Annotated in this window: 48 protein-coding genes and 1 riboswitch (1 of these 49 running past the window's edge); of the genes, 22 read left to right on the top strand and 26 right to left on the bottom strand. The window is 69.6% G+C overall.

The annotated features are described in order from the left end of the window. A protein-coding gene (locus H4281_RS42085) for an AfsR/SARP family transcriptional regulator (protein ID WP_182896438.1) crosses the window boundary here: on the top strand, positions 1-380 show its final stretch. Its footprint begins 2,374 nt before the window's first position; the window shows 380 of its 2,754 coding nt (coding positions 2,375-2,754); its start codon lies off the left edge, out of view; it ends in the stop codon at positions 378-380. A gap of 380 nt (positions 381-760) precedes the next feature. On the opposite strand, the gene H4281_RS42090 is transcribed toward H4281_RS42085, so the two are convergent. The 6 genes from H4281_RS42090 to H4281_RS42115 all read right to left on the bottom strand — a co-directional run bounded on the left by H4281_RS42090 (position 761) and on the right by H4281_RS42115 (position 5,251). Then, positions 761-1,432: an AI-2E family transporter gene (locus H4281_RS42090; RefSeq protein ID WP_182896439.1), complete on the bottom strand. Its 672-nt coding sequence runs from the start codon at positions 1,430-1,432 to the stop codon at positions 761-763. 236 nt (positions 1,433-1,668) lie between these two features. Then, a complete protein-coding gene (locus tag H4281_RS42095; protein WP_067580198.1) occupies positions 1,669-2,553 on the bottom strand; it encodes a hypothetical protein in 885 nt (294 codons plus the stop codon). Further along, positions 2,550-3,026 (bottom strand): DUF6932 family protein, encoded by a 477-nt coding sequence (locus H4281_RS42100; protein ID WP_182896440.1) that lies wholly within the window; start codon positions 3,024-3,026, stop codon positions 2,550-2,552. The genes H4281_RS42095 and H4281_RS42100 overlap by 4 nt, the downstream gene beginning before the upstream one ends. 71 nt (positions 3,027-3,097) lie before the next feature. Further along, complete coding sequence (locus H4281_RS42105; RefSeq protein ID WP_182896441.1) at positions 3,098-3,547, bottom strand: LapA family protein; 450 nt, start codon at positions 3,545-3,547, stop codon at positions 3,098-3,100. A gap of 6 nt (positions 3,548-3,553) precedes the next feature. Then, positions 3,554-4,255 (bottom strand): OmpA family protein, encoded by a 702-nt coding sequence (locus H4281_RS42110; protein ID WP_237600969.1) that lies wholly within the window; start codon positions 4,253-4,255, stop codon positions 3,554-3,556. A gap of 156 nt (positions 4,256-4,411) precedes the next feature. Continuing rightward, a complete protein-coding gene (locus H4281_RS42115; RefSeq protein WP_182896473.1) occupies positions 4,412-5,251 on the bottom strand; it encodes an SGNH/GDSL hydrolase family protein in 840 nt (279 codons plus the stop codon). Positions 5,252-5,527: 276 nt separating this feature from the next. On the opposite strand from H4281_RS42115, the gene H4281_RS42120 reads away from it, so the two are divergent. Further along, positions 5,528-6,211 carry a DUF3159 domain-containing protein gene (locus H4281_RS42120; RefSeq protein WP_182896443.1) on the top strand — a complete coding sequence of 228 codons (684 nt, stop codon included), beginning with the start codon at positions 5,528-5,530 and terminating at the stop codon, positions 6,209-6,211. A gap of 90 nt (positions 6,212-6,301) precedes the next feature. On the opposite strand, the gene H4281_RS42125 is transcribed toward H4281_RS42120, so the two are convergent. Then, on the bottom strand, positions 6,302-7,264 hold the full coding sequence (locus H4281_RS42125) for an N-acetylglucosamine kinase (protein ID WP_182896444.1): 963 nt from the start codon (positions 7,262-7,264) through the stop codon (positions 6,302-6,304). After that, complete coding sequence (locus H4281_RS42130) at positions 7,261-8,304, bottom strand: SIS domain-containing protein (RefSeq protein ID WP_182896445.1); 1,044 nt, start codon at positions 8,302-8,304, stop codon at positions 7,261-7,263. The genes H4281_RS42125 and H4281_RS42130 overlap by 4 nt, the downstream gene beginning before the upstream one ends. Positions 8,305-8,459: 155 nt before the next feature. Here H4281_RS42130 and H4281_RS42135 point away from each other — a divergent pair, with 155 nt between their 5' ends. Next, positions 8,460-9,209: a GntR family transcriptional regulator gene (locus H4281_RS42135; RefSeq protein WP_009084055.1), complete on the top strand. Its 750-nt coding sequence runs from the start codon at positions 8,460-8,462 to the stop codon at positions 9,207-9,209. 4 nt (positions 9,210-9,213) lie between these two features. Further along, positions 9,214-10,713, top strand: coding sequence for an MFS transporter (locus H4281_RS42140; protein ID WP_182896446.1), 1,500 nt, complete (start codon positions 9,214-9,216; stop codon positions 10,711-10,713). Between the two features lie 4 nt (positions 10,714-10,717). On the opposite strand, the gene H4281_RS42145 is transcribed toward H4281_RS42140, so the two are convergent. Beyond that, positions 10,718-11,152, bottom strand: a complete 435-nt coding sequence (locus H4281_RS42145) for a MarR family winged helix-turn-helix transcriptional regulator (protein ID WP_182896447.1) — start codon at positions 11,150-11,152, stop codon at positions 10,718-10,720. An 87-nt stretch (positions 11,153-11,239) separates the two neighbouring features. Here H4281_RS42145 and H4281_RS42150 point away from each other — a divergent pair, with 87 nt between their 5' ends. After that, the gene (locus H4281_RS42150; RefSeq protein WP_182896448.1) at positions 11,240-11,908 is read left to right on the top strand and encodes an SDR family NAD(P)-dependent oxidoreductase; all 669 of its coding nucleotides are present in this window, start codon (positions 11,240-11,242) and stop codon (positions 11,906-11,908) included. Between the two features lie 100 nt (positions 11,909-12,008). Here the strand turns inward: H4281_RS42150 and H4281_RS42155 are convergent, their stop codons facing one another. Then, complete coding sequence (locus H4281_RS42155) at positions 12,009-12,953, bottom strand: threonine ammonia-lyase (RefSeq protein WP_182896449.1); 945 nt, start codon at positions 12,951-12,953, stop codon at positions 12,009-12,011. Between the two features lie 155 nt (positions 12,954-13,108). Here H4281_RS42155 and H4281_RS42160 point away from each other — a divergent pair, with 155 nt between their 5' ends. Then, positions 13,109-13,888 (top strand): hypothetical protein, encoded by a 780-nt coding sequence (locus tag H4281_RS42160; protein WP_182896450.1) that lies wholly within the window; start codon positions 13,109-13,111, stop codon positions 13,886-13,888. Positions 13,889-13,912: 24 nt separating this feature from the next. Here the strand turns inward: H4281_RS42160 and thiE are convergent, their stop codons facing one another. Further along, positions 13,913-14,578, bottom strand: a complete 666-nt coding sequence (thiE, locus tag H4281_RS42165) for a thiamine phosphate synthase (RefSeq protein WP_182896451.1) — start codon at positions 14,576-14,578, stop codon at positions 13,913-13,915. 30 nt (positions 14,579-14,608) lie between these two features. Beyond that, a riboswitch (TPP riboswitch) is annotated at positions 14,609-14,715 on the top strand. Between thiE and thiO the strand changes: the two genes are divergently transcribed. The 3 genes from thiO to H4281_RS42180 all read left to right on the top strand — a co-directional run bounded on the left by thiO (position 14,712) and on the right by H4281_RS42180 (position 16,752). Continuing rightward, positions 14,712-15,797: a glycine oxidase ThiO gene (gene thiO / locus H4281_RS42170; RefSeq protein ID WP_182896452.1), complete on the top strand. Its 1,086-nt coding sequence runs from the start codon at positions 14,712-14,714 to the stop codon at positions 15,795-15,797. It overlaps the preceding riboswitch by 4 nt. After that, positions 15,797-15,997: a sulfur carrier protein ThiS gene (gene thiS, locus H4281_RS42175; RefSeq protein ID WP_182896453.1), complete on the top strand. Its 201-nt coding sequence runs from the start codon at positions 15,797-15,799 to the stop codon at positions 15,995-15,997. Before thiO ends, thiS begins: the two co-directional genes overlap by 1 nt. Positions 15,998-15,999: 2 nt before the next feature. Beyond that, positions 16,000-16,752: a thiazole synthase gene (locus tag H4281_RS42180; protein WP_037807946.1), complete on the top strand. Its 753-nt coding sequence runs from the start codon at positions 16,000-16,002 to the stop codon at positions 16,750-16,752. A gap of 43 nt (positions 16,753-16,795) precedes the next feature. On the opposite strand, the gene H4281_RS42185 is transcribed toward H4281_RS42180, so the two are convergent. Beyond that, on the bottom strand, positions 16,796-17,740 hold the full coding sequence (locus tag H4281_RS42185; protein WP_182896454.1) for an NAD(P)-dependent alcohol dehydrogenase: 945 nt from the start codon (positions 17,738-17,740) through the stop codon (positions 16,796-16,798). 57 nt (positions 17,741-17,797) lie between these two features. On the opposite strand from H4281_RS42185, the gene H4281_RS42190 reads away from it, so the two are divergent. Further along, positions 17,798-18,421, top strand: a complete 624-nt coding sequence (locus H4281_RS42190) for a TetR/AcrR family transcriptional regulator (protein WP_182896455.1) — start codon at positions 17,798-17,800, stop codon at positions 18,419-18,421. A gap of 143 nt (positions 18,422-18,564) precedes the next feature. Further along, positions 18,565-18,996 carry a MarR family winged helix-turn-helix transcriptional regulator gene (locus H4281_RS42195; protein ID WP_037718524.1) on the top strand — a complete coding sequence of 144 codons (432 nt, stop codon included), beginning with the start codon at positions 18,565-18,567 and terminating at the stop codon, positions 18,994-18,996. Here H4281_RS42195 and thiD (H4281_RS42200) read toward each other — a convergent pair. Further along, positions 18,993-19,826: a bifunctional hydroxymethylpyrimidine kinase/phosphomethylpyrimidine kinase gene (thiD, locus tag H4281_RS42200; RefSeq protein ID WP_037807932.1), complete on the bottom strand. Its 834-nt coding sequence runs from the start codon at positions 19,824-19,826 to the stop codon at positions 18,993-18,995. The genes H4281_RS42195 and thiD (H4281_RS42200) overlap by 4 nt on opposite strands. Positions 19,827-19,938: 112 nt before the next feature. Between thiD (H4281_RS42200) and H4281_RS42205 the strand changes: the two genes are divergently transcribed. Beyond that, positions 19,939-20,946 carry a phosphatidylinositol-specific phospholipase C domain-containing protein gene (locus tag H4281_RS42205; RefSeq protein WP_182896456.1) on the top strand — a complete coding sequence of 336 codons (1,008 nt, stop codon included), beginning with the start codon at positions 19,939-19,941 and terminating at the stop codon, positions 20,944-20,946. Here H4281_RS42205 and H4281_RS42210 read toward each other — a convergent pair. The 4 genes from H4281_RS42210 to H4281_RS42225 form a co-directional block, all read right to left on the bottom strand. Then, positions 20,943-21,146 carry a hypothetical protein gene (locus H4281_RS42210; protein WP_116200384.1) on the bottom strand — a complete coding sequence of 68 codons (204 nt, stop codon included), beginning with the start codon at positions 21,144-21,146 and terminating at the stop codon, positions 20,943-20,945. The genes H4281_RS42205 and H4281_RS42210 overlap by 4 nt on opposite strands. A 16-nt stretch (positions 21,147-21,162) precedes the next feature. After that, positions 21,163-21,987: a bifunctional hydroxymethylpyrimidine kinase/phosphomethylpyrimidine kinase gene (gene thiD, locus H4281_RS42215; RefSeq protein WP_182896457.1), complete on the bottom strand. Its 825-nt coding sequence runs from the start codon at positions 21,985-21,987 to the stop codon at positions 21,163-21,165. Continuing rightward, positions 21,984-23,627: a phosphomethylpyrimidine synthase ThiC gene (gene thiC, locus H4281_RS42220; protein ID WP_281390799.1), complete on the bottom strand. Its 1,644-nt coding sequence runs from the start codon at positions 23,625-23,627 to the stop codon at positions 21,984-21,986. Before thiC ends, thiD (H4281_RS42215) begins: the two co-directional genes overlap by 4 nt. Before the next feature lie 263 nt (positions 23,628-23,890). Next, complete coding sequence (locus H4281_RS42225; RefSeq protein WP_182896458.1) at positions 23,891-24,457, bottom strand: peptide deformylase; 567 nt, start codon at positions 24,455-24,457, stop codon at positions 23,891-23,893. Between the two features lie 139 nt (positions 24,458-24,596). On the opposite strand from H4281_RS42225, the gene H4281_RS42230 reads away from it, so the two are divergent. Then, positions 24,597-24,905, top strand: coding sequence for a DUF3263 domain-containing protein (locus tag H4281_RS42230; protein WP_067579729.1), 309 nt, complete (start codon positions 24,597-24,599; stop codon positions 24,903-24,905). Further along, on the top strand, positions 24,902-25,561 hold the full coding sequence (locus H4281_RS42235; protein ID WP_182896459.1) for a LytR C-terminal domain-containing protein: 660 nt from the start codon (positions 24,902-24,904) through the stop codon (positions 25,559-25,561). Before H4281_RS42230 ends, H4281_RS42235 begins: the two co-directional genes overlap by 4 nt. 220 nt (positions 25,562-25,781) lie before the next feature. On the opposite strand, the gene H4281_RS42240 is transcribed toward H4281_RS42235, so the two are convergent. Both H4281_RS42240 and H4281_RS42245 read right to left on the bottom strand, forming a co-directional pair. Then, positions 25,782-28,070, bottom strand: coding sequence for an AAA family ATPase (locus tag H4281_RS42240; protein WP_182896460.1), 2,289 nt, complete (start codon positions 28,068-28,070; stop codon positions 25,782-25,784). A 54-nt stretch (positions 28,071-28,124) separates the two neighbouring features. After that, positions 28,125-29,000: an alpha/beta fold hydrolase gene (locus H4281_RS42245; RefSeq protein WP_182896461.1), complete on the bottom strand. Its 876-nt coding sequence runs from the start codon at positions 28,998-29,000 to the stop codon at positions 28,125-28,127. Between the two features lie 63 nt (positions 29,001-29,063). Between H4281_RS42245 and H4281_RS42250 the strand changes: the two genes are divergently transcribed. Then, positions 29,064-29,693 carry a winged helix-turn-helix transcriptional regulator gene (locus H4281_RS42250; RefSeq protein WP_246412725.1) on the top strand — a complete coding sequence of 210 codons (630 nt, stop codon included), beginning with the start codon at positions 29,064-29,066 and terminating at the stop codon, positions 29,691-29,693. Positions 29,694-29,703: 10 nt separating this feature from the next. Here the strand turns inward: H4281_RS42250 and pssA are convergent, their stop codons facing one another. From pssA to H4281_RS42265, 3 genes are all read right to left on the bottom strand, one after another. Further along, positions 29,704-30,672, bottom strand: coding sequence for a CDP-diacylglycerol--serine O-phosphatidyltransferase (gene pssA / locus H4281_RS42255; RefSeq protein WP_182896462.1), 969 nt, complete (start codon positions 30,670-30,672; stop codon positions 29,704-29,706). Between the two features lie 2 nt (positions 30,673-30,674). Further along, positions 30,675-31,388 carry a phosphatidylserine decarboxylase gene (locus tag H4281_RS42260; RefSeq protein ID WP_182896463.1) on the bottom strand — a complete coding sequence of 238 codons (714 nt, stop codon included), beginning with the start codon at positions 31,386-31,388 and terminating at the stop codon, positions 30,675-30,677. Between the two features lie 441 nt (positions 31,389-31,829). After that, the gene (locus tag H4281_RS42265; RefSeq protein ID WP_182896464.1) at positions 31,830-32,120 is read right to left on the bottom strand and encodes a GlsB/YeaQ/YmgE family stress response membrane protein; all 291 of its coding nucleotides are present in this window, start codon (positions 32,118-32,120) and stop codon (positions 31,830-31,832) included. Positions 32,121-32,181: 61 nt separating this feature from the next. On the opposite strand from H4281_RS42265, the gene H4281_RS42270 reads away from it, so the two are divergent. Together H4281_RS42270 and H4281_RS42275 are read left to right on the top strand one after the other, a co-directional pair. Next, complete coding sequence (locus H4281_RS42270; RefSeq protein WP_182896465.1) at positions 32,182-32,727, top strand: ArsR/SmtB family transcription factor; 546 nt, start codon at positions 32,182-32,184, stop codon at positions 32,725-32,727. Further along, positions 32,724-33,983 carry an MFS transporter gene (locus H4281_RS42275; protein ID WP_182896466.1) on the top strand — a complete coding sequence of 420 codons (1,260 nt, stop codon included), beginning with the start codon at positions 32,724-32,726 and terminating at the stop codon, positions 33,981-33,983. The genes H4281_RS42270 and H4281_RS42275 overlap by 4 nt, the downstream gene beginning before the upstream one ends. Positions 33,984-34,227: 244 nt before the next feature. On the opposite strand, the gene moeA is transcribed toward H4281_RS42275, so the two are convergent. Continuing rightward, entirely contained in the window at positions 34,228-35,421 is a 1,194-nt protein-coding gene (gene moeA, locus H4281_RS42280) for a molybdopterin molybdotransferase MoeA (protein WP_182896467.1), read from the bottom strand. A 134-nt stretch (positions 35,422-35,555) separates the two neighbouring features. Here moeA and H4281_RS42285 point away from each other — a divergent pair, with 134 nt between their 5' ends. The 4 genes from H4281_RS42285 (at position 35,556) to groL (ending at position 40,161) form a co-directional block, all read left to right on the top strand. Next, positions 35,556-36,167: an AIM24 family protein gene (locus H4281_RS42285; protein ID WP_182896468.1), complete on the top strand. Its 612-nt coding sequence runs from the start codon at positions 35,556-35,558 to the stop codon at positions 36,165-36,167. 105 nt (positions 36,168-36,272) lie between these two features. Continuing rightward, on the top strand, positions 36,273-36,476 hold the full coding sequence (locus H4281_RS42290) for a cold-shock protein (RefSeq protein WP_009083993.1): 204 nt from the start codon (positions 36,273-36,275) through the stop codon (positions 36,474-36,476). 71 nt (positions 36,477-36,547) lie between these two features. After that, complete coding sequence (locus H4281_RS42295) at positions 36,548-38,266, top strand: serine/threonine-protein kinase (protein WP_312872286.1); 1,719 nt, start codon at positions 36,548-36,550, stop codon at positions 38,264-38,266. Between the two features lie 266 nt (positions 38,267-38,532). Further along, positions 38,533-40,161 (top strand): chaperonin GroEL, encoded by a 1,629-nt coding sequence (gene groL, locus H4281_RS42300; RefSeq protein WP_043827278.1) that lies wholly within the window; start codon positions 38,533-38,535, stop codon positions 40,159-40,161. 67 nt (positions 40,162-40,228) lie between these two features. Here the strand turns inward: groL and H4281_RS42305 are convergent, their stop codons facing one another. Then, entirely contained in the window at positions 40,229-40,438 is a 210-nt protein-coding gene (locus H4281_RS42305; RefSeq protein WP_037807882.1) for a PspC domain-containing protein, read from the bottom strand. Between the two features lie 85 nt (positions 40,439-40,523). Then, positions 40,524-41,462, bottom strand: a complete 939-nt coding sequence (locus tag H4281_RS42310) for an o-succinylbenzoate synthase (RefSeq protein ID WP_182896469.1) — start codon at positions 41,460-41,462, stop codon at positions 40,524-40,526. Between the two features lie 68 nt (positions 41,463-41,530). On the opposite strand from H4281_RS42310, the gene H4281_RS42315 reads away from it, so the two are divergent. Beyond that, on the top strand, positions 41,531-44,317 hold the full coding sequence (locus H4281_RS42315) for an AfsR/SARP family transcriptional regulator (RefSeq protein WP_182896470.1): 2,787 nt from the start codon (positions 41,531-41,533) through the stop codon (positions 44,315-44,317). A 577-nt stretch (positions 44,318-44,894) separates the two neighbouring features. On the opposite strand, the gene H4281_RS42320 is transcribed toward H4281_RS42315, so the two are convergent. Continuing rightward, positions 44,895-45,746 (bottom strand): DUF72 domain-containing protein, encoded by an 852-nt coding sequence (locus tag H4281_RS42320; RefSeq protein ID WP_182896471.1) that lies wholly within the window; start codon positions 45,744-45,746, stop codon positions 44,895-44,897. Positions 45,747-46,573: the final 827 nt, after the last annotated feature.

A 46,573-nucleotide genomic window follows, 5' to 3' on the forward strand; every position in this document is an offset into this window, starting at 1 on the left:
GCGCGGAGACGGAGAAGCGCGCGGGCCGTCCGGCCGAAGCGATCACGCATCAGCTGGCGTCGCTGGAGATAGACCGCGAACTCGGCGACGACAGCTATGCCGTGGTGTCGCTGAACAACCTCGCGGAACTGCATCTGGGCATCGGCGACCTGGAGGCCGCTGAACGCTACGCGAGGGAGGCCGTGTCGCTGGCGGTCGCGCGGCAGTTCGAACTGCAGGAGGGCATCTTGCGGGTGACCCTGGCGCGGATCCTGCGCGGCCAGGAACGGCTGGAGCTCGCGAGGGAGCAGTACCGGCGGGCGGTGGCGTTGTACGAGCGGATGAACCCTCGGCAGGTCGAGGACTTGCGGAAGGAAGCGGCTGATCTGGGAGATCAGTAGCGGCTGATTCCCGGAACGCCGGATCCTTCCGCTCGTGCCGGGACTGAAGACGTCGGCCGCGGAATGCCGCCGAGCGGGCAAGAAAGCATCCGGCCGGGAGTGAGCGGGCAGTCGCCCACGCCCGGCTCTTGTACAACGTTCAGCTGTGTTTTCGCAGGTCGCCGTGGTAATAATCGCGTCCGCTTAGCGGATTCTTAGCCATCGGGCGGTCAGCGCGCGTAGGGTCGGCCGCGACGCTGGCGGAGCCCTAGGGGAGGGGCAGGCTGTGAAGCCGGCGACGGGACCGCGGCGAATACCGCGCGGACCTGGAAGAGCCGCCAGGAGCGGTTCGGTGGCGGTTGGCCGGCCGAGATGGGGGTAGGCCGGCCGGCCGCCAGGCTCTATTCGACGTTCGAGGTGCAGAGCGCGATCGAACTGCCGCTGCTTTCGGCGATCTTCTTCCCGTCGACGAGGATCTGGCAGCTGATCTGGTTGGTCACGCCCGCATTGGCGGTGTCCGCGGTGAGCGAGAGGACCGGCCTGCCGCCGTCGTAGGAAGCGTGTCCGTGCCAGTCGTCGGTGCTCGGCGGGGTGGTCGCGGTGCGCTGATCGTTCAGCGTGCCGAAGCGGACTGTCGCGCCGTTCGCCGAGGACACCACGAAGTCGACCGAATGCTTCTCGCCCGGTTGCGGCGGGATGTGCAGTTCGCCCGCCCGCGCGGTGCCGAACATCGACGGGTACAGCAGCATCGCGCCGCACAGCAGGGCGGCCAGTGCGGAAAGCGTGGTTCCGGTGAGTGCGACGCCCAGTCCGCGCATTTTCCCTTGGGAGGAAAGTACGATTCCCGCAATTCCCCCGGCGAGGCCGACCCCGGCGAGCGGCCAGGCGAGGAAACCCCAATCCGGGAGGAAGGCGACACCGGCCGCGGCCAGTCCGAGCGTGACCGCGAGCCCGCCGGGCCAGTTGGCCTGCCTCCGGGACTGCTCCTGCTGGGGCGGACGGTGCGGACCAGGGCGAGTAGTGGTCCTGCTGTGTCGCGCGGGTGCGGCCGGATACGGCTGCTCGGTCGTCATGCGTGCCTCTTCCGCTGGGATGGCGAAGACGCTAACGCAGATGCCCGCGAAGTTGGAATAATCGTTATCGACTGACAATGTCATCCATTTACCGCGTCCGGGCGGTCGGGGTCATTTCCCGCCGGATTGCGCGCAGCGGCGCCATTTGCTGCCCGGAAAAGGCAGCGTGATTCCGAAGAGCGACCGCGTGCTTACCCGGCGGTCCTGACCTGGCGACGCGGCACTGCGCGCGCCATTCACTGATCGAAAAGACTGACTTCCGGAGTGATCTCGAGAAGTTCGTGCACCGGCCTGCCGCGCCGTCCGTCGATGGTCGTCGTGCGCACTACGCGCAACCGCGCGGTCACCGGACGATCGAGGTTTTCTTTGATCTGGTCGAGCAGATCCGGGGCGACCGCGCCCTGAATGGTTCCGCCCGATTCCCGCTCCAGGTAGAAAATCCGCCGCCGGGTGCGCACGCCGTCGAGGCGTCCGGTCACCGTCTCGTAGCCGACCGCCTCGCGGGACTCGCGCAGGCTGCCCTGCAGCACCCGCGCCTGTTCGGTGGTCATGCTCCGGGTCACCTGCTCGCCCGCGGTGGGCGTGAGCGCCATTCCGATGCCCGCGTGCTTGCTGACCGCGTTGACGACGTCGCTGACCGCGTTGCGCACCGTGTCGCGCTGCAGCAGCACCGCGTCGAGCGCGCCGTCGTCGGAACCGTTGGCGGGCAGGAAATCGCAGAGTTCCTTCACCGCGCGCTCGGACAGCGTTTCGATGCCGTCGTGGATCAGCGCGTCGTCGACCGCCGGTTCCGGGAAACCGAAGAAGATCGCGTTGCCCGCCTGTCCTTTTTGAATCAGCGGGGCCTTGTCCCGGTCCGCCTGCTGGACGAAGGTGACCTCGTTCGACGGATTGCGGATGATGTGCCCGATTTTCGCCGTCGCGTCCTGGAGCGCGCGGCTGATGTCGGAAAAGGTGTACGCGTCGATGTGCGTTTCGCCGATCACCGACACGTGCAGCAGCGGTGCGCGGCAGGTGCGCTCGAACTTCGCGTTCGCCGCCATCGCCGAGGCGCGCGCGAGGTCGTCCAGCCACGTGCCGCCGGGGATCTCGTCGGCGATCCGCCGGAACTCGTTCCTCACCACACCATCTCCGGAATGCCTCTGCCGCCGTCGGCCCACACCGATTCCCACACGTCCTCGTCGCCGGGACGGCACAGGAAACCGTCGAGCATGCCGCCGACCGGCTGGATCTGGTCGAGGTACATCGCGGGCTGGCCGACGATGATGCCGCGCAGGGTCAGCAGGCCGTACAGCGCGGTGCGGCCGCTGTCGTCAAGCCGCTTGAGCGCGCCCCACTCGTCCGGCAGCAGCACCACGTCGAGCCCGCGCGGCGGATGCGCCGTGCGGGTGACGAACGCGCCGCCGAGCCAGGCCCGCCCGGACGTGATCACCCGCTGGGCGACCCCGAGGTAGCTGTTGAGCGCGCTGAAGAGGATCTCGCGCTCGTTCTGGTGCGGCGCGTCGTAGACCAGTCGCTCGTAGACGTCGGCGAGGTCGGCGTGATGGCGGCCGGGCGGCAGCAGGTTCTGTGGCGTCCAGTGCGGAAGCGCCATCGGACCTCCTGACGTCGTCCGGGGCCCTCGGCGCCCGCTTACCGTGCGTAGCCGAATCTACCAGGTGGGTGTCAGCCACTGCGTCCAGGTCGCCGGGGCGCGGGTTCGTCGTCGTGCGGCCAGTGCGGACTCCGCTGGTCGTCCTCGGGCCAGCTCAGTTCGCCGGACAGCCGCGGCTCGGGATCGGGCAGCGGATGCCCTGCCGCGTCGTGCGGCGCGTGCTGCCCGTTGTACGGCTCGTCCGGATCGACGTCCGGATAGTCGTTGTAGACGCGCTCCGGCTGGTCCTCGTAGTGCGGGTACGCCGGTTCCTCGTAGTCCTCGTACGGGTTCGCCTGCGGGATGTGCCGGGTCTCCTCGGCCGGTTCCTCCACCGGAGCCGGAGCCGAAGCCGCCGCGGGCCGGTACGGCTCGGCCTCGGCCTTAGGCCGGGCGGCCCGCGTGAACAGCCACATGACCGCCGCCCCGAGCAGGAACGAGACGAGCAGCCACAGCCAGATCTGCCCGAAGAGCCAGAGCATCCGCCATCACCTCTGTTCCACTGTGATCTCGACCCGTCGGTCGCTGTCGCCCCCGTTGTCCGCGCCGCTCGCGCTGGCCACCGCGAGCAAGCGGTCCGGCGGCACGTCCTCGCGGATCAGCAACCGGATCACGGTCAGCGCCCGGTTGCGGGAAAGCTTCAGTGCCGCGCTGCGCCCGCCCGGACCGTCGGCGACCCGGCCGACGAGGCGGTAGCGGAAGTTGTCCGGGGCGTCGCGCAGCAGCGGCGCGAGATCGCGCGCGGCCTGCTCGCCTTGGTCGGTGAGCTGCGCGGTGTCCGGTTCGAAGGTGATCGGCGCGGCCGCGAGCTTGCGGTCCAGTTCGGCCTGGATTCCGTCGCGGTCGGTCGGCGGCGCGGACGAAGTCGGCGGCGGGCTCGAAGGCGGCGGACTGGACGGCGGCGTCGTCGACGGTTCGGGCGACGGCGCGGGTCGCACCGGCCCGGCGCCGCCGGAAGCTTGCGCGGACTCGACCCCGTCGACGCCCTGCACGATGCCCAGCGCGCGGCCGGCTTCTTCGGCCGGGAACCCTTCGAGGGTCGCCTGCCGTCCGGAGAACTTCACTTCGCCGCCGGACAGGCCCGCCGCGTCGAGCGCGGAGCGTGATCGCGCGGCGAGGTCGTCCTGGATTCCGCTGCCCTGCAGCCAAGTCACGAGGCCCGCGAGCAGGGCCGTGACCACCACTGCCACGGGGATCAAGCGAAGCCACCCTCGTGCACCGGACATAAAGGGACCCTATGCCGGGCCGGTCGGCTTGGCGACCTGGTAACGGCCGCCGTTCGGGTGGCTCTCGCGACAGTGCCGGCACCGGTGGTCACCGGTGCCGGCACTGTCGAGGGACGGCGTTCAGGAGGCGGTCGCGTTGCCCCGCACGTCGCCCCGCAGGTCGAGTTCGATGCTCGCCGGGTTGTCCGGCACGAGCGGGACGAGCGGAGCCAGTTCCGGGCGCTTCGGCGACAGCCCGTCGCCCATGGACTCGCCGCGCAGCTGGCGGCGGATCCACGGCAGCAGGTGCACCTTGGTCCACGCGAGGTCGGACCGCCGCGAGGTGATCCAGGTGGCCGGCTCGGTGCTCGCCGGGTACGGCTCGCGCCAGTCCTCGGTGACCGGGACGCCGAGCACCTCGGCGGTGAGCAGCGCGATCCGGCGGTGCGCGTCCGGCGTGAAGTGCAGCCGGTCGTCGCTCCAGGCGCGACGGTCGTGCAGCGGCTCCATCGTCCACAGGTCGACCATCTTCGCGCCGTGCCGGGCCGCGATCGCCCAGAGATGCGTGTTGTAGATCGCGACCTTGCCGCGCAGCACGCTCATCACCGACAGCGTCTTGGTGTCCGGCCCGTTGAAGATCACCACCGGGATCCCGGCCGCGCGCAGCTTCGCCACCCCCGCCTCGAAGCGCGCCGCGATGGCGTCGACATCCGCACCCGGCACGATCACGTCGTTGCCGCCCGCGCACAGCGTGACCAGGTCGGGTTTCAGTTCCAGGGCGATCGGGAGCTGCTCGTCCATGATCTCGTCGAGCATTTTGCCGCGCAGCGACAGGTTCGCGTACTGGAAACCGGGCTCGTCGCCCGCCAGCATCTCGGCGAGCCGGTCGGCCCAGCCCCGGAACGTCCCGTCGCCCCGATGGTCGTTGAGGCCCTCGGTGAAGCTGTCCCCGATGGCTACGTAGCTGTTGATCCCGTACACGCTGGGTTCCCCTTTCCCGCTGGTGCGCGCCTGTACCCCTGTGCAGTCCCGGATGTAGTTGTACACCCCAACTAACATTCGGACGTCCCCGTATCCTTCCCGCCGGACACGACTGGTTCAGCGGGATGTCACAGTCTCTTACCTTGTCGGGGGTTTCCGCCTCCCTATTACGACAATTTCACCGGGACGAACCTCACGTTCCGACCCGTACCGGACGCCATGTGGGGTAGGTCTCCCGACCTGGGGGTCCGCCGGGAGTTGCGGCAGGCTGGAACTGTGACAGACGAGACTGCGAAGGGACCCGCGCGGGAGTCGCTCACGCAGATCCTCGGCGGGCGGCGCGGCGCCATCGACGCCAGCATCCCGCCCGCCGCGTTCGTCGTCGGCTGGCTCGCCGCCGGCCGGTCGATCGCCTGGGGAGCGGGCGTCGCGATCGGCGTCGCGGTGCTGCTGGGCGCGTACCGGCTGATCCGCGGCGACAAGGCGCGCGCGGTGGTGGTGAGCCTCGCCGCGGTGGTGATCGCCGCGCTGATCGCGATGCACACCGGCCGCGCCGAGGACTTCTTCCTGCTGCAACTGTTCTCGAACGCGGCGAGCGCGCTGCTGTTCGCGGCGAGCATCGCGGTCCGCTGGCCGTTGCTCGGCGTGATCGTGGGACTGCTCCTCGGGCAGAAGACCCGCTGGCGGCGCGACCCGGCTTTGCTGCGCGCGTACTCGTGGGCGAGCGGCGTGTGGGTGCTGCAGTACTTGCTGCGAGTGGTCGTTTACGGCCTGTTGTGGTGGACCGGGCAGGTGGTGGCGCTCGGAGTGGCGCGCACGGTGCTCTCCTGGCCGCTGGTGGCCGCGACCGTGGCGGTGAGCGGCTGGGTCCTCTACCGGAGCCTGCCAGCAGAACACCCGGGCCTTCGCCTGGCGAAGGACCCGGGTGCGGGCGGATCCGAAACCGGACCCGGAAGTTAAGGCGGCCCCCGGCGAGGGGGGAGGGTCCGGGGGCCGGTTCCTACGGTACCCGGACCGGAGGGGTTGAGTCGACGGTTTCGACTCTTCCGCTCAAGTTTTGGTGGCATTCACCCGTCGGGATGGTCGCGGGGTGTCCTCGCCCCACGCTTGCACCGCCGCGAGCCATGCCGCGCCGAGCACGCCATCGGAGCTGGTCAGAACGTTGAGGCCGGCGAATTCGGCCCGTACGCGAGCCCCGGCCGGGCTGTCTTCGGCCAGTACGCTGCCCACGAGCACGATCGGAGTTTTTTCTCCCGGCTCGCGCGTGGCGTGCGCGATGCGCACGAGATGCCGGGCGCCGCGCGCGACGATCTCCTCCGCGCCGGGCTGTCCGGCGGCAGCGGCGGCACTCACCAGCGGCGCGTACCGAGCGAGTCGGACCGGCGGTTCCGCATTGGCATGGGTCACCAGTGCCCACATGACCGCGAAGCGATCGGACAGGTCCACTGCGGACGGTCCGAACGCTTCGGCGAGGACCGCCTCGGCCAGTCCGTCGAGCGGGCCGTCGCCTTCGAGCGCGGCGAGCGTGGCGCGCACGGCTTCGCGGCCGAGCCAGAAGCCCGAGCCCTCGTCGCCCAGCAGCCAGCCGTGTCCGCCCGCGGTCGCGACCATCCGCCGGCCGCGGATGCGCCCGGCGATCGAGCCGGTGCCCGCGACGAGCACGGTGCCGTCCGGTTCGGCCGTCGCGGACGCGTAGGCCACCTCGGCGTCGCCGGTAACGCGGACCCGGCCCGCGAGACCGATTCGCTCCCATGCCGCGGTGAACTCCGCGGCGACCGCCGGATCGGACAGCTTGCTCTCGCCCGCCATGCCGACCACGGCGCCGAGCACGTCAGTGTGTCCGTCCACTGCGGACTCGATGGCCCCGGCGATCCGGGCCGCCGCCACCGCGGGCGGATGCGAGTTCGGATTCGCGCCTTCCGCGGCTCCGGTGCCGCGCACGACGCCGGCGGCGTCGATCGCGATCGCTCGCGTCGAGGTGCCGCCGGCGTCCACGCCTACTACGAGGCTCACCGGGTCTTGGTCACCTTCAGCAGCCCGCGCGGGTTGTCCGGGTTGCCGCCGCGCGCGAGCGACAGCCCGAGCGCGATCCGCTGGATCGGCAGGATTTCCAGCACTGGAGCCAATTCCTCGACGGTCGGGGCGACTGGGATGCGCAGTGCGGCGGGCACGTCGTTCGCCGCCGACCCGACCGCGAGCACGTCCGCGCCGCGCTCGCCGACCGCTTCGAGGACCTCGCGCATGGCCTCGCCGCCGCGGCCGAGGCTGGTGGCGGCGAGCACGGCGGTCTCGCCGTCGACCGCCGCGACCGGACCGTGCAGCAGGTCCGCGCCGCTGTACGCGCGCGCCGCGAGGTAGCTCGTCTCGGCCAGCTTCAGCGACGCTTCGAGCGCGCTGGCATAGGAGTAGCCGCGGCCGGTGGTGAGAACGCGGTCGACAAAGCGATAACGGTCCACGGCGCGCTGCACGCCTTCGACGGAGCCGTCGAGGGTCTGCTGGGCCAGTTCGCCGATCTTCTCGGCGTCCTCTCCCTTGCCGCCGCGGATCGCGTCGATGAAGAGGTACAGCGCCATCAGTGTCGCCGAGTAGGTCTTGGTCGCCGCGACCGCCTTCTCGACCCCGGCGCCGATGTCCACGCCCAGCTCCGAAGCCGCGCGCAGCGGCGAGTCCGGGGTGTTGGTGACCGACACGGTCAGCGCGCCCTGCCGGCGGGCGGCCTCGGTGACCTCGATCAAGTCCGGCGAACCGCCGCTCTGGCTGACGGTGATGAAGAGCACGTCGCGCAGGTCCGGACGGGCGCCGTAGAGCGTCGCGGTGGACGGCGACACGAGGCCGGCCGGCAGGCCGAGGAGTACCTCGATCAGGTATTTCGCGTACAGCGCGCCGTGGTCGCTCGAACCGCGAGCGGCGAGCAGGGCGAACCGCGGCGGGTTCTGTGAAATCTTTTCCGCGACTTCAGCGATGCCGGACCGCCGCTCGACCAGCCCGGCGAGAACGCTGGGCTGCTCCGAGATTTCCGCGGCCATGTGCTCGCCGGGACGTAGTTGGGTCATCACTTTCCTCTCCGCCGGGACGGGTGTCCCGGTGTGCTGCGCGGCGTCCGGTCAGGTCTAGACCAATGCTAGCCGGGCGGAGCGGGTCGGGAGAAGGGTACGTTTCCTCACGGGGCAGTGGCGCGTTTAATGTGGGAAGACTGAGGGAGCCGGGCATGCTGGAGACACCCCCCGCGAGCGAGGCGGGGACTGCTGCGCGAGGGCAGCGCGAACCCAAGTACTGGGCGCTGAAGCAGCATCTGCTGGACCTGCTCGACGCACTGCCGCCGGGATCGCCGATCCCGACCGAGCGGGCGCTGGCGGGAGAATTCACCGTTTCGCGCACCACCGTGCGCCAAGCGCTGGCGGATCTCACCGCCGAGGGCAGACTGCACCGCGTCCAGGGCAAGGGCACCTTCGCCGCCGAGCCGAAGCTCGCGCAGCGGCTGCAGCTGTCCTCTTATACCGAGGACATGCGCAAGCAGGGCCTGAAGCCCTCGTCCCAGTTACTGGAACTCGAAGAGCTTCCGGTCGAAGGCGAGATGACCAAGCTGCTGCAGTTGCGCAACGGCGCGAAGATCCTGCGGCTGCGCCGGCTCCGGCTCGCCGACGGCCAGCCGATGGCGCTCGAGACCACGCACCTGCCGCTCGGCCGGTTCCGCGGGCTGCGCAAGCACATCACCGCGGGCGGTTCGCTGTATGCGGTGCTGCGCGAGCATTACGGCGTCGAGCTGGAGCGCGCGGAGGAGACGATCGAGACGTCGCTTGCCGGGCCGCAGGAAGCGGAAATCCTCGGCGCGGACGTCGGCATGCCGGTGATGATGCTGACCCGGCATTCGTTCGCCACCGACGGCAAGCCGGTCGAGTTCGCCCGCGCGGTCTATCGCGGCGACCGGTACAAGTTCGTCACCACGCTGCTGCCCTGACCGCGTGAGCATCGCGGGGGAGACCGGCATCCGCTGGGGCACGCCCGCGGCTCGCGGCGTGCTCTGGACGACCATCCTCGGTTCGGGGATGGCGATGCTCGACGGCACGATCGTGAACGTCGCGCTGCCCCGGATCGGCGAGGAACTGGGCGCGTCGGTCGCCGGTCTGCAGTGGATTCTCGACGGCTACCTGCTGGCGCTGGCCGCGCTGATCCTGGTCGCCGGGTCGCTCGGCGACCGCTACGGCAGGCGACGGGTGTACCTGGTCGGCGTCGTGTGGTTCGGGCTCGCGTCCGGGCTGTGCGCGGCGGCGACGTCGACCGAGTTGCTCGTGCTGTTCCGCGTGCTCCAGGGAATCGGCGGGGCGTTGCTGACGCCGGGTTCGCTGGCGATCCTGCAGTCGTCGTTCTCGCACGACGACCGGGCCCGCGCGATCGGCTCGTGGTCCGGCCTCGGCGGGATCGCCGCGGCGGTCGGCCCGCTGCTCGGCGGACTGCTCGTACAGGCGTGGTCATGGCGGCTGGCGTTCCTGATCAACCTGCCGCTCGCGGTGATCGTCGTGCTGATGGCGCGCCGGTTCGTGCCCGAATCGCGCGATACCTCGGCGACCGGGCATCCGGACTACGTCGCCGCGGCGGTCGGCGCGCTCGGCCTGGCCGGGGTGACCGGCGCGCTGGTCGAGGCTCCGGTGCGCGGGATCGGCGATCCGATCGTGCTGGTCGCGCTGGTGGTCGGGGTCGCCGGGCTGGGGCTGTTTCTCTGGCTCCAGCACCGGGCTGCCGAACCGCTGGTGCCGCCTTCGTTGTTCCGCGACCGGACGTTCACGATGTCGAACGCGCTGACGTTCGTGGTCTACGCGGCGCTCGGCGGCGTGATGATGTTGCTGGTTCTGCAGCTTCAGGTGTCGCTGGGCTATTCGCCGACGCTGGCCGGGCTCGCCGGATTGCCGATCACGGTGATCATGCTGTTGCTGTCTGGCCGGTCGGGTGCGCTCGCGCAGCGGATCGGGCCTCGGCTGCAACTGGTGGTCGGGCCGATCGTGGTCGGCGTCGGGATGTTGCTGCTGACGCGGGTGGGGCCGGGGTCGTCGTACCTCGGGTCGGTGCTGCCCGCGGTGGTGGTGTTCGGGCTGGGACTGGCCACTGTGGTCGCTCCGGTCACCGCGACGGTGCTGGCCGCCGCGCCGGACCGGTACGCCGGGGTCGCGTCCGGGGTCAACAATGCGATCGCCCGATCGGGTGGACTTCTGGCGGTGGCGGTGTTGCCGGCCGCGGCGGGTTTGACGGGTTCGGCTTACCGCGATCCGACCGCGCTGACGGCCGGATGGCAGACCGCGTTGGTGATCTGCGCGGTGCTCGCGATCGTCGGCGGGCTGATCGCGTTAGGAATTCACAACGGCGTGCTCGGCGCCGTTGAAGCGGACGATTCGCCGCATCCCGGGGATTGCTTGCATTGCGGGGTGGAAGGGCCGCCCACACACGTCCATCCGGGCGGGCACCGCTGATCGTTCAGCGGGCGTCGCGGGATTGGGCGACCAGCCGGGCCTCGATGCCGTGCAGCGTCTTGATCAAGGCGTCGATCTCGGCGGGGCCGGTGAAAGTCCCGTCGAGCAGAGCGGACCAGGTGTCACGCAGCTTCTGCAGGTTTTCCGCCGCTTTCGGCGTGGGGTAGAGACGCACTCGGCGGGCGTCTTCGGGATCGGCTTCCCGGCGCAGCAGGCCCTTGTTCTCCAGGCCCCGGACGGCTCGGCTGACGTTGCTGGAGATCATCTGGGTGGCCTCGGCCGCGGCGTTGACCGTCGTTCCGGGGTGCCGGTCGACGAACCGCATCACCGCTCCTTCCAGCGGCGTTCCCGACTCGGCGTTGGCTTCCTTGGCGGCATTGATGTGCCGGGCCACCGCGAGGATCAGGTCGGCCACCTCGAAGAGCTGTTCGTCTTTCATCCGGCCAGCGTAGCCGAATACCTATCGTTTGACAGGTATCTCCCCGGCGACGTAGGTTAGCTATCAATTGATAGCTAAGGAGCTGGTATGAAGGCGTTGATCATCGGGGCGTCGCGGGGGCTGGGCTACGCGCTTGCCGCTGAGTTCCTCGGCCGCGGCTGGCAGGTCACCGCGACCGAACGCGCGCCGTCAGCACTGCGCGAGCTGGCCGGGGTAACGGTGGAGACCGTCGACATCGCGGTGCCCGAACAAGTCGCGGCGCTGCGCGAGCGATTGGCCGGGTCGGCGTTCGACCTGCTGTTCGTCAACGCCGGAACCAACTACACGACCGACCCCTCGGCGACCTTCGCCGACGTGTCCACCGAGGACTTCGTCCAGGTCATGGTGACCAACGCGCTGAGCCCGATGCGCGTCGTCGAGGCTCTGCAAGACCTGGTCCCCGCGACGGGCACGATCGGCGTGATGTCGTCGGGGCAAGGCAGCGTCGCCGACAACACGAACGGCGGCTTCGAGGTCTACCGGGCGAGCAAATCCGCGCTGAACCAGCTCATGCGCAGCTTCGCGGCACGGCATGCCGACGACCCGCGAACCCTGCTGCTCATGGCGCCGGGCTGGGTGAAGACGGACCTTGGCGGCCCTCGCGCGCGGCTGACCATCGACGAGAGCATCCCCGGAGTCGCCGACACGATCGAGGCTTGGGCGGGCAAGGGCGGGCTGCACTATCTGGACCGGCAGGGGCAGACCGTCAACTGGTGACTGGCCTTGACCGCCCCAATGCCACTTTGGGTGCGTTGAACGCACCGAACGCCGCATTGGGTGCGTCAGATGCACCCAATGCGGCATTGGGGCGCTCGGGCTAGGCGAGCAGTTCCGCCAGCATCGCCGGATCGATGTTGCCCCCGGAAACGACCGCGACGGTGCGTCCGCCGGGAAGTTCGTCGGCGTGGTGCAGGTAGGCGGCCGGTGCGGTGGCCCCGCTGGGTTCGGTCACCAGGCGGCCCTGGTGCGCGAGCGCGCGGACGGTGTCGCGGATTTCGTCCTCGGTCACGGTGATCACGCCGTCCAGGACCTTCCGCAGGTGCGCGAACGTGAGCTCGGACGGTTGTGCGCGCAGCCCGTCCGCGATGGTGCGGGCGCGGTCGGTGATGGGCCAGTTCACGATCTCGCCCGCGGCGAGGCTGGCCGCGGTGTCGGCGGCGAGTTCCGGTTCGACGCCGTAGACCTTCGCGTTCGGGCACTTCGCCTTGATCGCGGTGCCGACCCCGGAGGCGAATCCGCCGCCGCTGACCGGGACCAGCACGGTCTCGACGTCCGGGAGGTCCTCGGCGATCTCCAGCCCGGCCGTGCCCTGCCCGGCGATGACGTCCGGGTGGTCGAACGGCGGGATCAGCGTGAGGCCGCGTTCTTCGGCGAGAGCGAGTGCCGCCGATTCCCGTTCCGCGATCGGCACTTCGCGGACTTCCGCGCCCCAGCGGCGGGTGGCTTCGACCTTCAGCCGCGGAGTGACGTCCGGCACCACGATCACCGCGGTGATCCCGAATTCGCGTGCGGCGTAGGCGACCGCTTGCGCGTGGTTGCCGCTCGAATACGCGACCACGCCGCGTTCCCGTTCGGCGTCGCTGAGTGCAGCGATCGCGTTGTACGCGCCGCGGATCTTGAACGCGCCGATCGGTTGCAGGCTCTCGGGTTTCACCCAGAATTCGCCGGGAACCCAGAGCTGGCGCAGCAGCGGGGTGTGCACCGCGGTGCCCTTCAGCCGTCCGGCCGCGGTTTCGATGTCGGAGATCGTCACGAGGTGCATGAGACGAGTATGTCAGGAAAGTGTGAGCTTTAGTCTATCCATTGTGGACAGTCAACGTGGCGTCCCTCACGCCGGGGCAACGAAGGGAGCACCTCAGGCGACTTAACCGTTGAAGAAACAGGGAACAACGGCTGGGAAACGATCAGATCGGAATCATGAGCGAGGAGCAGAAGGAAACCGCGGAGGACAAGAAGAAACTCCGCATGACCTCGGTGCTCGCCGCGGCGCTCGCGGCGGTCACCGCCGCGTTGCTGGGTTCGACGCTGGGGGTCGCGGGAACAGTCATCGGCGCCGGGGTGGCCAGTGTGGTCAGCACCGTCGGCGGCGAGTTGTACCTGCGGTCTTTGCAGCGCACTCGCGATGCCGCCCGGAAGGCTATGGAGACGGCTGCTCGGCGCAGCCGAGGCGCGCTGGTGCCGGTGGAGGCGGTGCGGGAGTCCGCTTCCGGGGACGGGGCGACGGTGCATGTCGACGCTGATGTGGCGAACATGCCTACGGTTCGGTTGCGTCCTACTGGGCCGGATGCTTCCGACAGCCTGGGCGAGAAGCTTCGGAAGATGCGGTGGCCGTTGATCATCGCGTCCAGTGCGGTGGCGTTCGTGGTTGCGTTGGTTGTGCTGCTGGGGCTGGACTGGACGACTCAGGGGAATGTGTCCACTGGGTTGATTCCCCGGCAGCCGGACACGAGCCAGCACCAGGACGATCACCCGGACAACACGCCGAGCACCCAGCCGCAGGTGCCGCCGAGCGGGGAGTCCCGGTCGGGTAATCCGACGTCATCGCCGACCACGGCGCCTAGTGCTCCGGCGTCTTCGCAGGCGACTCAGCAGACTCAGCCTCCGTCTTCGTCCTCGAAGCCGTCGACTAGTTCGCAGGCGCCCAGCACCAGCCAGACGCCTACCGCTCCCGCGGTCCCCTCGAACGCGAACGAGTAGCCCGCCGCCTGGCGCCAGCGGGCTTTACCGCAGCTGGGCTCGCAGGGTCTGCGCGGCGGCTTTCGGGTCTTCGGCCTCGGTGATAGCCCGGACAACGACGATGCGGGTCGCGCCCGCGTCCAGTACCTCGGGCAGCCGGGTCTCGTCGATGCCGCCGATGGCGAACCAGGGGCGCTGCGTGCCACTTGCCGCAGTGGCCCGAACCAACTCCAACCCAGGTGCGAACCTGCCCGGCTTGGTCGGAGTGGGCCAGCAGGGGCCGGTGCAGAAGTAGTTCACGCCAGCCTCGGTGGCGGCTGCGCTGGCCTGCTCCTCCGAATGGGTGGATCGGCCGATCACGACGTCGTCGCCCAGGACCCGGCGGGCCAGCGAAACCGGGATGTCGTCTTGGCCCAGATGCAGGACGTCAGCGCCTACGGCTAGCGCCACATCTGCTCGGTCGTTTACCGAGAGCAACGCTCCGTGGCGGGCGCAGGCCTCTGCCAGGACCTCTAGCGCGGCGATTTCCTGCTTCGCTTCCAGGGGAGCGCCGCCGGTCTTGTCGCGTAGCTGGACGATGTCCACGCCGCCGGCCAAGGCCGCGTCGGCGAACTCGGCGAGGTCGCCTCGCGAGGTGCGGGCGTCGGTGCACAGGTACAGGCGCGCGTCGGCTAGCCGGGTGCGAATTTGGTCTCCGGTCAAGGCAGGCATGGCGGTGACGTTACCCGCGCGCTACGGTGTGGGAGTCCGCACGGGAGCCCGAGGCAACGGGCTGAGAGGGAGCTGCCGCTCCGACCGTGGAACCTGATCCGGGTCATGCCGGCGCAGGGAGCGTGATTCCACTGTGAACACCAGCACCACAACCGTCACTGTCGTCGGCGGCGGCGTCATCGGGCTGTCCGTTGCCTGGCGCGCGGCCGCCCGGGGATGGCGCGTCACGGTCGTCGACCCGGATCCCGTGCACGGCGGGGCGTCCTGGCTCGCCGGCGGGATGCTCGCGCCGGTCACCGAGGCGTGGCCGGGCGAGGAAGCCGTGCTCAGCCTGGGGGAGGCGTCGCTGCGACGCTGGCCCAGCTTCGCGCGGGAGCTAGTCGCCGAAGGGACCGATCCCGGGCTGGCCGAGCACGGCACGATCGTCGTCGGCTTCGACAGCGCCGACGCCGGGCACCTCGACATCCTCGCCGGGTACCTGCGCTCGCTCGGCCGCGACGTCGAGACGCTCACCGGGCGCGAGGCGAAGCGGCTCGCGCCAGGACTCGGCTCGGTGCGCAGCGGCCTTCATGTGCCGGGCGATTTAGCCGTGGACAACCGGAAACTGCTTACCGCGCTGAGCGAAGCGGCTACGAAGCGTGGGGTCGAGTTCCGCCGCGAGCGGCTCGAGAGCCTCTCCGAAGTGTCTGGTCCGGTGATCCTCGCCGCAGGTGCGTGGACCGGGCAGCTGCATCCGTTGCTGGAGCACGCCGTACGCCCCCTGAAGGGCGAGATTCTGCGACTGCGTCCGCGTCGTGGCTGTCTGCCGCCTCCGCCGTACACGGTGCGCGCGATGGTCGAAGGACGGCCGATCTATCTGGTACCGCGAGAAGACGGCGAACTGGTCCTTGGCGCGACGCAGTACGAAGCCGGTTTCGATCAGGCTGTCACCGCGCGCGGCGTACGCGAGCTGCTGGAAGGCGCGGAACGTATTCTGCCCGGCATCACGGAGTACGAGCTGGTGGAACTCGCCGCCGGACTGCGTGCCGCGAGCCGCGACGCTTTGCCGTACATCGGCGAAGTGAGCGAAGGCGTGTACGCGGCGACAGGACATCACCGCAACGGTTTGCTGATGGCGCCCGCGACTGCGGACGCTGTGGTCGCGTGGCTGGCCGGCGAAGCCCCGCCGCCGGAGGTCGCTGCGGCGACGCCCGCCCGTCTCGAGAAGGAGCGAGTCTGATGGAGATCAAGGTCAACGGCGAATGGCGGGAATTCCCCGACGACAGCACCGTTTCCGCGGTCCTCGACGCGCTGGGAGCGGAACGCCGGGGCGTGGCCGTCGCGGTCAACGGCGAGGTCGTGCGGCGTGGCGAATGGGAAGAAGCGGTCGTGCCGAAGGGCGCGAGCCTCGAAGTGCTGACCGCGGTTCAAGGAGGTTGAGCATGGACGACCTGATCATCGGCGAACACAAGCTGTCGTCGCGATTGATCATCGGCACCGGTGGCGCGGCGAATCTCGAAGTGCTGGAACGAGCGCTGGTCGCGTCGGGCACCCAGCTCACCACCGTGGCGATGCGCCGCGCCGACGCCGAGGGCGGCTCCGGGGTACTGGAGTTGTTGCGGCGCTTGGACATCGAGCTGCTGCCCAACACCGCGGGCTGCCGGACGGCGGCCGAGGCCGTGCTCACCGCCCAGCTGGCCCGCGAGGCGCTGGAAACGAACCTGATCAAACTTGAGGTGCACGCCGACGACCGCACCCTGCTGCCCGACCCGCTGGAAACCCTCGAAGCAGCCGAACGCCTGGTGGCGGACGGATTCACGGTGTTCGCCTATACCAACGACGACCCGGTGCTCGCCCTCCGCCTTGAGGAGGCGGGCTGTGCCGCGGTGATGCCGCTCGGCGCCCCGATCGGTACCGGGCTGGGGATCCGGAATCCGCACAACATCGAGCTGATCGTCTCGCGCGCCTCGGTGCCGATCGTGCTGGACGCGGGAATCGGTACGGCGTCGGACGCAACGCTGGCGATGGAACTCGGCTGCTCTGCGGTGCTGTTGTCGACCGCGGTGACCCGGGCGGCGGATCCGGAACGGATGGCGCTGGCGATGCGGAGCGCGGTCGAGGCCGGGTACTTGGCGCGGGGCGCTGGGCGGGTGCCGCAGCGGTTTTGGGCGCAGGCGTCCAGTCCGCCTCGCTGACGTGCTCGTGAGTGTTTATGCCGGTTCTAACCGGCATAAACACTCACGAGACCTCTACCACCACCTTGCCGCGCACCCCGCCTCCCTCAAGCACCCGATGCGCCCCCGCGATATCCGCCAACGGAAACACCTGATCCACCAACGGTCGCACCAACCCGGCATCGACCCACCGGCTGAGGTCAGCGAGCTGGTCCGCCTTCGGGTTCCCGCTGAAACCGCGCACCCAGCGGTGGGGACGCAGCGAATTCGCCGCCACATAACCGAGCGCGCGGACCGGATGGTCGAGGTCGAACGCGATCGCGACCATCCTTCCGCGCGGAGTCAGTAGTCGCCGGAAGGTGTCGAGGTCCCGGCCGACCGTGTCGAGGATGACGTCGAACTTCCCGAGGCTGCCCGGAGCGCGGTAGTCGAGTGCCACGTCCGCGCCGAGTTCTCTTGCCAGCTCTAGGTTCTTGGCGCTCGTCAGCCCGGTCACGTGCGCGCCCATCGCTTTGCCGAGCTGCGTCGCCACAAAACCGACCCCGCCCGTCGCGCCGCGGATCAGCAGGCGTTCGCCGGGTTTCAGATGGGCTTTGTCGCGCAGCGCGGTAATCGCGGTGGTGCCCGCCGGCAGCGACGCGGCCTGCACGGGATCGAGCCCGGCAGGCACGTGGTCCAGCTGATCCGCGGCCATCACGTAGTACTCCGCGGCAGTGCCCATCCGCCGCCCGCCGCCCCAGACGAGGTCGCCGGCGGAGAACCGGCTCGTGCCCGGTTCGACCACCTCTCCGACCAGGTCCACGCCGATCCGTTTGGGGAAACGCTTGCCGCTGAACGGAAGCAGCTTTCCGGACCGCATCGCGAGTTCGCCGCCGTTGACCGTCAGCGCGCGCACCCGGACGAGGACTTCGCCAGGGCCGGGCACTGGTCTCGGGACGGTGGCCTCGCGCAGGACTTCCGGCGGTCCGTAGCGGTCGTAGGTGATGGCTCGCATCGAAGTGGAGGGCATGTTCCACTTCTAGCACGGAAAGTGGAAAGGGTCTTCCGATTCGCGTAAAGTGAGAGAGTGCCGGAAAAACCGACTCGGTTGCGCACCGACGCCGCCCACAATCGCGCGCAGATTCTCGACGTCGCGAAGCGCACGTTCGAGACCGAAGGCCTGGACGTGTCGATGAGCGAGCTGGCGCGCCGCGCGGGCCTCGGCGTGGCCACGGTGTACCGACATTTCCCGACCAAGGCCGACCTGGTCGCCGATGCCTTCGCCGAGCCGATGGCCGAATGCGCGGGGATGCTCGACGAGGCGCTCGCCGACCCCGATCCGTGGCGCGGGTTCTGCCGGGTGATCGAGGAAGTGTGCGCGATGCAGGCGCGCAACCACGGGTTCTCCGCGGCGATCGTGACCGCGCTGCCGGAGCAGGTGCGGTTCGCGGAGTTGCGGGACCAGGCGTTGCGGGCGTTCACCGAGTTGATCCGCAGGGCGCAAGATGCCGGTGCGCTGCGGGCCGACTTCGCGGTTTCCGACCTGTCCTTGATCTTGCTGGCGAACGGCGGGCTGCGGTCGGGCGCGGGAGCCGCGGCACCGGCGGCGTCGCGTCGGCTCGCGGGCTACCTGCTGCAGTCGTTCCGGGCGGAGGCCGCCACGCCGCTGCCGCCGCCCGCGGAGCTTCCGCTCGACGTGTCTGTGCTCTGAATGGGCGGCCAAGCTGCACAAATAGTCGGGTAATGGTGATTTCGCCCGCGCTTGACACGGATTGAGCACGGGTACGCCGTATGGTTGACGGCACCCTTTCCGGCGCACCCAGCGGCGGGCACCAGCGTCAGAAGGAGCCGATCGTGACTCTTTCCTCGGTCCAGGACGTAACGGGCCGGTTGTATCTAGCGGTGGGGCGGCTTTCCCGCTCGCTGCGCCAGGCGGGCGCGCCCGGGCCTGGACACGGGTCGATCTCCGCGCTGGCCACGCTCGTCCACTTCGGCGAACTTCGCCTCGGCGACCTCGCCGCGAAGGAAGGCGTCGCGGCGGCCACGATGTCGCGGATCGTGGCCACGCTGGTGGAGGCCGGTTACGTCACCCGCGAGTCCGACCCGGTCGACCGCCGCGCCTGGCTCGCCCGCGCCACCGAGGAAGGCGAACGCCTCGTCTCCGGCGTGCGCTCCACCCGAGTGCAGGAACTCAACCGCCGCCTCGACCGCCTCACGCCCGAGGCCCGCGAGTCGATCATCGCCGCGCTGCCCGCGCTGGAAGCCCTGATCTCCGACGAGGGCTAACGCTCTTCCGGGGCGAGCCGCCAGAACGCCGACACGGGGCCGACTTTCGCGCCCATGGGGTAGGAGTGTTCAACGGCCTGCGAGACGAACCATTTGCCGTAGCGCGCCGCTTCGACCACGGGCATGCCCTTGGCCAGTCCAGCGGTCAGCGCGGACGCCATGGTGTCGCCAGCCCCGTGCGTGTGCGGCGTCTGCCAGCGCGGGCCGGGCAGTTCCACGAAGGTCGAACCGTCGAAGAGCAGGTCGACGCATTCCGGGTCGGACTGCAGGTGGCCGCTCTTCACCAGCACGTACTTCGGGCCTAGCTGGTGCAGCACGACGGCCGCGGTGTGCATGCCTTCGCGGTCGGTCACCGTCATGCCGGTGAGCAGGCGCACCTCGTCCAGATTCGGGGTGAGGACGGTGGCGCGCGGCAGGAGTTCGTCGCGCAGCGCGGCGAGGCCGTCGTCGTCGAACAGCGACTGTCCGGTCATCGCCGCGGCCACCGGGTCGACCACGAACGGGATCGCGCCGTCGCGGCCGATCCCGGCCTTGTCGCAGGCCGCCGCGACCGCGTGGATGATCTCCGCGGACGCGAGCATGCCGGTTTTCGCCGCGCCGACGCCCATGTCCGCCGCGACCGCCTCGATCTGCCCGGCGACGATGTGCGGCGGCAGGTCGGCGCGGTCGTGCACGCCGAGCGTGTTCTGGACGGTGACCGCGGTGACCGCGACCAGGCCGTGCACCCCGCAGGTGAGGAAGGTCCGCAGGTCCGCCTGCAGTCCGGCGGCCCCGCCGGAATCCGATCCGGCGATGGTGAGCGCGGAGGGCGGGCTCGGGTTCTCAGTCATGTGCGCGTTCCGACTTCTGGTCTGGTCCATTGAGGCAACTGTGCTTCATTCACAGTCCACCACGATGGCACAGTAAGCGTTCGTGCTGGTCCCCGTGACGAAGGAGACATCAGTGAAGCTCGCCGCGGCCGGTCTCCTGCTCTTGTCCACGCTGGCGGTACCGGGGGTCGCCAGCGCGGACAGCCCCCAGCTTTCGCACGTGACCACGGTCGGCGTGCACAACACCTACGACCCGGCCGCGTACCCGTACCTCGCGCAGGCGCTGGACAACGGCTCCTCCCTGCTCGAACTCGACGTCTGGCCGGACTTTTTCACCCACGAGTGGAAAGTCAGCCACTCCAATCCGCTCGGCAACGGCAACAACTGCGTCGACGCGCATTCGGCGGCCGACCTTTACTCGGGTGGCGCCAACAAGGATCTCGAATCGTGCCTGGACGACATCCGGATCTGGCTCGGCGCCCATCCCGGCCGCGGGCCGCTCACCCTGAAGATCGAAATGAAGACCGGTTTCTCGGCGAATACCGGCCTCGGCCCGGCCCAGTTGGACGCGGCGTTCCGCGACCACCTCGGTGACGCGGTGTTCAAGCCCGCCGATCTTCTCGGCAGCCACGCCACACTGGATGAAGCGTCCAAAGCGGACAATTGGCCGACGTTGGACGCCTTGCGGGGCAAAGTGCTCACCGAGATCATCCCCGGCACCGTCGAAGAAGGAAATCCGACCGACACGCTGCACACCGATGTCGAGTACGCCCGTTATCTGCTTGAGCAGAAAGCGGCCGGAAAACTGAATTCGGTGCAGATCTTCCCGACTGTGCACGGTGCCGCGAGCGGCGATCCGCGCGACAAGTACTCCGCGGAGCAGAAACCGTGGTTTGTCGTTTTCGACGGGGACGCGAGCGAATGGCTCGCGAAGGCCGGAATGTCCTGGTACGACGAAAACCACTACTACGTGGTGATGACGGACGCCCAGAACGTCGCGCCCGCCATCGACGACCGCAACCCGACCGTCGACCAGGCGGTTCAGCGCGTCGCCGAACTGGCCAGGCAGCACGCGTCCGTGGTGACGTCCGACTGGACCGGTCTCACGACCGTGCTGCCGACGGTGGATTCGCGCGGCTAGAACCGCGGCGGCGGCTTCAGCACCGACATCCGGTATTGGTACACCGCTTGCGCTTCGGCGATCCCCGGCCGGGGCGTGACGCCCGATTTGCGGATCGTTTTGACCGCCGAAGCGGTGCGATGCTCGGTGACCAGGCCGTCGACCTCGTGCTGCACCTCAAGCGGCAGCCTCGCCCACAACGCTTCCGGTGTCTCGCTCATCCGGTCAGTGTCGCATTCACTGCGGGTTCGCGAGTCGCCAGAACGGGGAAACCGGGCCGACGCCGGCACCGAGCGGATACGCCTCCAGGACGCAGCGTTCGATGAACCGCTTCGCCTCCGCGACCGCGGTGGGCACGTCCGCGCCCTTCGCGAGCGAGGACGTGATCGCGGACGCCATGGTGTCGCCGCCGCCGTGGGTGTTTTCGGTGTCGATGCGCGGGCCGCTCAGTTCGATGACCGCCGAGCCGTCGGTGAGCAGATCGACGCAGTCGACGGCGTCGTAGAGATGTCCGCCCTTCACCAAAACCCATTGGGAACCGAACTCCAGCAATGCTTCCGCGGCTGCGTGCTGGCTCTTCGTGTCGGTGACGCTCACGCCGGTCAGCAGCCGGACCTCGTCGAGATTCGGCGTGATGAGCGTGGCGCGGGGGAACAGTTCCGTCCGGATCGCTTCCAACGCTTCTTCGCGGAGCAGTGCGTGGCCGGTCATCGACGCGGCCACTGGATCGACTACGAACGGCGTGTCCGTTGTGCGTCCAATGTGGACTTCGTCCAGCGTTTTCGCCACCGCCTGAATGATCTCCGCGGTAGCGAGCATGCCGGTCTTCGCCGCGTTGACGCCCATGTCCTCGGCGACCGCTTTGATCTGCGCGGTGACGACGTCGACCGGGATCTCGGAGAACCCTTGCACGCCAAGCGAATTCTGCACGGTGACCGCGGTGAGCGCGACCAGCCCGTGCACTCCGTTGGCGAAGAACGTGCGCAGGTCCGCCTGCACGCCCGCACCACCGCCGGAATCGGATCCGGCGATGGTGAGGGCGGTACAGGGCGTGACTGTCACTGGTTGACCACGGGCAGGTAGACCTTGTTGCCCTGCTCGGAAAACTCCGCAGACTTCTCGGCCATGCCCGCCTCGATCGCCTCCACAGAGGACAGACCGTGCTCCTCGGCGTACTTGCGCACGTCCTGGGTGATCCGCATCGAGCAGAACTTCGGCCCGCACATCGAGCAGAAGTGCGCGGTCTTGGCCGGTTCCGCGGGCAGCGTCTCGTCGTGGAAGGACCGCGCGGTGTCCGGGTCGAGCGACAGGTTGAACTGGTCGTTCCAGCGGAATTCGAAGCGGGCCTTGGACAATTCGTCGTCCCAGTCCTGCGCGTACTGGTGGCCCTTGGCGAGGTCGGCGGCGTGCGCGGCGATCTTGTAGGTGATCACGCCGGTCTTGACGTCGTCGCGGTTGGGCAGGCCGAGGTGCTCCTTCGGCGTGACGTAGCACAGCATCGCCGTGCCGTACCAGCCGATCTGCGCCGCACCGATCGCCGAGGTGATGTGGTCGTACGCCGGAGCGATGTCCGTAGCGAGCGGGCCGAGCGTGTAGAACGGCGCCTCGCCGGTGAGCTTTTCCTCAAGCTCCACATTTTCCTTGATCTTGTGCATCGGCACGTGGCCGGGGCCCTCGATCATCACCTGCACGTCGTGCTCGCGCGCGATGTGCGTCAGCTCGCCGAGGGTTTCCAGCTCGGCGAACTGGGCGCGGTCGTTGGCGTCCGCGATCGAGCCGGGGCGGAGGCCGTCGCCGAGCGAGAACGTGACGTCGTACTCGCGCAGGATCTCGCACAGCTCGGAGAAATGCGTGTACAGGAAGGATTCCTGGTGGTGCGCGAGGCACCAGGCGGCCATGATCGACCCGCCGCGGCTGACGATGCCGGTGACCCGGCGCGCGGTCAGCGGGATGTAGCGCAGCAGCACGCCGGCGTGCACCGTCACGTAGTCGACGCCCTGCTCGCACTGCTCGATGATGGTGTCGCGGTAGATCTCCCAGGTGAGCTTTTCCGGCTCCCCGTTGACCTTTTCCAGCGCCTGGTAGATCGGCACGGTGCCGACCGGGACCGGCGAGTTGCGCACGATCCACTCGCGCGTCTCGTGAATTCGCTTGCCGGTGGAAAGGTCCATGATCGTGTCGGCTCCCCAGCGGGTGGCCCACACCATCTTGTCGACCTCTTCCTCCACAGAGGACCAGACGGCCGAGTTCCCCATGTTGGCGTTGATCTTCACCAGGAAGTTCTTGCCGATGATCATCGGCTCGGTCTCCGGGTGCTTGCGGTTGGCCGGAATCACCGCGCGACCGCGGGCGACCTCGTCCCGCACGAACTCCGGAGTACAGCGTTCGCGCGCGGCGATGAACTCCATTTCCCGGGTGATCACCCCGGCTTTCGCCCAGCCGAGCTGGGTGTTGTGTTCCCGCCCGTCGGCCCAGCCGGACCTGAGCGGGTGCAGTCCTTTGTGGACATCGATGTTCGCGTCCGGATCGGTGTAGGGGCCGGACGTGTCGTACACGTCGAAATGCTCCCCGTTCGACAGATCGATCCGCCGCGCCGGAACCCGCAGGCCGGATTCAGTGCGGTGGTAGACCTTCCGCGAGCCGGTGATCGGCCCGGTGGTGACGGACGGGGCGATGGCACCCTGATTTTCCAGCGTCGTCAACGACGTTCACTCCCTACGCCGGCATTACCCGGTCAGGTTCATGCGGTCGGTGACGCCGGGTGTCCGCGAGATGGACACCAGCCACCCTCTCAGCCCGCCAAGGCGCGAGCTCCCGCGTTGCATTCGGTTGAGGTTGCTCGTCCGACGATGCCATGCGACGTCGGGTCGGCACAACCCTGCCGCCCGTCTGGCCGAAGGACAACGAAGGCCTCCCCGGGAAAATCCGGGGAGGCCTTCGGGAAAATCAGGCGGCGCGGCGCGGGTCAGGCGTCCGCGGGTTCCTTGGGCGGCAGCCAGGTCAGGCCGGGCACGCCCCACTTGTTCTTCTTCAGCATCTTCTTCGCCGCGCGCGCGTGGCGGCCGACGAGCCGGTCGAGATAAATGAACCCGTCGAGGTGATCGGTCTCATGCTGGAGGCAGCGCGCGAAGTAACCGGTGCCCTCGACCTCGATCGGATTTCCCTCGACGTCGAAGCCGGTCACCTTGGCCCACGTGGCGCGCCCGGTCGGGTACGACTCGCCGGGGGCGGACAGGCAGCCCTCCCAGTCGTCGTCCGGGTCCGGCATGGTCTCCGGGATCTCGGAGGTCTCCAGCTTCGGGTTGACCACCACGCCCTTGTGCTCGACGCCCTCGTCGTCCGGGCAGTCGTATACGAATACCCGCAGGTCGAGTCCGATCTGGTTGGCCGCGAGGCCCACGCCCTCGGCCGCGTACATGGTCTCGAACATGTCCTCGACGAGGGTGGCGAGCTTGTCGTCGAACTCGGTGATCTCGCGCGTGGGCTGGTGCAGCACGGGTTCGCCGGCGATGCAGATGGGGTGGACGGTCACGGACGCCGAGTTTAGTCGGACCCTTCTGCTACACCTGGATCGGACCGTGACGCGCCGGGTCGGATGCCCATGTCGAGCATGGGTTCCGTGGTTCAATGGCGCCCGCGGAAGGACTGCCGACACCGATTGCGAGGACCGCATGGACGCCGCGGAGTCGATGGCTGGAGACCAGCCGTCGCCGCCGGAAAATGTCGGTGGCCTGACCGAACGCGAACTGGACATTCTCGCGTTCGAGCGGCAGTGGTGGCGCCACGCCGGGGCGAAGGAGAACGCTATCCGGGAGCGCTTCGGACTGTCTTCCACCCGTTACTACCAGTTGCTGAACACGCTGCTGGCCAAGCCGGAGGCCGTCGCGGCCGATCCGATGCTGGTCAAGCGGCTGCGCAAAACGCGCGCCGCCCGTCAGCGCAAACGCGGGGCCCGGCGGTTGGGGATCGAGCTGTCATGAGCGTCTTCTCGGGACTGTCCCGGCCGTTGAAGGCCGCGGGAGTCGCGCTGATCGGGGTCGCGGTCGTCGCCGCCGTCATCGGCGGGGTCACCGTGCTCAATACGAGCGGGGACCAGAACGCCGGGCCGAGCACGTCCGGCGAGCCCACCGCGCCCGGCGGATCGTCGTCCGCGCCGTCGTCGTCCTCGGCGCCCAGCTCCGCACCGTCGTCGCCCGCTTCGTCGTCGGCTCCTGCCTCGTCGTCCGCCGCGTCCTCGGCTCCGGCGTCGAGCCAGGCCGGGCAGCCCGGCGGCCAGCCGGGCCAGCAGCCAGGGCAGCCGGGCCAGGCGGGCCCGGACCAGCAGGCCTCGAACAAGTGGGTGACCCTGCGGGTCTACAACAACTCGCTGATCAAGCACCTCGCCGAACAGGCCGCCGCCGATTTCCGCGGGTCGGGCTGGAACGTCGCCGAGGTCGGCAACTACTCGCAGGGCAACATCCCGGCGACCACCGCCTACTTCCGGCCGGGCACCGACGAGGAAGCCGCCGCGAAACAGCTGGCCAAGGAGTTCGGCTTCCAGGCCCAGCCCCGGTTCGACGGCATCCAGAACTCGAGCCCTGGCGTCATAGTGATCATCACGAAGGACTACCAGCCCGGCGGCCACCAGGGCAGCTGACCTTTTCCGATACCGATGACAGCCCGCGCTACGGCGCGGGCTTTGTCATGTTTGCGGTGCCCGGCTGCGGCCCTGCGCGGCCGTCGTCGACCATCTGCCGCCACGTAGCGAGCACCTCGCCTGGCCCCAATGCCACATTGGGTGCATGCGACGCACCCAATGTGGCGTTCGGTGCGTCTGATGCACCCAATGCCACATTGGGGCGGTTGCCGAGGCGTCCTCAGCGTTCCTGCTGAGCCTGCGCGTAAGCCTCCAGCGTCGCCAGCTGCGCGGCGTCCAGCGAAGGCCGCACCGCCTCGCGCGCCTTCTCCAGATGCGCCGCGGTCACCTCGCGTGCCTCCAACGACTCGCGCATCGCGGTCAGCGCCGCCTCCCGGATCAGTGCGGCGCAGTCGGCGGCCGAGTAGCCCTCAAGTGCCTCCGCGGTGGCCGCGAGGTCCACATCGGACGCCAGCGGGGTGTGCTTCGCCGTCGCGGCGAGGATCGCGGCGCGGGATTCGGCGTCCGGCGGCGGGACGTAGATCCGCCGCTCCAGCCGTCCGGGACGCAGCAGGGCCGGGTCGACCAGTTCGGGCCGGTTCGTCGCGCCCAGCACGACGACCTCGCGCATCGGCTCTACGCCGTCCAGTTCGGTGAGCAGCGCGGCGACCACGCGGTCGGCAACGCCGGAGTCGGACGACTGGCCGCGGCGCGGGGCGAGCGCGTCGATCTCGTCGAGGAAGATCAGCGATGGGGCGGCGTCGGCGGCCCTGCGGAAGAGGTCGCGGACCGCGCGTTCCGATTCGCCGACCCATTTGTCCAGCAGTTCCGCGCCCTTGATCGCGAACACGTTCAGCGCGCCGGTGCCGGCGAGCGCCCGGACCAGGAACGTCTTGCCGCCGCCAGGCGGGCCGTACAGCAGCACGCCGCGCGGCGGTTCGATGCCGAGCCGGGCGAACGAGTCCGGGTAGCGCAGCGGCCACAGCACGGTTTCGGTGAGCGCTTCCTTGACCGACGTCATGTTGCCGACGTCGTCCAGGGTCAGGCCGCCGGTCGCCAGGTTGTCCGAAGTGGACAGCGAGATCGGCCGGACGGTGGCCAGCGCGTCGAGCAGGTCCTGCTGGGAGATCTTGGGTTCGTCCACGTCCCGCTGCCGCAGCGCGGCCCGCAACGCCGCGTCCCGGCGCAGGGCGAGCAGGTCGGCGGCGACGAAACCGGGCGTGCGTTCGGCGAGTACGCCCAGGTCGGCACCGGATTCGACCGGCACGTCGCGGAGCAGGATCCGCAGCAGTTCGACGCGGGTTTTCGCCTCCGGCAGCGGCAAGCCCAGTTCGCGGTCGAGCAGGTCGGCCCCGCGCAGCCGCGGATCCACCGACTCGGCCCGCGCGGTCGTGGCCACCACAGCCAGTCCGTTCCGGCGCAGCGCGGCGCGCAGTTCCTCCAGCACCACCGTGGCCACTGGCGGCGGCTGGGTGGCCGGGAGCAGCGCGTCGATGTCGTTGATCAGCAGCACGCCGGGACCGTCGCCGTCCGCGGCCCGGTCGATGGCCTCGCGCAGCGATCGGTGGGCCGCATTCGGTTCCAGCACCGAGATATTCGGCGCGGTCACCGACACCACGCGCACCTTCTCCGCCGCGGCGACCGACCGCACCAGCGTCGCCTTGCCGACGCCCTCCGGGCCCGACAGCAGCACGCCCAGATGCGCCGAAGTGCGCAGCTTCGCCAGCAGTTCCGGCCGGTGGAACGCCAGATCGAACCACTCGGCCAGTTTGCGTGCCGCGCCCTCGGCCCCGACCAGATCGGCGACCGGCACCGGCTCGTCCAGCTCTTCCTCGCGGGCCTCGGTGACGACCTCTTCGACGATCTCCGCTTCGAGGTAATCCTCGGCGGCGGTGACCGCAGTGGTGCGGACGAGCGCGGTCGCGGAGCGCGCCGGCGGTTCGCTGGTCGGCGTGCCAGTGCGGGCCCCGTCCCGCCAGCTGACCACAGTGGACGGTCCAACCACGACGACACCAGCCGGTTCCGTCGCCGTGACGGTCAGCAGTTCGTTCGTCCAAGTCGCCCCGATCACGCGGGACAACTGCCCGCGCACGGCGGCGACGTCCGAGCCCGGCGCGGGCGCGAGGTCTTGCGGCAACAGGGAAACCGCGTCGCCGCGGGTCAGAACCTTGCCGGTGAGCGCGAGCCGCAACGTCTGCGGCGACACCGAAACCGACGCCAGCCGGGACCCGGACACGGTGACCGTCCGGGCAGCGGTCACCTCCGCCGGCGAGACCACGACCTCGCCGCCCTCCGCGACGCCGAGGTTCGACATGGTGACGTCGTCGGTCAACACGACCCCCGGCGTCGCCTCCTCCTCGGCAGGCGCGGCCAACGCGGCACTGCGCCGCGCGCCGGTGAGGTGCACGGCGTCCCAGGCCCGCAGGCCGAGCGCGTCGAGCACTTCCGGGTGCAGCCGGACAACCCCCCGCCGCGCGTCGAGCGCGGACGGCGTGTGCCGGACGGTCAGGGTGATCTGCGGATCGCTCACGCTGCTCACCCTAATGAACCGATGGGCGGTTATGCGCGAACGAGAGGACCGCGCCTACTGCGTCGCGGACCAGCCGCGGATCGCGGCGACGAACTCCTCGGGCGCGTCGGACTCCACGTAAAGCCCGACGCCGTCGAGAGCCACCGTCTTGTGGTCGGGGAAGGACGCTTCCAGTCGTTCGCGTTCCCGGGGCCGGAAGCCGATTTGCGCGTTGCCCCACACGATCAGAGTCGGCAGCTTGGCGAGGTCGGGAAGGCCCGCCTCCACCTCGGCGAAAAACGCCCGGCTGGCGAGGATTCGACTGGGGAGCACGCCGGAGGCCTGGCGTCGCTCGGGCGTGTCCATCGCGCGGAGGTAGTGGGCTGTCTCCGCCGCGGTCAGTTTCCGCTTTCGGTGGCCCATCGGGAGGAACGCCTTGGCGACAAGGTTGAACTGCCGGGCCAGGAAGCGGATCGGAGGTCCGCCTGCGATGCGGCCGAACGCCTCGAAGTACGGGTCGCCGTTGACCGGCCAGGCCCAGGCGTTGACGAGAACCAGTCGCTCGAAGACACCGGGACGACGCTGTGCGGCGGCGAGGCCGATCGGCCCGCCCCAGTCTTGCCCGACCAGGGTGAGGGCGCTGAGCCCGAGCGCGTCCACGAACCCGGTGACCACGTCGGCGTGCTCCTCGGGCAGATAGCGGTAACCGGGCCGCGCCGCCGACAGCCCGAAGCCCGGGTAGTCGAGAGCGACGCACCGGAAGTCGTCGCGCAGGGCGCGGATCACGTCGCGCCAGAGGAACGACCAGGTCGGATTGCCGTGCAGGAGCAGGAGGGTCGGACCGGATCCCTCGTCGACGTAATGCACGGTGTGCCCGTCGATGTCGGCGAAGCGGCTCTTGAACGGGAACAGCTCGTCGTCCACCCAGGCGGGACGTGCGCGCTCAGCCATCTCGGCCCCCTCGACGCTATGCTTGAGAAAGACAAGCGTACTTGAGATTGTCAAGCAGAGGACATGATGCGCGGTTACGGCCAGTACTGCGGGCTCGCCCGGTCCCTCGAAATCGTCGGCGACCGGTGGAATCTGCTCATCGTCCGCCAGCTCTTGATCGGCCCGGCGCGCTACCGGGACCTGATCGGCGGACTCCCGGGCATCGCGACCAACCTGCTCGCTGACCGGCTCCGCGATCTTGAGGCCGCGGGCGTGCTCGAGCGGCAGCTGGCAGGCAAGGGCAGCGCGGTCGAGTACGCACTCACGCCGTGGGGTGCCCAGCTGCGCGAGCCGATCGAGAGCCTGATCCGCTGGTCCGCGCCGTTGATGACCCGCGGCCCGCAGGGCGATTCCTTCCGTCCCGAATGGCTCGCGCTCGCCCTTCCCGCACTGCTCGACGCCCGGGTCAAGATCCAGGCCGCGGCGACGGTCGGCCTGGAGGTAGGCGGTGCGCCTTTCCAGCTCCGCGCCACGCGGTCGGGCTTCGAGGTCGGCCCGCAGGACGGCCTTGATTTCGACGCCACCGTCCGCGCTGATCCGGCCTGCGTCCTCGGTCTTGCCGCGGGCGCTCTCGCGCTCGACGACGCGCGTGCGCTCGGGATGATCGAGATCGACGGTGCCGAATCTGTGGTTCGTGCCGTGTTTGGCGCCTGACGAGGCCGGACTATCGGCGCCGGATGCCGATCCGACGCCAGCTGCGCCGCCGCTGGGTGGGGCCGGACGTGGCCGAGCTGTGGTCCCGTTCGCGCAGATTCCGGCTCCGCACGAGGTCCGAGTTCGTCCGCCGCACCGCGCGCATCGCCGCACCGGCGACGCGGCCCGAGGCCGGACGCAACCGCAACCGTCGGTGGCTGCGGGCCCGGCGGATCGCACGGCGTTCGCGCGGCGGAACTTCCCAGGCTTCTGGGTGCGCGGCGAGCCAGCGGTGCCGGTAGACCGAGTACGGGATGTGCAGCAGGTACAGCACCAGCGCGACCGCCAGCGCCGCCAGCGGGAACACGATGATCGCGGCGGCCAGCAGGCCGACTCCCACCAGCAGCGGCGCGATCGCCTTCGCCGGGGCTTTGACGGTCTTCAGCGACAGCGTCGGGATGCGGCTGATCAGCAGCGCGGCGACCGCGATGGTCCAGACGAGCACCACGTACTGCTCGGACCACCAGCCCTCGCCCCACTGCAGCGTGGCGATCAGCGGCAGCATCGCGACCAGGCCGCCGGCGGGCGCGGGCACGCCGACGAAGAATTCGGCGGCGTACGGCGGCTGGTCGGTGTCGTCGAGCAGCGTGTTGAAGCGGGCGAGCCGCAGGATCATGCAGACCGCGAAGATCAGCGACGCGACCCAGCCGATGCGGTCGCCGTGCGCCTGCCAGACGTAGAGCACCAGCGCGGGCGCGACGCCGAACGAGATGCCGTCGGACAGCGAGTCGAGTTCGGCGCCCATCTTGGACGTCGCGTCGAGCAGGCGGGCGATGCGGCCGTCGAGGCTGTCGAGGACGGCGGCGATGCCGATCGAGCCGATCGCCATCGCGTAGTTGCCGGTGAGGGCGAACTGCACCGAGGAAAGTCCGGCGCAGAGCGCGAGCACGGTGATCGCGTTCGGCAGCAGCCGGACGCCCGGGGTGGTCACGCGGACCATGGTCAGCTTTCTCCCTGCGCAGGAAGTTCGGCGAGCACGGTTTCGCCGCCGACGGTCCGCTGGCCCTTGGCCACCACGACCCGGCTGCCCGGCGGCAGGTAAGTGTCGACGCGCGAGCCGAAGCGGATGATGCCGTAGGTCTCGCCAGCGGACACCTTGTCGCCCTCGCGGACGTCGCACCGGATGCGGCGCGCGACCAGCCCGGCGATCTGCACGACGACGAGCTCGTGGCCGTCGACGGTGTGCAGCACCAGCGAATTGCGCTCGTTGACCTCGCTCGCCTTGTCGAGGTCCGCGGAAAGGAACTTGCCCGGCTTGTACGCCACCTTCGAGATCACGCCCGCCGCCGGCGTGCGCTGGACGTGCACGTCGTAGACCGACAGGAACACGCTCACCCGCATCCGCGGTTCGGCGGGAAGGCCGAGCTCGGCGGGCGGGACCGCTTCCTCGATGAGCGAGACGGTGCCGTCGGCGGCCGAGATCGCGACGTTGTCCCGCACCGGGGGCACGCGCTTCGGCTCGCGGAAGAACGCCGTCATGCCCGCGGTGGCCAGCGCGCCGACCACGCCGAGGCGCTTGGAGAACCGGCGCAGCACGAATGTCGCGGCGAGGCCGCCGAGAAGGAACGGCCGTCCTGCCGGGTGCATCGGCGGGAACGTCTCGCGGGCCAGCTGGACAGCGTGCGCGAGGGGGTTACCGGTGGGCTGGCCGCTCATGGGTCGAGTTCCCCGCTGTTCGTCTCGGTCGGTGTAAGGGTCCGATTTGGGCTTCCCCACGCTACCGCCCGCCTGCGGCGGACCCGGCGGCCCCTGGTCGTAAGGGTTGCCCCGCCGCGGGTGGGCGCGACCACAAACCGGTAACGACGCGTCGAACAATCCGATAACACCGGGTAGTTGACGCCGCTCGGGACCGGTGCCCGGGCCGACCTGGCGAGGGAGACGATGGCGGTACCCGATCTGCTCGCGCGGCTCTTGCGCGACTGGCGCCGGGATGTCCTTTCGGTGCCCGTTCCCCAGCTCGTCGACTCTGTTCACGCCGCTCGGCTCGTGCGGAACGCGGCCCGGGTGCATGCGTCCCCCGACGAAGCACGCACCCGGGCGCGGAACGGATCAGTTTAGCCCGCGGCCCAGGTGTTCTGACAGATCGTCGGGAAACCGTTACCAACGGTCACGATCGCGCCGGCTCGAGGTCGCGGCGCTGACCAGCCGCAACACGAGCAGCAGCACGATCGCGCCGAGGACGGCGACGCCGAAGCTCGGGAAATCGAATTCGAACTGTTGCTGCTCACCGGTCGCGAGCCGGTAGATGAAGCCGCCGAGGGCTGCCCCGACCACGCCGACGAGCACGCTCACGAGACAGCCCTGCCGCTGCCGTTCCCGGCCGCCGACCACGAGGTTCGCGATCCAGCCGACCAGCGCGCCGAAGACGATCCACAGGATGATGCCCATGTCCGCGAGGATACCTGCGGGCTATTGCACAAGAGTTCTTGTACAACTACTCTTGTGCATCATGGAGGTCCGTGATTCCCAGGTGCTGGCCGCGATGTCGCATCCGCTGCGCCGCCGCCTGCTGGACATGCTGAAACTCGACGGTCCGGCCACCGCGTCGGTGCTCGCGGAGAAAACCGGCCAGGCGGTGGGCAATGTGAGCCACCACCTGAAGGTGCTCTCCGGGGCCGGGTTGGTGGTCGAGGCGCCGGAGTTGGCGCGAGACCGGCGGGAGCGGTGGTGGCGGCGTCCTTCCGGCACGTTGTCGTGGGCCACTTCGGACTTCGCGGGGGATCCGGTGGCGGAGGTCGCGGAGACGGTGAGCCTCGATCGGCAGATGACGTTGTCGCGGGGCTGGCTCTCGGAAATGGAAACAGCCCCGGAGCAGTGGTGCGACGCGTGGTTCTCTTCCGATGCGTGGATGCGGTTGACGCCCGCGGAATTGGCGGAGCTGAACGATCGGGTTTCCGCGCTGTTCGAGGAATTCGGCGCCAAGGCGGCGGCGGATCCGTCGACGGAACGGGAGCCGGTTTTCGTGTTCGGGCGCGGTTTCAGAGCGCAGCCGTGAGAGGCGCCGCGTTCCGTCTCTTGTGGACTGGACAGACGGTCAGCACGGTCGGCAGTGCGGTCGCGAGTGCGTCAGTTCCGTTGGTGGCGTTGCTGGTGCTGCACGCTTCGACCTTCGAAGTCGCGTCGCTGACCGCGGCCGCTTGGATTCCCTGGCTCGTGGTGGGTCTGCCTGCCGGTGCTTGGGTCGACCGGTGGCCTAAGCGGCGGGTGATGCTGGTCTGTGACGTTGTCCAGATGGCTGCGTTCCTCGCGGTGCCCATTTCGTGGGTTTTGGGTTCTCTTTCTTTCGCGATGCTCTTGGCCGCGGCTTTGATTGGCGGCTTCGCCCAGGTTTTCTTTTCCCTCGCCTATCGGGCTTTCCTCCCGTCCGTTGTGGACGATGCTGACTTGTTGGGAGCCAACGTCCGGCTCCAGGGCGCGGAATCCGCCGCGCAAGTGGGCGGCCCTGGTTTGGCCGGACTGCTGGCTTCGGCGTTCGGACCGGTCAGCGGTGTGCTCGTGGATGCGTTGAGCTTCGGGTTTTCCGCACTGTGCCTGGGTTTCCTGCGCGCCGACGAGCCACCCCCGCGCCCGCGAACACGCTTGCGCGCCGAAATCGCCGAGGGAATGCGGATCGTGGCGCGGGACCCTTACCTGCGCGTCATGGTCCTCTCCGGCGCGGTCGCGAACCTGGCACTGAACGGCTTTTACGCGGTGGCAGTGGTCTTCCTGGTCGACGATTTGGGCCAGGGCCCGGGTGGCGTCGGACTTGTGCTCGCCTTGGCGGAGGCAGGCGGGGTGCTAGGCGCGACGCTGGTGAGCCGGTTCGCCCGACGGACCGGTACGGCTTGGGGTTTCCTGTGGTGCGAGGTGCTGGTTGTCCCCGCGATGCTGCTCGGCCCGTTGACCCGGCCCGGGTGGGGTTTGACGCTGTTCGTCCTTGCGGGAGCGGGCATCGCGGCGGGCGTGGTGGGGTCGAACGTGCTGGGCGCGACGTTTCGGCAGCGGTATTGCCCGCGCCATCTCTACGGCCGGATCAGCGCGAGCTCGTCGATGGTCAACTACGGCACGATCTCGCTGGGCGCCCTGGCGGGCGGAGCGCTCGGACAGGCGGCCGGGGTGCGGGTGGCGATGTTCGCGATGGTGGGTGTTCAGCTGGTGTCGCTGGGGGTGCTGCTGATGGGGCCGTTGCGGCGGGAGCGGGACTTTCCCCAAGTCGCGCTTGCTGTGGACAACCCGGCTGAAGGGGCTGGGGTTGTCGGTGGGGGCGGATAGACTGGACAAGGGCCGTCCCCCGGAGAGGGCGGGGGCTGCGTTGGCGGGGGCTGCGTTGGCGGGGGCTGCGTTGGCGGGGGCTGCGTTGGCGGGGGCTGCGTTGGCGAAGAACGTCTGGCGTGCGGAACCCGGCTGCTGCGCGGCGAGAAGCGGCACCGAGTCACGAGCGTGACGACGGTCGGCCGGTTGACGCAGGAACGGCAAAGGGCTGCCGCCAGCAGCCCACCAACCCGCTCAGCCAGAGCTAAAGCAGCAGCACCTCAACCTCATCCCCCTCCGAAGCCGCCGAAACCTCCTCCGGCAGCACGATCAAGCAATTCGCCTGGGTAAACGCCGCCAGCAAATGCGACCCCGGCCCGCCGCGCGGCCCGACCACCCCGGTCACCTCGCCGAGCACCGGCGTGAAGAACCCCCGCCGATACTGCCGCCGACCAGCCGGGGAAGGCATGTCCTCGGTCAGCCGAGCCCGCACCCGCCGGCGGTCCACGTCCGAATGGCCCATCGCCGACAGCACCGCCGGACGGAGAAACGCCTCGAAGGACACCAGCACACTCACCGGATTTCCCGGCAGCGTCACCACCGGCACGCCGTTCCACCGGCCGCATCCCTGCGGTCCGCCCGGTTGCATCGCGATTTTCTGGAATTCCACGCCTTGTCCGGTCAGTGCGTCCTTCACGACCTCGTAGGCGCCCGCCGACACCCCACCGGACGTGATCAGCAGGTCCGCCGACTCCAGGCGCGGTTCGATGATCTTGCGGAATTCCTCCACGTCGTCCACCACGCTGCGCACGACCTCGACCTGGCAGCCGAGCTCCCGCAGCGCCGCCGCCAGCATCACGCTGTTCGACTCGTAGATTTGCCCGTGCTGCAACGGGTTCGGGGCCTCCACCAGCTCCGTTCCGGTCGACACCACCAGCACCGACAGCGGCCGGAACACCTCCAGTTCCGCCAAGCCGACCGCCGCGGCGAGGCCGAGGTGCGCGTGGCTCAGCACGGTGCCCGCGTGCAGCGCGATCGTCCCCTCGGTGACGTCCTCGCCGATCCGGCGGATGTGGTTGCCGACAGAAGCCGCGCGGGAGATCCGGACTTCCGACGTGCCGCGGTCGGTGTCCTCGACCATCACGATCGCGTCCGCGCTCGGCGGCAGCGGCGCGCCGGTCATGATCCGCTGAGCGGTACCCGATTCGAGCGGTTTGACGTCGACCCGGCCGGCCGGGATGTCGTCGGCCACGGGGAGCGTCACCGGCACCTCGGCGACGTCCGCGGCGCGCACGGCATACCCGTCCATCGCCGAGTTGTCGAACGGCGGCAGCGCCACCCCGGCGAGCACGTCGCGGGCGAGGACGAGCCCGGCCGCATCGGCGACGGGAACAGTACGAACGGGCGCGCGGCCGAGCAGTTCGGTCACGGTCTCGCGGTAGGCGTCGACGGAGATCACGCGGACCATCCTCCCTCTTGCTGCCCGTCGTGCAACACTCTCCCGGCACAAGCCGGGGAGTACGGGGAGAGTTCTGATGCAGTTTCGGGTCCGCAACCAGCACGGGCGCGCCGCGCTCGCGACGCCCCGCTGACATGCGCGTCCACACCAGGCACACGCCGGGGTTCGGCGTCGCCCGCGTGCTGCTCGCCCCCGGCGAAGCCGTGCAGGCCGCCGCGGAATCGTTGCTGGCCAGCAGCTTCAACGTCGCCGAGACGAACCAGAACCGAGGGCGCAAGGGCGGCCGTTCGGTGTTCACCGCGCCGCAGGAAGGCGGCTGGGTCGACCTGGCCCCGCTCGGTCCCGGCGACGTCTATCCGCTCGAATTGACCGGTTCCACCGGCTGGTCGGTGCACCGCGAGGGCGTGCTGGCCCGGCCGAGCACGGTCCGCGTCGACCAGAACTGGGCCCCGCTGCAGCAGTTGTTCGGCGCCGATTCCGGATTTCTCGAGCACTACAGCGGCCGCGGTCCGCTGCTGCTCACCGCACCCGGCCCGGTGGACTCGTTCGACCTCGGCCGCGGCGAGATCGTCACCGTGCGCCCGGACTACCTCCTCGCCTATCCCGACACGGTGCAATGCCGGTTGCGCGCACTCGACCCGAGCGGCCCGCAATCACTGCGCACCGGCGAAGGACTCGTCCTCGATTTCGCCGGACCGGGAACCGTGCTCGTCCAATCGCGCAACCGGCGAGTATCGCAGGCGTAAGGGGATTCTGCCGATTACCCCATTGCCGGGAGCGCTGATTCCGGTAGCGTGAACTCCACTTCGCACGCTGATGGACAGCGGATTTTGGTCCCGAGGGAGGGCGCCGTGGCAGTCGGCACCGTCAAGTGGTTCAACTCGGAAAAGGGCTACGGGTTCATCGAATCCCCCGAAGGTCCGGACGTCTTCGTTCACTATTCGGCCATCCAGGCCGACGGATTCCGCACCCTCGACGAGGGCGACCGGGTGGAGTTCGAAGTCCAGTCCGGCCGCGACGGCCGAAGCCAGGCCGCGGACGTCCGCAAGGTCTAGCGAGGCAGGTCCGCTGACCGGTTGGGCGAACCGCCAGTGGCAGCGGATACCGGCGCGTTAAGCTGCGCTGCGTGACAGGCGACGTGTCGGGGGACCTCACCGGTCGCCAGCTGGGCCACTACCGCATCGACTCGGTGCTCGGCAAGGGCGGCATGAGCGTGACCTACCAGGCCACGGACACGCGGCTCGGCCGCAAGGTGGCGCTGAAGGTCATCGGCGACCACCTGGGAGCCGACGCCGAGTTCCGCGAACGGTTCGTCGACGAGGCCCGCAACACCTCCGCGATCGACCACGCCAACGTCGTCCCGCTGTACGACTTCGGCGAACTCGACGGCATGCTCTACATCGCCATGCGGATGGTCGACGGCGGCGACCTCGCCGGCCTGATGTCCGCGGGCCCGATCAGCCCGTCCCGCGCGCTCAGCCTGCTCGACCAGGTCGCCGACGCCCTCGACACGCTGCACAACCACGGCCTCGTCCACCTCGACGTCAAACCGGCCAACGTCCTCGTCACCAGCCGCGAGACCTCCCGCGAGCACGTCTACGTCGCCGACTTCGGCCTCACCCGCCGCGGAGCCACCGGCCACCGCACCCGCGGCGGCGACTTCCTCGGCTCGCCCACCTACGCCGCCCCGGAACACCTGCGCGGCGAACCGCTCGACGGCCGCACCGACCAGTACGCCCTCACCTGCGTCCTGTTCGCCTGCCTGACCGGCAACCCGCCCTTCCGCGGCGACGTCCCGACCGTCATCAAGGGCCACCTCGGCGGGGAACCGCCGTCGGTGGCGAGCGTGGTCGCGCTCCCGGCCGCCGTCGACGACGTCATCCGCAAGGGCATGGCGAAAAACCCCAACGACCGCTACCCGAACTGCGTCGCGATGATCGCCGCGGCCAGGGTCGCGCTCGGCCCGCTCGCGACGTCGGACACCCCGCCGGGCCCCGCCCGGCCGAACGGACTTCCGGAGGCGGGCATGCAGCAAGGACCTGGCGGCGCGGGCGCACCTGGGCCTGGCGGACCTGGAGCCGGTGGTCCCGGTGGTCCTGGTCCCGCTGCTGGCGGACCCGGTGCCGGTGGACCCGCTGGCCCTGGCGCTGGTCCCGGTGGACCGGGCGCGCAGCCGGGAAGTCCCGGAGCCGCGGGTCAGGGCGCTCCCGGCGTTGGCGCGCCGGGCGGCCAGGGCGTCCCCGGCGCCTGGGGTGCTCCGCAGCCCGGCCAAGGCGGATACCCCGCCCAAGGCGGCTACGGCGGCCCCGCCGGTTACGGCAACCAGCCCGGTTATCCAGCACAGCCCGGCCAGCCCGGCCAGCCGCAGCCCGGCCAGCAGGCTTACCCCGGCCAAGCCCCGGCAGGCCCGCCGCCCGGCTACGGCTACCCGGGCCAGCCCGGCCTGGGCCAGCAAGCACAACAGGGCCCTCCACCCGGCTACGGCGGCTACCCGAACCAGCCCGGCTACCCCGCCCAGCCCAACCAGCAGGGCCATCCGAACCAGGCCTTCGGCGACCCGATGCGGCTGCGTCCGCCGTCCCCGGCGGGCGGCGCGGGCGCGTTCGAAAAGCAGCCCAAGAGCGGCGGCCTGAAGTGGCTGTGGATCGCGCTGGGCGTACTGGTCGCGGCCGGGATCGTCGTCGGCGCGATCTTCCTCTTCGGCGGGGACGACAACGGCAGCGGCGGGACCGCTCCGGCGTCCTCGGCTCCCAACATCCCGGTCGGTCCCGGCGGCTCGAAGTCGGCCGGTCCGTCGTCGCTGCGCCCGCCGCCGTCGTCGATCCACATCCAGCCGAGCCACTGACCCGGCCGACCTGCTGCGGAAGCGCACCGACGCTGACCTGCGCTCCTTGCACTCGACCCCGGAGAGTGCTAAACACGGCATTGGCACTCGACGCCGTCGAGTGCTAGGCGAGCGGTCACCGACCGCCTGCCTGAAGGTCGGGACGGTGAGGCTGACCCACCGGTCAGTCGTCCGTCGCGGGCACCGAGCCTGGCCGAGGACGTGTCCTGCTGCCGCCGCTGGAGACAGCGCGGCGGTGGCGCCCAATACCGGAGGACCACACCGCAATGGCCAAACTGATCGCGTTCGACGAGGACGCCCGCCGCGGTCTTGAGCGCGGCTTGAACACCCTCGCCGAAGCCGTCAAGGTGACCCTCGGCCCGCGGGGCCGGAACGTCGTGCTCGAAAAGAAGTGGGGCGCGCCGACGATCACCAACGACGGTGTCTCCATCGCCAAGGAGATCGAGCTCGAGGACCCGTGGGAGAAGATCGGGGCCGAGCTCGTCAAGGAAGTTGCCAAGAAGACCGACGACGTCGCGGGCGACGGCACCACCACCGCCACCGTGCTCGCCCAGGCGCTCGTGCGCGAGGGCCTGCGCAACGTCGCGGCCGGCGCCGACCCGATCTCGCTCAAGCGGGGCATCGAGGCGGCCGTCGAGGCCATCACCGAGCAGCTGCACAAGGCCGCCGTCCAGATCGAGACCAAGGAGCAGATCGCTGCTACCGCCTCGATCTCGGCCGCTGACCGCACCATCGGCGAGCTGATCGCCGAGGCGCTGGACAAGGTCGGCAAGGAAGGCGTCGTCACCGTCGAGGAGAGCAACACCTTCGGGCTCGAGCTGGAGCTCACCGAGGGCATGCGCTTCGACAAGGGCTACGTGTCCGGTTACTTCGTGACCGACCCGGAGCGCCAGGAAGCCGAGCTGGAGGACCCGTACGTCCTGCTCTTCGGTTCCAAGATCTCCAACGTCAAGGACGTCCTGCCGCTGCTGGAGAAGGTCATCCAGTCCGGCAAGCCGCTCCTGATCATCGCCGAGGACGTCGAGGGCGAAGCCCTGGCGACCCTGGTCGTCAACAAGATCCGCGGCACCTTCAAGTCCGTCGCCGTCAAGGCCCCGGGCTTCGGCGACCGCCGCAAGGCGATCCTGCAGGACATCGCGATCCTGACCGGCGGCCAGGTCATCTCCGAGGACGTCGGCCTCAAGCTGGAGAACGCGGACCTGTCGCTGCTGGGCCGCGCCCGCAAGGCCGTCATCACCCGGGACGAGACCACCATCGTCGAGGGTGCCGGCGACGCGGACCAGATCCAGGGTCGCGTCAACCAGATCCGTGCGGAGATCGAGAACTCCGACTCGGACTACGACCGCGAGAAGCTGCAGGAGCGGCTCGCGAAGCTGGCCGGCGGCGTTGCCGTCATCAAGGCCGGCGCCGCGACCGAGGTCGAGCTGAAGGAGCGCAAGCACCGCATCGAGGACGCGGTGCGCAACGCCAAGGCCGCCGTGGAAGAGGGCATCGTCGCCGGCGGTGGCGTGGCCCTGATCCAGGCTGCCGAGGCCGCTTTCGCGGGCCTGAAGCTGACCGGTGACGAGGCCACTGGCGCGAACATCGTCAAGGTCGCCGTCGAGGCTCCGCTCAAGCAGATCGCGATCAACGCCGGTCTCGAGGGCGGCGTCGTGGCGGAGAAGGTCAAGGGCCTGCCGCAGGGCCACGGCCTGAACGCCGCCACCGGCGAGTACGAGGACCTGCTCGCGGCCGGTGTTCCGGACCCGACGAAGGTCACCCGCTCCGCGCTGCAGAACGCCGCTTCCATCGCGGCGCTGTTCCTGACCACCGAGGCTGTCGTCGCGGACAAGCCGGAGAAGGCTGCTGCCGCTCCGGCCGACCCGTCCGGCGGCATGGGTGGCATGGACTTCTGAGTTCGGCTGCTTTTCCGGCGAAGCCCGGTTCACCCTCGCGGTGGGCCGGGCTTCGCCCGTTCCTGGCTCAGTCTTCGGGAGTCAGGACGGCAGCGGCGGCGTAGACCGGGAGGATCACCCCGGCCGAGAGCACGGCGCCGGCGACCGCGGCGATGCGCACCATCGACGGGTCGACGTTGAGGTAGTTGGCCCATCCGCCGCACACGCCGGTGAGCATGCGGTCGGAGCGGCTGCGGAAGATCTTCTTGGCCGGTGCGGCCTGCACGTTGTCCGTCATGCCAGCAATACTCCGCGACCGGCGTGCGCCGCACATCCGGGATCGCCCCGGAGAAAGCCCCGGGGCCGCGACCCTGAAGTCTCCCTTACCCGCTGATCTTCCGGACCCGCTCGAACCGGTCCAGCCACGCCGCTGCCACCTCGGGCGACGCGGCGAATTCGGCATAGGCGTCGGGTTCCGGGGCCTGCCGCGGCACCGGCAGATAACCGTCCACAGGGGACAGCGTGGTGGTGCAGACATCCCCGCGCAGCAACGACATCGTGCCGAGCCCGCAGGCGAAGTCCAGCTCCGGCAACGCGCCGGCGAGCGCGAGACCGGCGGCCAGCCCGACACTCGTCTCCACGGCTGACGAGACCACACACGGCAGCCCGCACGCCTCCGCGACCTCCAGCGCACGCCGCACTCCGCCGAGCGGGGCGACCTTGAGCACGGCGATGTCGGCAGCTCCGGCGACGGCGACCTTCAGCGGATCTTCCGCGCGGCGGATCGATTCGTCGGCCGCGATCCGCACCGACACCCGACGGCGAACGGCGGCCAGGTCGTCGATCGTGGGGCACGGTTGCTCGGCATACTCCAGTCCACCGGCCGCGCGGTCGAGTTCGCTGAGCGCGTGCACGGCGGTGTCGACGTCCCACGCCGTGTTGGCGTCGACCCGGATCGCACCGGACGGGCCCAGCGCGTCGCGGACCGCTTCGATGCGCGCGCAGTCCTCGGCCAGCGTCGCGCGTTTGTCGGCGACCTTGACCTTCGCCGTGCGGCAGCCGGACGCGCGGACCAGTTCGTGTGCACGTTCGGGCGACACGATGGGGACTGTCGTGTTCACCTCAATCCGGTCGCGGACCGGCTCCGGCCAGCCTTCTTCGCTCGCTTCGAGCGCGGCGGCGAGCCACGGAACGCTCTCGGTGTCCGAATAATCCGCGAACGGGCAGAACTCGCCCCAGCCGGCGGCGCCGCGGAGCAACAGTCCTTCACGGACGGTGATATCCCGGAACCGGGTGTGCAGCGGGAGCGCGTAAACCTGCATGACTGCCGATCATGCCATCGCCGCGGCGACGGGAACCGAGGTGCCGCGGAGGCCGTCTGAACGCCACAATGGAACGTGTGGACGGCCTCGACTTCCGGGTGCTCGGCCCGGCCGAGGTGCTGGCCGGGGACCAGGTGGTGCCGCTGGGCGGCAGCCGCCCGCTGATCGTGCTCGCCGGACTGCTGCTGCGGGCCAACCGGCTCGTTTCGGTCGACGTGCTCGGCCACTGGCTGTGGGGCGACGACCAGCGCCGGTCCAAGGGTGCGCTGCAGACGTATGTGCTGCGGCTGCGCCGGGCGCTCGGCGACGGCGCGGCGATCCGAACCGAACGCGGCGGCTATCGGTTGGAAGTCGACGAGAACGCGGTGGACCTGGGTCGATTCCGCCAGTTCGCGGCACGGGGCCGCAGCGCGGCGGAACGAGGCGAACACCGCCGGGCGGCGGGCTATTTCGAGGACGCGCTCGGGCAATGGCGCGGTTCGGCGCTGCAGAACGTGGAGTCGGACGCGCTGCACCGGGACGAGGTCGGGCAGCTCGCCGAGGAGCGCACGCGGGTCCGCGAGCAGTGGGCCGAGACGCTGCTGACGGTCGGCGAGTACGACACTGTCGTGCCCGAACTGGAGCGGCTGACGCGTGAACATCCGCTGCGGGAACGACCGCACGAGCAGCTGATGTACGCGCTGCTCCGCTCCGGACGGCAGGCCGAGGCGCTGGAGGTGCACCGGCGGATCAGCGGACTGCTCGCCGAGGAACTGGGATTGGACCCTGGTGCCGGACTGCAGCGCGCACACCGGCTCGTATTGGGCGGCGACGAAGGCGCGCGCTTCCGGACTCCGCTGGAACCCCATATACCGCACCAGCTTCCGGCCGATCTGGGTGCCTTCGCCGGTCGAGCCGCGGACCTGAAAGCCTTGCGCGCATTACTGCCGGAGGCTCTCGACGACGGCACCTCCACGCCGATCGCCTCGGTGGAAGGCATGGGCGGACAAGGAAAAACGACCCTGTCCGTCCACTTCGCACACCAGATCGCCGACCGTTTCACCGGCGGGCAAGTATTCCTGGACCTCCGTGGCTACGGTCCAGGCGCACCGGTGTCGCCGATCGCCGCGCTGGAGACAATGCTCCTCGCGCTGGGCGTGCCCGCCGACCGCATCCCGTCCGGTTTGGACGAACGCGCGGCTACCTGGCGCACGTACACCACCGGTCGGCGGCTGCTTATCGTGCTGGACAACGCAAATAGCACCGAACAAGTGCGTTATCTGTTGCCAGGGCCTGGGTGTCTGGTCGTGGTGACGAGCCGCTGGCAGCTGCGCGGACTCGTCGCGACGCATGGCGCCCGGCGAATCGCTTTGTCCGAACTGGACAGTGAAGAGGCGGTGGAACTGCTGGCGTCAGCCATCGGCGTCGAACGAGTGCACGAGGACCCCATCGCGGCTGGCAAGTTCGTGCAGTACTGCGGCGGACTCCCGCTGGCGATCCGAATCCTCGCGGTACGCGCCGCGCAGTTCCCGCGACTGCCGCTGGACGAGTTCGTGGCAGCACTTCCCTCGGACGCCGGCCGGTTGAGCACCTTCGACCTCGGCGACGGTGACGAAACCAATATCCGCACAGTTTTCTCCTATTCCTACCGGGTTTTGTGCCCAGCAGCGGCGCGGTTGCTGCGGTTGCTGGCGCTGTCGGTCGGTCCTGATTTATCGCTGGGCATGGCAGTCGCGCTCAACGGACGGTCCGAAAAGGAGACTCGTAGCGCTCTCGACACGCTCGTTTCGACGCACTTGCTCACCCAGCCGAAACCGGGCCGGTACCAGTTCCACGACCTGATTCGCGCCTACGCGACTGAGCTGTCGGAGCAGGAAGACGACGCCGCCGAGCGCGCCGCGGCCAGCGCGCGCCTGCTCGACTGGTGCATCGCGTCGGCGAGGAACGCGGGTTTGGCGATGCGCCCGCACCAGCTGATGGACGAGATCGGCCCGATCCCGCCTGCCGGAGAGCTCGAGTTTTCCGACTACCATCGAGCGCTGGCGTGGTTCATCGAGGAACACGGGAACCTGCTCTCGGTGATCCAATGGTCTTTCCGGATCGGGCGATACGCGCAATGCTGGCGTTTGGCGTGGTCGCTGTTCACCTACTTCGCCGGCCGCGCCCGCGTCGACGAATGGCGGTACGTCTTCGAGATCGGCCTGCGAGCGGCACGCAATTCCGGCGAGCGACACGGCGAAGCGGCGATCCTCAATGGACTCGGGGTGATCGAAGGAGTAGCCCGGAATTACGTGCTGGCGCGCGAATATCTGGAGCAAGCTCTAGCCGTGCAACTGGAACTGGGCTCGCTGCCGGGTGAGGCGCGGGCGCGCTACAACCTCGCGATGACCGCGCAGGGCGTCGAGGATTTCCCGGAGGCTTACCGGCACGGCCTGCGGTCACTGGAGATCACGCGGGAACTGGGATTCACCTCGGTGGAGGCGAACGTGTTGCGCGCTCTCGGCGACCTGTGCGCGATGATGGGCGACTACCCGCAGGCCCTGTCGCTCGCGGACGAGGCACTGGCCCTGGTCCCGCCGGACGATTTGCCGCAGGGCCGTTTTTCGTTGGCCGCGAGGGCCCGCGCACTGCTCGGCTTGGGTCGGCATGTGGAAGGAATCGAGTGCCTGTCCGAGGCAGTCGACATGTTCTTCGCGATGGACGAGGAGTATGAGGCCGCGGACGTGCTGTCGGAACTGGGCGCCGCACACCTGCGCTACGGCCGCACCGCCGCGGCCCGGGACTGCTGGCTCCGCGCGGTCCGGTTGCTGACCCGATTGGACCACCCGGACGCGGACCGGGTGCGGGCGCAGTTGGCTGGGTTGGTGCGGGGGTAGCTTTTCGCCGCGATGCCGCGATGCCGCGATGCCGCGATGCCGCGATGCCGCGATGCCGCGATGCCGCGATGCCGCGATGCCGCGATGCCGCGATGCCGCGATGCCGCGATGCCGCGATGCCGCGATGGATGGCTGGTTGCGCGTGGTTCGGTTGCTGACGCGGCTGGACCATCCCGGTTCGGACCAGGCGTGTCCGCGATGGGGATCGGTGCGAGGGCCAGTTCGGCCGCATCGCCCCGCGGCGTGATCGGGTGGGGTTGGCTGGTTGCCGTGGCGTGGGGGTGCGGGGCCGCACGGTTCGACGTGTAGTGCTCTGATGGGGCCGGATGCGAGCGCAGTCGGTTGGCTTGCAACGGACGAGGTCCGGTTGTCCTGCGTGCGGCACGAGATTGGTTGGACCACTCCGGGCGAGGCGCGGTTGGCTGGCGCGTGGCCGATCCGGCCGTTCGGCGGAACGCTCGCGGCTGGTCGCCTGAGGGCAGCCGGGCGCGGTGGTCCGCGTGCCGACCCCCAGCGGCAGCACGTAGACCACCGGCGGCCCGTATCACCACCCAACCGAAGTGCGCTCACTGTCCGCTCACTGTGCCGGGTCGGTTTCGGCGGGGAGGCCGAGCAGCCGGGTGAGCGTGACAGCGTTGCGCGGGGCCGCGACTTTGCTGTCGTTGTCGAAGTAGACATGCACGTCGCGGCGGCCGCCGTCGTGCCATTCGGTGATCTTCGCGGCCCAGGCGCGCAGGGCTGAATCGGAGTAATCGCTGGTGTAGAGCTCTTCCGAACCGTGCAACCGGACGTAACTGAAGTCAGTGGTCTGGTCCTCCTGATACGGCCACGGCGCGGCGGCGTCGGAGGTCACCAGCGCTACCCGGTGTTTCTTGAGCAACTCCAGCGCTTCGGGCGTGGTGAAGCTCGGGTGGCGCACTTCGAGCGCGTGCCGCACTGGCCGGTCGGGTCCCGGCTTCAGGAACGGCGAGGACTTCAGTTTGTCGTCGTGCTTCTTCGCGAGCTTGGCTGCCTCGCCGGTGGTGCGGGGGAGTTGGCCCAGGAACGTCGAGACTCGATCGGGGTCGAAGACCAGGCGCGGCGGGAGCTGCCAGAGAAACGGCCCCAGCTTGTCGGCGAGTGCGAGGACGCCGGACGCGTAGAAGTTGGCAAGCGCGGTTTCGACGTCGCGGAGCTGTTTGAGGTGCGTGATGAACCGGCCGCCCTTGACCGCGAACAGGAATCCGGCGGGAGTTTCGGCGTGCCAGCCGAGGTATCGCTCCGGGCGTTGCAGCGAGTAGAAGGACCCGTTGATTTCGACGGCATTCATCTGGCGGGAGAGGTACTCGAGTTCGCGCCGCTGCGGCAGGCCGGGCGGATAGAACGCGCCACGCCACGGCGGGTAACGCCAGCCGGACGTGCCCACTCGGATCTGGCCGATCTCGCTCACCGCCTTTCGCCGCCGAGGATTCCCTCCGGGACGGTTGCGGTAAACGCGTCCGCGCGGCTGTTTTTGGGACAGCCGGGCTAAGGATCGGGACAGCTGTCCTGGACGGAAGGACGCAGGTCTCATGGCGCGGACTCCGTTGCCTGCTCGTCGGGACGGGGCGCGGAGGGGACGGTGAGAGGCGAAGGGGAGACACGGAATGGGACCGACGCGGCCGGTGGCAGCCATATCGACGACGGCACCGAGGGGAACGGCGGCGTTGGAGTAGTCGGAGTCCCGACGCGAGCAGTGGTGGCGGAGTGACCTGGGTCGGCGGAGCGGGCGGTGGCACCAATGCCGCCGGCGGCACCGAGGACGGGCAGAGGTGCCGGAGCACGCAGGGGCACTGATGTGGGCGGTGGCACCACCGCCGATGGGGAGGGCGTGTCGAAGCGGGCAGCGGTGCCGGAGTGTGCGGCGGCAGCGAAGTCGAGGGTCGTACCGAGGGAGCACGGCGGCGCCAACGCCGACAGTCGCGCAGAGGGGATTGCGGCACCGGAGCGGGAGGTGGCACCAGAGCCGACGTTGTTGCCACCGCCAACAACACTGACACCGACGCGTGCGGTGGTGCCGGTGTCGTTGGCGGTGGCACAGAGACGGGTGGCACCAATGGCGACAGCGGTGCTGAGGCGGGCGGTGGTGCGGGAGCGGGCGGTAGTGCTGAGGCGGGCGGTGGTGCCGAGGCGGGTGGCGATGCGGGAGCGGGCGGTATATATATATATATATATACCGTCGCACCAGAACGCCGCGCCGAGACCGCCGCCGCCGAGGTCGTGAGCGTGTTCCCACAT

Origin of the sequence: Amycolatopsis dendrobii (assembly GCF_014145675.1) — a bacterium.
In the GTDB taxonomy this organism is placed as follows: Bacteria; Actinomycetota; Actinomycetes; order Mycobacteriales; family Pseudonocardiaceae; genus Amycolatopsis; species Amycolatopsis dendrobii.

Excerpts from the sequence above, each read along its gene's own strand:
- H4281_RS42145 (WP_182896447.1), bottom strand. The coding sequence starts at position 11,152 with ATGAAAGACGAACAGCTCTTCGAGGTGGCCGACCTGATCCTCGCGGTG.
- H4281_RS42160 (WP_182896450.1), top strand. The coding sequence starts at position 13,109 with ATGAGCGAGGAGCAGAAGGAAACCGCGGAGGACAAGAAGAAACTCCGC.
- H4281_RS42210 (WP_116200384.1), bottom strand. The coding sequence starts at position 21,146 with ATGAGCGAGACACCGGAAGCGTTGTGGGCGAGGCTGCCGCTTGAGGTG.
- H4281_RS42250 (WP_246412725.1), top strand. The coding sequence starts at position 29,064 with ATGATGCGCGGTTACGGCCAGTACTGCGGGCTCGCCCGGTCCCTCGAA.
- H4281_RS42090 (WP_182896439.1), bottom strand. The coding sequence starts at position 1,432 with ATGACGACCGAGCAGCCGTATCCGGCCGCACCCGCGCGACACAGCAGG.
- H4281_RS42100 (WP_182896440.1), bottom strand. The coding sequence starts at position 3,026 with ATGGCGCTTCCGCACTGGACGCCACAGAACCTGCTGCCGCCCGGCCGC.
- pssA (WP_182896462.1), bottom strand. The coding sequence starts at position 30,672 with ATGGTCCGCGTGACCACCCCGGGCGTCCGGCTGCTGCCGAACGCGATC.
- H4281_RS42285 (WP_182896468.1), top strand. The coding sequence starts at position 35,556 with ATGCGCGTCCACACCAGGCACACGCCGGGGTTCGGCGTCGCCCGCGTG.
- thiS (WP_182896453.1), top strand. The coding sequence starts at position 15,797 with ATGGAGATCAAGGTCAACGGCGAATGGCGGGAATTCCCCGACGACAGC.
- thiD (WP_037807932.1), bottom strand. The coding sequence starts at position 19,826 with ATGACTGAGAACCCGAGCCCGCCCTCCGCGCTCACCATCGCCGGATCG.
- H4281_RS42130 (WP_182896445.1), bottom strand. The coding sequence starts at position 8,304 with ATGACCCAACTACGTCCCGGCGAGCACATGGCCGCGGAAATCTCGGAG.
- H4281_RS42265 (WP_182896464.1), bottom strand. The coding sequence starts at position 32,120 with ATGGGCATCATCCTGTGGATCGTCTTCGGCGCGCTGGTCGGCTGGATC.
- H4281_RS42105 (WP_182896441.1), bottom strand. The coding sequence starts at position 3,547 with ATGCTCTGGCTCTTCGGGCAGATCTGGCTGTGGCTGCTCGTCTCGTTC.
- H4281_RS42310 (WP_182896469.1), bottom strand. The coding sequence starts at position 41,462 with ATGCAGGTTTACGCGCTCCCGCTGCACACCCGGTTCCGGGATATCACC.
- H4281_RS42135 (WP_009084055.1), top strand. The coding sequence starts at position 8,460 with ATGCTGGAGACACCCCCCGCGAGCGAGGCGGGGACTGCTGCGCGAGGG.
- H4281_RS42315 (WP_182896470.1), top strand. The coding sequence starts at position 41,531 with ATGGAACGTGTGGACGGCCTCGACTTCCGGGTGCTCGGCCCGGCCGAG.
- H4281_RS42180 (WP_037807946.1), top strand. The coding sequence starts at position 16,000 with ATGGACGACCTGATCATCGGCGAACACAAGCTGTCGTCGCGATTGATC.
- H4281_RS42150 (WP_182896448.1), top strand. The coding sequence starts at position 11,240 with ATGAAGGCGTTGATCATCGGGGCGTCGCGGGGGCTGGGCTACGCGCTT.
- H4281_RS42305 (WP_037807882.1), bottom strand. The coding sequence starts at position 40,438 with ATGACGGACAACGTGCAGGCCGCACCGGCCAAGAAGATCTTCCGCAGC.
- thiE (WP_182896451.1), bottom strand. The coding sequence starts at position 14,578 with ATGCCTGCCTTGACCGGAGACCAAATTCGCACCCGGCTAGCCGACGCG.
- H4281_RS42230 (WP_067579729.1), top strand. The coding sequence starts at position 24,597 with ATGGACGCCGCGGAGTCGATGGCTGGAGACCAGCCGTCGCCGCCGGAA.
- H4281_RS42260 (WP_182896463.1), bottom strand. The coding sequence starts at position 31,388 with ATGAGCGGCCAGCCCACCGGTAACCCCCTCGCGCACGCTGTCCAGCTG.
- H4281_RS42245 (WP_182896461.1), bottom strand. The coding sequence starts at position 29,000 with ATGGCTGAGCGCGCACGTCCCGCCTGGGTGGACGACGAGCTGTTCCCG.
- H4281_RS42270 (WP_182896465.1), top strand. The coding sequence starts at position 32,182 with ATGGAGGTCCGTGATTCCCAGGTGCTGGCCGCGATGTCGCATCCGCTG.
- H4281_RS42155 (WP_182896449.1), bottom strand. The coding sequence starts at position 12,953 with ATGCACCTCGTGACGATCTCCGACATCGAAACCGCGGCCGGACGGCTG.
- H4281_RS42235 (WP_182896459.1), top strand. The coding sequence starts at position 24,902 with ATGAGCGTCTTCTCGGGACTGTCCCGGCCGTTGAAGGCCGCGGGAGTC.
- groL (WP_043827278.1), top strand. The coding sequence starts at position 38,533 with ATGGCCAAACTGATCGCGTTCGACGAGGACGCCCGCCGCGGTCTTGAG.
- H4281_RS42185 (WP_182896454.1), bottom strand. The coding sequence starts at position 17,740 with ATGCCCTCCACTTCGATGCGAGCCATCACCTACGACCGCTACGGACCG.